Here is a 57,671-nt window from a genome sequence, read left to right as displayed (position 1 = left end):
GAAATCAACCAGCAGCTCATGAAATTTTTGGTTTAAACGAATGATTTCCGTATCTTCCGTGCCGTTGTGAATCGCTTTCTCTGTTTCTTCAAGCTGTTTTTCGAGTATGGTCAGCTCTTCTTCGTCCGCTTCGTCTATGACTAATTCGACTGCCAGCTGCTCCAGCGGAATTCTGATTTTATAAATCTCATCTACATCTTTTGCCGTTAATGACGTGATCGAAAATCCATTTCGGTCATCCGCTTTTAACAAACCATCTTTCTCAAGCAATCGCATGGCTTCCCTTATCGGAGAGCGGCTGACGCCAAAGCTTTTCGCCAGCTGTGTTTCGTTTATCCGTTCCCCAGGCTTAAAAGTCCCGTTGAAGATCATTTTTTTTAGCTGGTTATAAAATTGCAGGTAGTAGGGAGTCGGCTTATCTAATTTAAAATCGTCCATATATAATACCTCTTTTGAATATATTCAAGGGCTTTTCTTCATCAAAATCATATAACAGATGGTAATGGGAAGCAACAAACTGCCTTGTCAGATCCCAGAATTTGAGGTACGATATGTTTGCTGAACGACGGTCGACGGACTACTGGCAACTGAAAAAACGGCGTGTTTTTCTTCGTCAATAGGACACCATACCTCCGCCAGAATAGCGCACGATTACATTTTTACATCTTTTCAATGGAGGAAAAAATATGCTCATTATTCTTGTTATGTTTCTTCTAGGAATTATTTTAGGCTTTATTGGCGCCGGTGGAGCCGGCTTTGTCATTGCCCTTTTAACGCTTCTTTTCCATATCCCGATTCATACGGCGTTAGGCACTTCGCTTGCCGGCATGGCTTTTACAAGCTTATCAGGGGCATACAGCCACTATCGCGAGGGCAACATTCAAATGAAAATCGGCTTAATAGTCGGAGGCTTTGCTGCGGTTGGCTCATTTTTCGGCGCCAAGCTGACATCTTTTATTCCGGCTGATTTGCTTCATTATTTGACGGCTGGAATGTTATTTTTATCAGCAATTCTCATTTTAATCAGATTATTTATTTTAAAAGAGAAGGCTCAAGTGAATCAAAGCACTCTTTCAACGTATACGAGAGCGGTCATCTTAGGAATTGTAGCCGGCGTTCTTTCCGGCACATTCGGCATCGGGTCGGCACCTTTTATTCAAATCGGTTTAATGATTATGCTGAATCTGTCCATTCGCCATTCTGTCGGAACGACGATGCTTGTGATCATCCCTCTGGCTGTAGGTGGAGGCATCGGATATATCACAGAAGGTTTTGTTGATTATGTATTGCTGATCAAAGTTCTGGTCGGGACAATGTGCGGTGCCTATGTAGGCGCAAAATTCACCAACCTTATGCCAAAGGTGGTTTTGAAATCAGCCATCTTTTTGACTCCGGCGATTGCAGGCCTGCTGTTATTATTCTAAATAAAACAAAAAACCTGACGTCATGTCAGGTTTTTTTTATGAATTCTGCCCTACTCGTTCTTTGGTTAATCCAAAAAACGCCAGTGAGCCGATGACAGCTGTCACAAACATGATCGCTCCCATCGGAACGGCTGTTGTCTCATTAATGCCTACAAGCGGTGACACGATTGAACCGAGGAGCAGCGGGAGCATTCCAAGCAGCGCACTTGCACTTCCGGCGCGGTGCCCCTGCTTTTCCATGGCCAAGGTAAACGTGCTGGTCAGAACCATGCCGATCGTAATCATGTAAATGAAAATGGATATGACTAATGTAGCAAGAGGACCGTGAATCATGGTCATGGTTAATAGCACAGCCGTCGCAATCACAGCCGTAATGACCGCTATACGAAGAAGGCTTTTTTCATGAATGATTCCGCCAAAGCGTCCGATGATAAAGCTGCCCGATATAATCGCCAGCCCGTTAATGCCAAAAAGAATACTAAATACCTGCGGAGACACCCCGTAGATGTCCTGGTATACAAAAGGCGTACCAGACACATATGCAAAGCTTCCCCCGTGAATAAATCCGACAGTTAACGCGTACCCCATAAAGGATCGATCCTTCAGCAGGCTGCCCATCGTTTTGACGGATGTTCCGATTGAGCTTGGAATCCGTTTTTCCGGCGGAAGCGTTTCTTTTAACCTCAATGCAATCAGAAGAACGAGTAAAAATCCGATGATCATGAGGACGTGAAAAATTGTATGCCACGTTGCGAACGGCAAAAGCAAAATGGCACCGCCTGTCATAGGCGCAACCATTGGCGCCACCGCGGTAATGACCATTAACAGCGAGAAAAATTTAGAAAGCTCTCTTCCGGTAAACACATCGCGGACGATTGCGCGAGACAGCACAAGCCCTGCAGAAGCAGTGAAGCCCTGTAAAAAACGCGCAGACACTAAAGTTGTTATATTGGGCGACAGTGCACAAAACAGAGAAGATAACGCAAATAAAAAAATACAGATTAATAGCGGTTTTCGTCTTCCCTGCGCATCGCTGACTGGCCCGACAATCAGCTGGCCGATCGTAAGCCCGACCAGACAGGCTGTTAAACTTAACTGAACAAGTGAAGCACTTGCTGATAAATCTTCCGCGATTTCAGGAAAACTTGGCAAATACATATCTATATTAAGCGGGCCCAATATAGCAAGCATGCCGAGCAGAAACGCTAGTGCCAAGCGTTCTTTTCCAGTTGGATTGTGCAGCATGTTATCAAACCTTCCCTTCAACCTAGTCCCTTATATAATGGATGTCAGCTCCAACAATGGATTGAAGCTGTGAAACATTTGTATATTGTATCATAACTTTCAGCCTGTGAAAGCCGCTTGAGCACGGGCTCGGCAAAGTGATATTCCGCTGGGAGGTTTTTCGAAGATGCAAATGGCTTGCAAGATGAAATCAATCGTTGTATATTAATTGACGTGTCAATCATTGATATATCAATTAATAGTTTTGACAGGAAAGAAGGGATGGGTTTTGGCGTCATTTTGTTCAGAGGAAGCCGAGATTTTATATCAGCTGCAAGGCGTGAACAAGGTGATTGGCGTGAAGTTCGAGGCATGCACGGGCATCAGCCAATCTCGTTTGGAATTGCTGACATTGCTTTATCATGCAGATGAGATCAGTCAAAGCGACCTTCAAAAGAAAGTAAATATCGATAGCGCAGCCGTTACCAGACACCTGAAACAGCTGGAAACCAAAGGCATGGTATCAAGGCGGCGCAAGCCTGAGGACAACCGCATCACCCTTGTTCGGTTAACAGACCAAGGAAGAGAGCGAATTGAGTCTTCTAAGAAGGAAAAGGAGCGTTTCATGAAGGAAATGCTCGCAAATGTAAGCGCAGAAGAACGCCGCCTGCTCATTGATGTGCTGGCGCGCATGCGAAACAATATAGATAATATCGAAGCTTAAGAGGAGTGTATCAACATGATCAAAACAAACGATTTTATGGAAATTATGAAAGGCCGCCGTTCTATCCGCAACTATGATCCGGCAGTAAAAATCAGCAAAGAAGAAATGACAGAGATCTTAGAGGAAGCAACAACTGCCCCATCTTCTGTTAACGCGCAGCCATGGCGTTTTCTTGTCATTGACAGCCCGGAAGGAAAAGAAAAACTCGCACCGCTTGCAAGCTTTAACCAAACACAGGTCACAACATCATCTGCTGTCATCGCTGTATTTGCAGACATGAATAATGCAGACTACTTAGAAGAAATCTATTCAAAAGCTGTGGAACTCGGTTACATGCCGCAGGAGGTCAAAGACAGACAAATCGCCGCGCTGACCGCACATTTTGAAAAGCTTCCGGCACAGGTCAACCGTGAAACGATCCTGATTGACGGAGGTCTTGTTTCCATGCAGCTGATGCTGACTGCACGCGCGCATGGCTACGATACAAACCCGATCGGCGGATACGATAAAGAAAACATCGCGGAAACCTTCGGATTAGATAAAGAACGTTATGTACCGGTTATGCTACTTTCTATCGGAAAAGCTGCAGATGAAGGCTATGCTTCCTACCGTCTGCCGATTGATACAATTGCAGAATGGAAATAAAAACAAAGAGCCCAGGAATGTTTTCCGGGCTCTTTGTTTTTAAGTACAGCCGCCGTTTGATCGTCTGACCTTTTTCGGGTAACACGTCTGAAGTTAGTCGTTTAGTCATGAAAAAAGAGTGATGACCATTCATCACTCTTCTCTCAATTATTCTTTTCCTTTCTTCCTGCCGAACGGCCACCAGTTTCCTTCTCCAAAGGTCGCAATGATTGCCGGAATGAAGAGCGGAAGTATGACAAGGCCGTAAAGCAAGAGTCCGATGATGATAACACTTGCCACCTGCATCAGTGTATTGACGCCTGAAGGCATCATCGCCGCGAACGTACCGGCCAATATAATGGCAGCTGTAATAATGACAGATCCCATTTTGCTCATTGACCTGACGACACCTTGCTGAATGCCAAGGTGCACCTCTTCCTTAAATCGATCAAGCAAGAAGATTGAATAATCTACCCCTAACGCGATCAAGATGACAAAGCTGAAGAATGGTACTGCCCAGCTGACGCCGGCGTTTCCTAAGCCATTTACAAAAATTAATTCTGTTATGGATATCGACGTATAGTACGTCAGCAGCAGTGACGCGAGCATATAAATCGGCATGATCATGGAGCGGAACAAAATGGTTAACACGATAAACAGGCCTATAATCATGATCACCATTGTTCTGGAGAAGTCCGTTGTGGACAGCTCTTTTAAGTCCGCATTCATACTCGTGACCCCGCCGTATACGATCTGTGCATCCTCCAAAGGAGTGCCGTCAACTTCGTTTGCGACAGCTTTTTTAATTTGGTTTATTGTCGTAATAGCTTGTTCTGAGTAAGGATTTGAATCCAGAACGACACTTAATTGAACACCTTTTCCGTCCGCAAAGGAATACTGGTCAATTGACTTCTTAAAGTCTTTGTCCTTCATTACTTGATCAGGAATGAATATGCCTGTATCTCTTACAGTTGGACTTTTGCTCATGTCCTCTAACATATCACTGGAAGCTGTAATACCGTCAGAGACTTTCGTCAGGCCATCATTTGCGCTTTTCACGCCTTCGGACAGCTTCTTCAGGCTTTCTGTCAGCGTTCCGGCTTGTGCCTGCTGGCCTGAGAGCTGCTGGTTCGCTTGTTCAAGGCCGGTTTGAATCTGGCCAAGCTGTCCGCTGATTGCCGTAAGCTGCTGCACGGTCTGTGCGGTATTGCCGGTTTGGGAAATCTGTTTGCTCATGAGCTGCAGCTGCTGATTGATTTTGCCCAAGCCATCTGCCGCATCGCCCAGTGAACCGCCAGACTCTCCATTTGAGGCCGAGCCGGTTTGCCCTGCCATTTGATTCAGTCCGTTTTCTATATCCGTTAATCCGCTTTGGACATCGGCAATCCCTTTTACCGTCTTATCCAGCCCGTCTGAAACCGATCCTAGCTGGTTATCAATATATAAATCTTTGATTTTTTTACCAGTCGGCTGCGTAATAGTCATAACAGAGTCAACATGATCAACTTTCTCGATCGCTTTGCTGATATTTCCTAGATAAGGGATTGTATCAGCTGTTGTAAGATCTTTGTCTCCTTTTACGACAACATTGATCGGGAACGCTTTTCCTTCCCCGAATCCATCCTTAATGGCCTCGAGAGCTTTTATAGATTTATAATCGCTGCTGATTTCCGCAGTTGAGTCGAATGAAATCTGGTCATCATAGGTCAAGATGAACGGAAGCGTGATAATGACCGTGATGACTATAAACAGAAACGGACGAGCGACGGAATGCCTGCCGAGAAACGCCCATAATTTGTTATCACTGTGCGACAGCACTTTCTTAGAAGGCCAGAATAATTTTTCACCCAGCGTCACCATAAATAATGGCAGCAGTGTGTAGAGGATGATCATTAAAATTCCCACACCGACTGCTACCCCTACTGCGGATTGGAAAATCGCAAACTTCGCAAATCCTAAGGCGGAAAATCCGATCAATACCGCAAATCCGCTGATAAATAAGGTATTTCCCCCTGTGCGGTAAGCGATAAGCGCCGCTTCTTTTTTATCATGCCCGTTTGCCAATTCTTCACGGAATCGTGTAAGAAGCAGTATGCAGTAATCTGTTCCAATGCCGAACAGGATCGCAACTAAGAAGGTTTGCGTGAACGTCGAGATAGGAAAATCAACATTGTATACAAGGATGCCCAGTATGGATTGACTGATCAGATAAGAAAAACCGACAACCACAATCGGAATAAAAGGCGTCACAACAGATCGGAACACGATCAACAGTAAACCGATGATCAGGCAGACTGTGATCACTTCCGTTTTCTTAAGCCCTTCCTCTGAGCTGTGAGCGAAATCCTGGTTGATAAGGGAAGCTCCCGTAATATATGCCGTCAAATCATCAGGAACGATTTGATAAATCTCGTCCGCAATTTTTTCCGCCTTTTTATCAGAACCTGTAATCGTGACAGGCATGAGAACGGTTTTCTTGTCTTTCGACATCAACTGGTCTTTGACTTCTTTTTCCGCTGACAGAGGAGATGTTACCTCTTCTACACCGTCGATCTTTTTGATTTTATCGATCATGGCGCGGAGCTGGTCCTCTGTTTCTTTCTTTAAAGCGTGGTCTAATGTAAAGACAACACTGATCGAATTATTGTCTTCTCCCGCTTGTTTTAAAATGGCGTTTGCCCTTTCTGAAACCGCATCAGCGGGAAGCTGCGCCTGCCCCTTTTGATTGGCCAGCTCCGTTAAGTTCGGAGAAAACAAACTCAAAACGACGGTAAGTGCTAATACTATGGCTGCAATTGCCCACTTGAATTTGATGATTGCTCTCATTCGGCAGAATCTCCTCCTTTAAATTTGCTTTTTAAAATGGTGAATATCTCGATGATGGAATGTAAGTGTTCCTCATCTATATCATCGATCAGCGGTTTGAGCGCATTAAAGATGGCAGAATCTAATTCTTCTAGTATGTGTTCACCGCTGGGTGTAATGTTAATAAGCTTAGAGCGCCTATCACTTTTTGCCGGACAGTCGTCCCATTGAACCAATCCCTTTTCGAGCAGCTTTTTCAGTCTGTTAGAGATCGCGCTCTTATGTACATTTTGGTACATGGCCAGGCTGCCGGGAGAGGTTGGGCCCTTGACTTTTAAAATTTTCAACAGGTCTGCCTGTTCCCTTGAGATATGCTTGAAGACATCCTGATTGATTTCACGATGCACAAATTCTGTCCCTTCAAGCAGGACTTCCACAAACAGGTTTATCGCCTGGCATAGCTTTTGTTCATTCAATATCTTCCCCTCCTCATTATAGTTTACCCCGCTAAACTTTATGTTCAATGTCAATTAGTTTATTCCCCTAAACCATATATGTCAACAGATTTTATTCACGAGCACTCTACATAAGAACCCACGTTCGTGTATAATGGAAGATATACACACGAAAGGGGGAATTTTAACATGTCAGATTTGGCATTCAAATTGTATGAATATAACGTCTGGGCCAATCAACAAATATTCAACCGATTAAAAGAGCTTCCAAAAGAGGTATACCATCAAGAAATTCAAAGTGTGTTTCCGTCAATATCCCATGTATTGTCTCATGTTTATCTTTCTGATCTCGGCTGGATTGAAGTGTTTTCCGGCAAAACCTTGAGCGATGCGTTGGCTTTAGCTGAACAGCTTAAAGAACAGACAGAGGCAAAAGAAATAGAGGAAATGGAAGACCTTTTTCTGAGGTTATCCGAGCGCTTTACACTATTTTTACAGCAAAAAGAACAGCTCAATAAGCCACTCCAGATTCAAAATCCCTCAAGCGGCATCATGAAAACAACTGTTTCCGAACTGATTCCCCACGTTGTCAATCACGGGACATACCACCGCGGCAATATCACAGCAATGCTGCGGCAGGCAGGCTACGCATCCGCACCGACAGATTACGGGCTCTACCTGTTTATGAAAAAAACTGAAAAAGCATAAGAAAGCGGCTCCCTAAATGGAGCCGCTTTTTTCGGGAAATAGTCCAAATCACATTAAAATTCTTTTCATCAATCCTTTTTTAGTAAAAAAGATAGAAATTTTAGTGTTATAATAATCATTAAAAATAGATTGCTGACTCAATAAACAATTTTCAATGGAGGAACACATAAAGTGACAGACGACATGACGAAAGACAATATAAATCAGCAAACGTTGCAGAGAGGCTTGAAAAACAGGCATATCCAGCTCATCGCCATCGGCGGAGCCATTGGGACAGGCTTATTTCTCGGCTCAGGCAAATCGATTCATTTTGCCGGACCGTCGATTTTATTTGCTTATATGATCACAGGGATCATTTGCTTTTTAATTATGAGATCGCTGGGTGAACTGCTGTTATCAAACTTGAACTATCACTCTTTTGTGGATTTTGTACAAGACTACCTAGGCGATATGGCAGCATTTATCACCGGCTGGACATATTGGTTCTGCTGGATTTCCATTGCGATGGCTGATCTGACAGCAGTCGGGCTCTACACTCAATATTGGCTCCCGGGTGTGCCGCAATGGGTGCCTGGCTTAATCGCTCTTATTATTTTACTGATTATGAATCTGGCGACAGTCAAGCTTTTTGGAGAATTAGAATTTTGGTTTGCTTTGATTAAAGTCATTGCCATTTTGGCGTTAATCGTCATTGGCCTTGTGATGATTTTCAAAGGCTTTTCCACAAGCTCAGGAGTGTCCAGCTTCACAAATCTCTGGAGCCACGGAGGCCTGTTCCCGAATGGCATGCACGGGTTTATCCTCTCCTTCCAGATGGTTGTGTTTGCTTTTGTCGGCATTGAACTTGTCGGGATTACGGCCGGTGAAACAGAAAACCCTGAAAAAGTAATCCCTAAGGCGATCAACAATATTCCTGTCCGTGTGCTGCTTTTTTATATCGGGGCTCTTCTCGTGATTATGAGCATCTATCCTTGGGATGTCATCAATCCCAGCGAAAGCCCATTCGTACAAGTATTTGTCGCGGTTGGCATCGTCGGGGCTGCAAGTATTATCAACTTTGTTGTGTTGACATCCGCTGCTTCAGCATGCAACAGCGCTGTATTCAGTACAAGCCGTATGGTCTATTCCCTGGCGAAAGATCACAATGCGCCTGAGTCAATGGCGAAACTGACTCAGCGTAAAGTGCCTAGAAATGCTTTATTCTTTTCGGCTATCGTGATTTTAATCGGTGTTACGTTAAACTACATCATGCCAGAAGGCGTATTCACCCTGATCACAAGCATTTCAACCGTATGCTTTATCTACATTTGGGGGATTACGGTCATCTGCCATATGAAATACCGCAAAACAAGACCTGAATTAGCGAAAACAAACAAGTTTAAGCTTCCGCTTTATCCGTTTACAAATTACCTGATTCTTGCGTTCCTGGCGTTTGTTCTGGTTGTGCTGGCACTGGCACAGGATACTCGTGTTTCCTTATTTGTCACACCGGTTTGGTTTATTTTGCTGATTGTGATTTATAAAGTGAGAAAAGCGAAGCATCAATAAGACTCGAAACTCCTGCCTCAAAAATGAGAGCAGGAGTTTTTTTGATGAAAATGACCTTTGCTTTTGAATTTGAAGGTATGCTATAGTATTTGTAATCAAACAAGAAGGGATGATGGGTGGACAATGATTAACTAATCTTATTTTTACCGTTTGAAATCAATATTTCAAATCAGAAAAAATAGGATTAGTCTGCCCATTTTCTATATATACGACACTGCTATTTATAAATAAATAGCTTATTTGATCATGCAACGGCGCGGCTAATCCTTCCAACACATTTTGGGAGGATTTTTTTATTCTCCCTTTAAAGCGAGGGATATGGATGAAAGAGATCGTAACATTAACAAATGTCAGCTATGAAGTGAAGGATCTGACTGTTTTTAAAAACATAAATGCCAGTGTTCAGCAAGGAGATATCATTGGGATTATCGGCAAAAACGGTGCTGGGAAATCTACGCTGCTGCACCTCATTCACAATGACTTAGCCCCTGCACAGGGACAAATCCTTCGGCAGGATATAAAAATGACGATGGTTGAACAGGAAACCGCGGCGTATTCCTTTGCGGATCAGACACCTGCCGAAAAGAAATTATTGGAGAAATGGCGTGTGCCCGTCCGTGATTTCCAACAGTTAAGCGGCGGTGAAAAACTGAAAGCGCGGCTGGCGAAAGGACTATCAGAGGATGCAGATCTGCTGCTGTTAGATGAACCGACAAACCACCTTGATGAAAAAAGCTTGCAATTTCTCATTCAACAGCTGAAAAGTTATAGAGGCACTGTAATTCTTGTTTCTCACGATCGTTATTTTTTAGACGAAGCCGCAACAAAAATATGGTCGCTTGAGGATCAGACGCTGATTGAATTCAAAGGGAATTACTCCGGGTATATGAAGTTCCGGGAAAAGAAAAGACTCGCCCAGCAGCGTGAATATGAAAAGCAGCAAAAAATGGTTGAACGGATTGAAGCACAAATGAATGAGCTCGCTTCTTGGTCGGAAAAAGCCCACGCCCAATCGACGAAAAAGGAAGGGTTTAAAGAATATTACAGGGTAAAAGCGAAGCGTACGGATGCCCAGATAAAATCCAAGCAGAAGCGGCTTGAAAAAGAGCTGGAAAAAGCAAAGGCGGAACCCGTTACCCCAGAATATACAGTCCGCTTTTCAATCGATACAACCCACAAAACAGGAAAACGTTTTTTAGAAGTTCAGAATGTAACAAAAGCGTTTGGAGAAAGGACCCTCTTTAAAAACGCAAACTTTACAATTCAGCACGGCGAAAAGGTAGCGATCATAGGACCCAATGGCAGCGGAAAAACAACATTATTGAAAATCATTCTGGGACAGGAAACAGCTGAGGGAAGTGTATGGGTGTCGCCGTCCGCAAATATCGGCTATTTAACGCAAGAGGTGTTTGATTTGCCTTTAGAACAAACACCGGAAGAGTTATTTGATCATGAAACATACAAAGCAAGAGGGCACGTTCAAAGTCTGATGAGGCACTTAGGTTTTACAGCTGCCCAATGGACTGAACCGATCAAGCATATGAGTATGGGTGAGCGTGTAAAGATCAAGCTGATGGCATATATGCTGGAGGAAAAAGACGTGCTGATTTTAGATGAGCCGACAAACCATCTCGACCTGCCTTCACGCGAACAGCTGGAAGAAACACTGTCACAATACAGCGGCACATTGCTGGCGGTTTCACATGACCGATACTTTCTCGAAAAAACAACAAACAGTAAACTCATCATCTCAAACAACGGCATCGAAAAGCAGTTAAACGACGCTCCTTCAGAAAGAAATGAGCGGGAGGAGCTTCGATTAAAGCTTGAGACAGAAAGACAAGAAGTGCTGGGCAAGCTCAGTTTTATGACGCCAAATGATAAAGGGTACAAGGAGCTTGATCAGGCTTTCAATGAGCTTACGAAACGAATGAAAGAGCTGGATCAATAGCGTGTAGGGGATACCAAGGGCTGTTCGCCCTTGGTATTTTTCAAGCTTTTTCCTTCAGCCCTCGCCAAAAAATATCGAAGGAAATCTCTAAAGACCGCTCAAATGATTGTTTATTCTCATAAACCAGCTGAATGTTCAGCCCGTCAAAAAGAGTGATGAAGGCTATCGCACACTTCTCGGGCGGACAGGTGATGACCGATTCTTTAAAAACAAGTGCAACCCGGCTTTTCAAAGCATGCAGAAACATCAAGTACTGGGCTGAAATAAAATCACTTACTTCAGCAGGAGCCTTAAACGACATCGCCTGCAAAAAGGCTACATTGGGCATAGCATGAAAGCGCACCTGTGTTTCTTTTAAAAAATCATATATAAGATTCTTGGCTGGCATATGCTTTCGTGATTCAAAAAAATCATTGATAAACGCTACTTCTTCTTCAACAATCTCGGGGTATACTTCCATCAGCAGATCCTTTTTTGACGAGAAATGGTAGGACAGAGATTGTTTCCGAATTCCTAATTCTTTTGCAATATGTGCCATTTTGACTCCCTCGTAGCCAAGTTCATTAAATTGGCGAACGGCTGTGCGTTTTATATTCTCACGGGTCACTGTTCTGCCCTCCCCAAATTATTTCATCCGTTTTCTCTTGGAACAGATAAATAAAATATATAATAAAAGAAACAACAGGTACACCAAAATAGAAGCGATATAAAGCTCCCGATAAGAATAAATCGTTGCCACCACACCTAATAACAATGATCCTCCGCCAATTCCCATATCAAAAAAATTAAAGAATGTCCCCATAGCATCCTCATGTTCATGCTCTTCTACAAGATTGATACACCATGTCTGGATAGCCGGAAATATTGAGCCGAACCCAAATCCGTAACATATCGCCGCAGTAAAAAACATTGCATTGGTTTGGGCAATATATAATATTGAAAGGCCTGCTATTGAGAATATTGATGCGGGGATAAGGATGGCTGCCGCTCCGAATCGGTCAAATATTTTCCCGGAGATAAGACGTATAAAAAAACTGGCTGCTGCAATCAGAAAGAAAAACATTCCGACACTTCGGAAACCTTTTTCGATCGCATAGAGCGCAAAGAAGGACATGATCCCAGATGCAGCAATGCCTACTAATAAAATAAGAAACGAAGGAAACAGCACACGTCTTTCTAACACCTTTACCTTTACCATTCCCTTTTCAGCCGTGTCTTTTGCTTCTGGCTGCCTCCGCACAAGTAAAGCCATAAGCACAGCCAGTAAAAGAATGGACATCCCGCCAAGAAAAAGCCTCTCAAAATCATAAAGCTCCAGTGCTGCGATACCAATCATAGGCCCAACCGAAACTGCAATCGTTTCGCCTACCCCAAAATATCCAATCCCCTCACCTCGGCGCTCCTTCGGAATAATTTCCGCGGCAATCGTGGCAAAATAAGTAGTTGCTAATCCAAAACCGGCACCATGTATTAAGCGAATGAGCAATAGGACGCTCACATCTGACGCCAAATAATATGCACCGGTTGAGCAGGCACTGATAACAATTCCAAATATAAGTAAATATTTTTTATTAAATCGTTTTGCCAAAACCCCTGCAAAAGGACGTATGGCAATGGCAGATATCATAAAAATACCTGTAACCAATCCGACTTGCTTTGCCCCTCCTCCGATAGCAGTTACAAACAATGGCAATGTCGGCAATAACATTTCAAACACCATAAATAAAAAGGCATTTGAAAGTGTGACAAAAATAAATGATAAGGACCACATTTTTGCAGTATGTATTTTTTCCGCCTGTAACTCCATGAGCTTCTTCTCCTTTTCTGTTGATCGATTTAATTGGTTACACTCACTTTATCTGACTATAGTCAGATTGTAAACTGGAAATCCACGAAAAAATTATGATAACCATTTATTTTTAAATGTTTTCACTCAAAAAAACTGACAATAGTCAGACTTCCAAATGAAAGAAAATAAGTTTGATTCGATCGTTATAGGCGAGAAGCTCCGTAAAATGTTGACGATTTCAATAATAATGCACATAAAAAAAGAACAACACACGTTGTCCTTGTTTATATCTTAAAGTACCCTGTCACCACTTCCAGATAGGCATTTCCATACTGGAGGAAAGGATCAGAGCCTGCTGCCGTCATAGGACACCATTTTGTTTTCAAACATCAAAACGAACTGAAAATGATAAAAAGTGTTCCCCTAAATCAAATGCAAAAGAAGGGAAATAACGGAAGACAGTAGAAGGATAAACCCAACAAACAAAATGAAGATGGATCATATGACTGAAAACTTTTACTGTGATGAGGTATTTAGCGGCAAAACGAAAGTGAATAAGGTAATAGAGACGGATAACATATTGGCTTACTATCATACAAAGCCTTTTTATCCGGTTCATATTGTAGCTGTTTCCAAGAGACATATCTCTTCGTTAATCACCTTGGAAGAGTCCGATCATGACTTACTTCTTGAATTAATGAGTGTCATTCAAGAAGTCGCTTCCATGGTGACGGACGAAAAAGGCGCATGCCGTGTAATCACCAACTTAGGAGCTTACCAGGACTCTAAACATTTACATTGGCATATTGTGTTTGGAGAACCGCTTAAGTAAGCGTCTGGGGTCAGCACAGCTGTTTCCGCATACGTATATTGGTCATGGCATAACCCATCTTCTGATAAAGATAGACGGCTGTCTCGTTGTGTGCAAATACATGTAGAGCCAGCCTTTCCGCACCAAGCTCTCTTGCTCTTTCATCAAGCGTTTGAAGCGCCAATTGAGCAAGTCCTTTTCCGCGAAAGGCTTCATACAATCCAAAGGAATAGATAAACGCTTCCTTTTGCGGATGAAATGGATCAGCATACAGCCAGAGCCAGCCCATTCTTTCCCCTTGGTCATTTGTGATGTTCCAAAAATAATGATTGCTGCTGTCTCGCCCATTCGGAATCATGTTCTCATATGCTTGCTCCGATTTCTCAAATGCCTCTTTTTCCGTCCAAGTTCCTGACGTTATGTTTTGTTTCGCATAATTTTGCACGGACATCCCGCGAAAGGCTTCGAACTCTTCCTCAGTCATGTCTTCCAAAGTTAATGCCATCCTGTATTCCTCCTTTATAAAAAAGCCCAGCTGATGCCGGACGAATAACGCAGAAATGGAGCTCTATTTTACTGATTCAGTTAATTCCTGGACTTTCTATTATTCGATAAGAAAAGGAGATTTCCTGCAAATGGGCTTGTTCTTAAACATTAGTGAAAAGCTTACGTGTAACTCCCCATGATGATCATGATAGAAACAATCAAACAGATCATCGCTGGTATCGCCATGATGACCGATTGTCTTGCTCGAAACATATGCGCATGAATTGCTCCCGCCATGAGAACGACAAACAGAAAACCTGCTCCAATCGCTGCATACCGATTCCAAATTCCCGCGATCATAGCAAGTGCCCCGGCTATTTCAAGAATGCCAGTAACAGTCAGAAACCATAATGGATATTGATAATGCCGCCAATGCTCAACTTGAAAGGGAACGCGGCTTACCTTTATGATGCCTCCCGCAAGCATAAAAACTGCCAAACTGACTTTCATAATAATAGATATCATCTTACGTCATTCCCTTTCGGAAGCATCCCGTATATTAAAAGATTCACAACCTCTGCTGCGAGGCTTGCCGGATTTTTGATTCCGGTTAACAAAAATGAATCGGTTAAATGTTCAATCATGCCGACCAAACACTCAGCGACAGTTTCCATATCCAGTTCAGAGCAAAAATAGCCAAGCCGCTGTTCTGCTTCTAAGTTCTCTTTCAAAACCATCGCCAAGTCTTTTTTCATTTGTTTTGCTTCCGGGTTGAGAAAAAAGCCGATCTTGGTTACATCCTTGTCCTCAGCCAAAAATTGAAAAACAGTCTCTACAGCTAGCAGTACCCGTTTTGACACATCCTCCGTGTTTAATCCGTTTTCCAGAAGAACTGACTCTGTCAGCTTTTTGACTCGAGAGTGAAAATCGGTTATTAACTCAGCAAAGATGGCTTCTTTGCTTTGAAAGTACAGGTAAAATGAAGGCTGTGTGAACCCAGCTTTTTCACAATTTCACTTACCTTCGCGTCATGGAATCCCTGAATCGAAAATTCATTAGCGGCAGCTTTGAGTAACCGTTTCCGGCTTTCTTCTCCTTTACGTCCTTTTTTACTTTTCAACGAGGACCACCCTCAAAAATAATACTCGCAAGTAATGTTACTCACGAGTATCATTTCATGGCATTAGCTTCATTGTCAATGATTTCAAACTGATCCTGTTTGCCAACTTCCTTTATTAAAGGGTCTCATGTATTTCGAATAACTGAATCAATTCATTGATTCCTATATCAATGGCTTTTCATTCACTGATAAGTATTTGCTGAATAGATTGAAATTCAGGCTGTGACAAACTTTATTCTTTTTTTCTAACGAGCATCACTCCGGGGCCAGATAGAGTTTTGCCCGCAAATGCAAGGAACAATTGGGTGCGGCGGCGCATACTGTACTGTACAGAATGATGGAAGGGTGTGATAGGATGCCGTCTACAGTAATCAACCTATATTATTTGAAGATCAACAGTATTTCGGGCAATGGTTCAATTACAATAGGCGAAGCTGCTTATAACAGCCCTACCAACAATCAAAAATCTCAAGGAACCAATTCTTCTTTCGGTGATACATCACCTACAGAATCCGTAATGGAAAACTTCTTAAACGATCCTGATGTAAATGACCAGACATCTATCGGCAACTCTGATACATCCAATGTTAATGCTCCTCCGATTGCACCACCGCCAATTTTAGATTAAAGGGGTTTCGTCTATGCCATATCAAATTAATATCGCAAATATTAAGATCAACGGCGTCACGCAAAACGGAAATATAGATGTCGGCCCAACCGTGCACAACAGCCATACAGCAAACAGCAAATACTTTGGTGCAAACTTTTCCTTAGGAGATCTTTCGCCTACGTCTTCACTTTTAAACACTGGAAATATTGATTCAGACGTTAGTGATCAAGACCAAATCGGAAACCCTTCTGCACCGATTTCAAATCAAATTTAAGGAGAATCTCATATGGATTTCGAAAAAATTCGAAAATGGCTTGAGATTACGAATGAATATAAGCAAAGTGACTTTTGGACAAATGTGCTCAAGTATAAAGCTCCTGAACAATTTTTTGATTCCGATGCTTATACGCTCGTTTATGATTTTTATCAAGATGAAGAATATAATTTTATCATTGTGGAAATGCCCGGTGTGTATGAGGAGGAATTAACGATACGCTTACTATCTGAAACCCAGCTGCTGATCAAAGGAACCGTCACCCCTCTTTTTCCTGCCGAAATGGAGGTGCAGCGTGAACGGTATTACGGCGAAATTGAGCGGACGATTCAGCTTCCTGAAGCTACTGAATTTCATTTATTACAGTTTCAGATGTTAAACGGGCTTCTGCACATTTCGTACCCAAGACAAGTTGAAACCATTGCGTTCAATAAGGGGCTTTAAGATTGATTGTTCCTTCATTCCTTATCCATAGGGGCTGATATATGGTCTTTATATTGATCCACATAAATATCCCCATTACCCAGCAGCACTGCGTACACGGTCTCTTTCACCTTTATGTCTCTTTTTCGCAATTCTTCCAAAAGCCAGGATTCCGTCAAACGATTCTGCTTTAAATTATTCTCAATGATTTCTCCGTCCATAATAAGCTCTATCGGAAGCCTGTGTTCTTGGTTTACCGCAATCATTAAATCCTGTTTGGTCACATGCCGGAATTGCGGTTTTCTTAACACAGTCAGCTGACCATTCGTTTCAAGAATGGCAAAAAGTACTTCTTCGATATTAAATATTTCTTTTTCCCGTAATTGCTGATTTAAATAATCAAGTGTGTAACGCATTTTCCTCATATTTGATTCAAGTATCTTCCCGTTTTGAATCAGCACTGTAGGATCTCCGGCAAAAAATTTCCTCAGCTTCCTGTTCTTTATCGACAGGAACGAAATAAGAAAAATGGCGTTCCCCGCCTCCCAGATTGTTTTGGCCAAAAAACTCCTGCTGCTATCATTGTTTGGCTTAATATATCCATCTATACCAAAAATATCGTTTGGTTTAGGACAGAATGAACCAACTGCCTTTCGGATATATTAAATTGCGATTGGCCGATAGAAAAGCCAATCCCATGACAAATCTAATTCATCATTGGTCAGGTGGTAGCATGAATTTCACTTGGGAATCTCTTGTTCTCATTGTAGCCGGAGTCATTTTGCTGAGAATTTCAGGAATGAAATCAATCGCACAAATGACTTCAACTCAAACGGTTGTCATGATTTCAATCGGAACTATTATCGTGCAGCCAATCATCAAGTACAGCCTTTTCAAAACATTAATTGCGGCGGCAATTTTCACAATAACACTCATCGTTATAGAATGGATCCAAATGAGATCGAACTTCATTGAAAAGATGTTGACCGGAAAAGCAAAAGTTGTTATTGAAAACGGACAGCTTCATATCGAAAACTTAAAGAAGATGAGACTTACAGTTGATCAACTTGAAATGCATCTAAGGCTTCACGGCGTTACGGCTATACAAGATGTCAAAATTGCGACATTAGAGGCAAACGGGCAATTAGGAATAGAATTAACTGATGACGCCAAACCCTTAACTGTCAGGGATCTGAAAAAACTCATTCACCCGGATTTCATAAATAAGGACGGACAAGCCCATTTGTCTAGCAATCAGAATATTTTTGATGAAATTGGTAAAAAGAATAAAAAAAACATCCCTAAAAAACTGCATTAACAGGCACTTGTGGAATTTTGCAGGTTTTTGTCTCTCGTTAAATGTTTTTGCCGTTTTGTTTAAGCAATTGCTGCTCACACACCATATTGTATAAACAGTCATAACAGAGAGGAGAGATGAAAGATGAAATTCCCAGTATATATTCATTCGATATCCGGAAACAGCATTTTTAATAACGGTTTTGCATTCTCCATCAGCCCTTTCTCTGTTTCTAAAGAGACAGATGGTTCCGGAGGGAATAATACAGGTTTGGTTTTTGAATCCAATGCTTTAAGCCAAACAAGCTCCGCCAATCAAGCCCTACATGTTACAAATGCGGTCCAAGAACTGCTTTCCAAGCTTTTAGCGTAAAAATAAGAAATGAACACTTCATGAGGTGCCGTATGCCTTTTCCAATTATTCACACAAACTTTTGGGATGCTGTGATAGCCGTTCCAATCATTATATTGATAACCCAAATCCTCAAAATATTATTGAAAATCCCCAAAACATTTGTACCGTCAGTTGCCTTAATAACAGGCCTTGTCATTTCTGTTTTCATAAGCCATCGACACAGCCTCTTTTCTGGCGTATTTATGGGCTGGTTTTATGGCTACGCTGCTATAGGCTCCTACTCATCATTAAAAACGACCATCTTATCCTTTAGGCAAACGAAAAACGATACATCAAATTCATAGATGACATATAACGATCTGCCGCCTCTTTATCAGGCGGCTTTATTTCTGCTGATAGGTTGATCATCTTCAAAAAAGATGCTCAATCACTCACTTAAAGAGGCGCTATTATTTTTACCATTATGTTGATGCAATGATATAAAAACGCAATATCATAGAAGTAAATAGACTGCCAGCGTCCTCTATGACGGCTACTTCTGAGTGAAAGGAGTTTTTGAAGCATGCGATCTCAAATCAACATTTCAAATCTCACGATAAATGGAATGACACAAAACGCCAATACAGATATCGGACAAAACTTGCAAAACAGCCATACTGCGAACAGCAAAAATTACGGAGTCAATTTCACATTAGGAGATTATTCTCCTTCTAATTCAATTATTATTTCAGCAAGTTGTGATAATGATACAAGTGATCAAGGGCAGGTTGATAACCCTTCTTCACCTAGTGAAGAATAAATTGATGCAAAAAAAGAACTCATTTGAGTTCTTTATTTACCTTATTTCTTTATTCACCTTCATATAATCGATAAACCCTTTTCAGCTTTTGTTCAAGCTGTTCAAAATGAACAAAACGGGCTTCTCTTAGAAACTCAGTCCCATCAATGAACAAAAGAAGCACAGGAACGGTGAAAACTGAAAATCTGCCGGCGACCTCTGTTACATCGTCAGCATTGATATGCCCCAATTTGATGTTTGGAAACTGATCCAATACTATTCTGAGCTGGGGCAGAACTGCGTGACATACTGTACAGCCAGGCCTTGATATATAAATAAAACTGAATTTGTGCTGTTTGATAAAATTTTCTATAGAATCTAATGAATGTAATCCTGTCATCTCTTTCATCCATTTACTCCTTCAAATAGGTCTGTTTTTCATGACCAAGCTCATCAATACGTATCATTCACTATACAGATTTATATTTATGATATCCGCTTTTTTGCTTTGCAGAGTACCTGCAAGTTTGCCGAAAATATCAAAATAAAAGAACAGTTACTGACAAGCAGCAACTGTTCTTACATACTTTCTTATTAAAAATGCAAAGCGTAAGCTCCTGAACCGATGAGTGCAACCCCTATGGAAACTGCAATGAGCACCAGGTTATATTCAAAACCTCCCGCGCCATTCGCAAAACCTTTCGCGCCATGGACTTTTACGATGGCACCTAACATAATGATCGTTATGATAGCAGCTCCAAGCGGGAGGAATACGCCTAAAATAAATAGAATTCCGCTTACTAACTCCCCAAGACCTGATAGCGCGGCCGCAACGTTTCCTGGTTTCACCCCAATTGATTCGAACCATTGTCCGGTTCCTTTAATCCCGTATCCGCCAAACCAGCCGAATAATTTTTGTGTGCCATAAAACAAAAACACCACACCAATCATTATACGAATAAGCAACAGTCCTGCATCTTCCATTTGTATCTCTCCTCATCTTTGATTTCATCTGATTCTTTGCTGACATATCCAGCAATCATCAATTGAATATATGTTTCTTTATTTTTTATGTGTCAAATCAATCTAACTCTCTTACTTCAAACGGCAGCAGCCCTTGTTCAATTTGTGTGCGATGCGGTTCATATTGCACAGGCAGCATCAGTTTTTCGCCCATTGTATCTTGTGTTTCATCATGTGCAAAGCCCGGGGGATCAGTTGCGATTTCAAACAGGATTTCCCCATGTTCCCTGAAGTAAATGGCATTAAAATAGTTTCTATCCCGAACAGGAGTTACACCATATCCGTGGGAAGCAATATATCTTTGCCAATCTAACTGATCTTCATCATCGTTAGCCCGCCAAGCGATGTGATGCACCGTTCCGGCCCCCATTTGCCCGCGGCCAATAGGCGTTAACTTAAGGTCAATCACATTTCCGATATCACCGGCGGAACGATAACGAACGAAGTCTCCTTCTTTGCCGACTCGCTCCAGCCCCATGATGTTTTCTAAAAGGTCAGCGGTTTTGTCAGGCTGCGCTGATAATAGGGTTGCACCCCCAAAACCTTTAATGGCAACATCGGGCGTTACATCTCCGAAAGTCCACGTATTAGCCTCTCCTTCTTCTCTTTCCACGATTTCTAAGTGCAGTCCATGAGGATCATCAAATTCTACATATTGTTCCCCAAAGCGCTCGATTTTGGTGCATGGAACGTTGAACTTTTCTAGTCTCTTTTCCCAAAATGCCATAGCCCCTTTCGGCACGACATACGAAGTCACGCCAACTTGACCGTCTCCAATGACGCCTTGGCGGGCTCCGGCCCACGGAAAGAAGGTAATGATTGTTCCCGGCTTCCCGCCTTCATTCCCAAAATAAAGATGATACGTACCTGGGTCATCAAAATTGACAGTTTGCTTGACCAAACGAAGCCCAAGCACTCCTGCGTAGAAATCTGTGTTCTCTTGAGGGTGACCGACAATCGCTGTAATATGATGAATTCCCATCGTTTTTTTAGCCATTTTTATCCGCTCCTTTTACATATACTCAACAAACTCATTCACAGGCTTCCGGTAGCCGCGCGGTCTTCTGCTCTCTGTTTTTTCTTTTCCAATCGTAATCATCATGACAACCTCAAATTGGTCGTCTATGTTCAAAATCCGTTTTACGGCTTCCGCATCAAAGCCGATCATCGGGCAGGTATCCCAGCCTTTTTCCTTAGCACTCAGCATAAACATCATCGCAGAAAGTGAAGCATTCCTTATCGCCTCATCTCTCTTAAATTGTTCTCCCCTGTTTTCATAAAACGAAACAGTGTCGTGCACCATGTGGTCATACTCTTGCTTATTTAATATCCCCAATACCTTTAAACCTTCATAGATATCGGCCGCTTGTTGATATGCCTGCTTATCCCCTAATACCAAGAGAACCGCAGAAGAGCTAACCACTTTATATTGTCCATTTGCGGCATGCTTCAGCTTTTCTTTTACGTCCTGGTCAAGAACCGTCACATATTTTGTATGCTGCAAATTAAAAGCCGATGGTGTCAATGCAACCAATTCAAACATCTCATTGAGATCTTCTTTTGTGATTGGATGACCTGAAAGAAAATTGCTTGCAGATCGTCTTTCATTGACTAACTGTGTAAATTCAGCCATTACGCTACACTCCCTTTTATCTCGAATTCGAGATATTATGTTATAAAAAATCATATTGAATATTGTGTAAAAGAACTGACAACGATTGAACACTTAGAATTGCGCTTGATCGCTGATCTTTTCAATCAAATATCTCGAATTAAAATATCTTTAATATGAGATAATAATAAAATACAGATCTTCTCATGTCAATAGGTTTTTGAGAATCAGGTGGAAATTTTTCTCTGACGACAGCATTTTAATTGCGAATCATCACTGTTGTTACATTAGAACTCATTGTATGACCTTTTAGCACAACTCCAACTTTTTTTCTGTCACCTTATTTATTAGTAAACAGGAAACAACGTTGCTATAGACCCACTCGAAATTGAATTGGTATGATAAGCAAAGTGATTACACAAGAAAGGATACGGAGAGCGTATATAGAGCACTCCTATTTTTTTGTGCAGTTTTATAGGAGGGAAAAATGGCAAGTGAAAGAGAACAAATAAGCAGAAAAGTTGCTTTGATTGCATTGATCGCCAATCTGATCTTAATGGCAGGAAAGGTCTTTTTTGGGCTGGTAGGCGATAGTGAAGCCGTGTTTGCAGACGGAATACATTCCGCGGCAGATGTCGTTGCTTCGATTGCAGTCTTGGCAGTGATCGGCATTTCCAATAAACCGCCCGATCAAGACCATCCTTTTGGTCACGGAAAAGCTGAAGTCATTAGTGAGGCGATTGTAGGAATTATCTTAGTGATCGTATCCGTTTATATCCTCATAGAAGCGATTCTGTCTTTTGTTAAAGGGCCAAGCGTTCCCCAATATAGCGCATTGTTTGCGGCACTGATTTCCTACATGGCTAAGCAGATCTTATATCGTTATTCCATCAAACAGGGGGAGAAATGGAACAGTAAGGCGATTATAGCGATCGCATACGATCATAAAGGCGATATCGTGGCCTCTCTTGCCGCTTTTATCGGCGTCCTGTTGGCTATCATCGGAAACACCCGCGGATGGTCCTATCTGTTGTACGCCGATGCAATTGCCAGTGCAATCGTTGCTTACCTCATTTTTAAGATTTCAATGGAATTAATCAGGCCGTCTGTTGATGTGCTCATGGAAAAGAGTGTTGATCCCGAGCTGATAGAGGAATATAAAGCTGTTATTTTTCAATGTGATCAGGTAAAACGAATCGATAGAATCCGCGCGCGAGAACACGGCCACTATAAATTGCTTGATGTCCGTTTATCTTTGGATCATGATTTGACAATTAAGCAGGGACACGACATTGCCCGCGAAATTCGAAATGAAATCAAAAGACAGTTTTCAGATGTAGAAGAAGTGCTCATCCATGTGAATCCTTATTTCGAAGAATAAAAAAGCTCCTTTTTTAGAAGGAGTTTTTTCTTTATGCTGCAAACTTTACCTTTAGAACTCGCCGTACTATATAATGTGTGTATATCAATCATAGGGACAGAAAGGTTGTTAGAATGAAGGAATTTTTTTCGATTGGAGAAGTGTCAAAGTTATTCAATGTGAAAATCTCTGCTCTTCGGTATTATGATGAAATCGGTCTTTTGAAACCGGAATATAAAGACGAGCAAACAAACTATAGATATTATTCTACCCAACAGTTTGAGCGGCTGGATACCATCAAGTATTTGAGGGCCCTAGGCCTGCCAATCAATAAGCTTCTTGATTTTTATAACTCTCAAAATACAAACACTCTTCTTCATTTACTAAAAAGCCAGCAGGCTGAAATTGACCGCAAGAAGAAAGAATTGGAACGCATCGAACGAAAGATCTCCCGACGCATCGCACATATAGAAGATGCCGTTAACATGCCGTTACATCAAATTTCAAAAATCAAACTTCCTGCAATGCGTGTGGCTTACTTGCAGCATGAATATGTTCTCGGCCATGATATCGAACATTCGTTAGCTGAATTGAGAACCCACCTGAATGTGAACGAAGATATATTCATAGGCAAGATCGGTTTATCCATATCAGCAGCAAATGTGAAAGCAAAACAGTTTGACAAATATTCCAGTATATTTATGATTCTTGAAGATGAAAATGAAAAAACTTCTTCAGAAATCATCTTTCCTTCAAAAGAATATCTGCAAATTAGGTTTAAAGGGTCACATCCAGAAGCCGAACCATACTACAAAAAATTACTGGCATATATGAAAGAACATCATTATGAGGTAGCAGGGGACTCAATCGAAATCACACTCATTGATTATGGTATTACGAATAACCTAGATAATTACGTGACTGAAATCCTGATGCCCATCAAATAATCTCATGAATATGTTTTTATCTCCCTTGACTCTCTACTAACTAGAGGGTTTATTTTTTATGCAGGAATGATTTTTGGAGGAGAAAGCTTATGTTTGGAACGATTTTTAACACAGTGATGATCATTGCAGGAAGCATAATCGGGGGGATATTCAAAAAAGGCATTAAAGATGAATACCAGGATATTTTGATGCAGGCAATGGGATTCGCTGCGGTCGCGCTGGGGATCAACGCCATTACACAGCATTTGCCTGATAGTAAATATCCTATTCTATTCATCGTGAGTTTAGCCATTGGAGGTTTGCTAGGCCAGATCATCAATTTAGAATTACGATTCAACAAGCTGGTGAACAAATTTTCTAAAAGCAATTTAGCAGAGGGCTTATCAACTGCGGTCTTATTATTTTGTATCGGTTCGCTGTCAATATTGGGCCCTGTTGAAGCCGCTTTGCATGGAGATTATACATATCTCCTGACAAACGGGATGTTAGATGGGATCACCTCCATTGTGCTCGCTTCAACTTTTGGTTTTGGAATAGCGGCTGCTGCCATTGTATTATTTGCCTGGCAAGGCTCCATCTATTTATTTGCTAAAGTAATGGAGAGCGCAATCAATACAGACCTTATTAATGAAATCACAATTGTGGGAGGCATACTCATCCTCAGTTCAGGTCTAAGCATTCTTGGAATCAAGAAGTTCAAAACATTGAATTTGCTGCCTTCCCTCTTGATCCCTCCTGTTGTGATTTTTGTGATTCATGCATTTGAATTGCGGTTTTAATGAAGCGGCTCCACAAAGGAGGTTAATATTCTGTTATATTGATTTTCAATAATCTGTTTCAATCGTTTTATTTCCTTTTCATCTTGGATTTGACGTCGAATAACAACTGTATTATATTGTAAATAAAGTCTGTTATATCAAAATCAGATTCCCCATCACGAAACGGCACATTCATATAAACAAAATTGGGAGGGGCATTTGTATGTCAAACCATTCATCTAGTATTCCCGAATTAAGTGACAACGGTATCCGCTATTATCAAACTTATAATGAAAGCCTTAGTCTTTGGCCGGTCCGTTGCAAATCATTCTATATATCTACTCGTTTTGGTCAAACACATGTGATTGCAAGCGGCCCAGAGGATGCCCCGCCGCTTGTATTACTCCACGGAGCATTATTCAGCTCGACGATGTGGTATCCCAACATCGCCGATTGGAGCAGCAACTACAGAACTTATGCAGTTGACATCATAGGTGATAAAAACAAGAGTATTCCTGAGAATTTAAGCGGTACAAGAACGGATTACGCCAATTGGCTTCTTGATGTGTTTGACAATCTGGGGATCGAAAAGTCCCACATGATCGGACTTTCGCTTGGCGGTCTCCATACGATGAATTTCCTTTTACGTATGCCTGAGAGAGTAAAAAGCGCAGCTATACTGAGTCCGGCAGAAACGTTTTTGCCATTTCATCACGATTTCTACAAATACGCTCTTGGCCTTACAGCGTCAAATGGAGTTGAAAAATTCTTAAATTGGATGATGAATGATCAGAATGTGCTGCACCCGATTTTTGTGAAGCAGTTTCAGGCAGGGGTAATGTGGCAGGATGGATCAAGAAATCCAAATCCTAAAGCCGACGGATTTCCGTATGTTTTTACCGATGAGGAATTACGTTCAGCAAGAGTTCCTATCCTATTATTACTTGGTGAACATGAAGTCATCTATGATCCCCACTCAGCCCTGCACCGAGCCTCTTCATTCGTTCCTGATATTGAGGCGGAAGTCATTAAAAATGCCGGACATGTTTTATCGATGGAACAACCCGCTTACGTAAATGAACGTGTAATGCGTTTTTTCAGTGCAGAAACAGGCATTTCACGGTAAGGGCTTATAAGATAGTGATTTGCATTTCTAAAGTCCTGAATATGCTTCTAGCCGGGCATTTCAAAAAATAGAGTCTCTCTTATGGACGCTATTATTCTTGGACAAAACCCGCAGCTGGTTTTGTGTGCTTGTTTCTTTAGGTTTCTTATATGATCAGTTAGTTTATTCTTAGAATTATCAAGAACCTAGGCATTATGGAGAGAAGGCAGCGTCAAAAAAATCATTTGATGTGCTTTATCACTTCTCCTGGGATGCCTGCTAGCATGACGCAGCTTCTGCCAATATGAAACAAAGTTCCATCCATATCGAAAATGAGTGATTGCGCCATAAGCGTCTCCTTTTAACTGTCGACTTCATCTTCTAAATACTACCATAAGCAAAAAAGCAGATCATAAAAGATCTGCTTTTTCTATTACATGATTTGCTTCTTTTGTTCATGATCTATTTCTGGCTGTATTTCCTTTGTCAGTTGATGCCCTTCTATATCCACGTTCGGAATCATCTTGTCCAGCCATTTCGGCAAATACCAGGCTGCATTCCCCATCAGCTTCATGACACTTGGAATCAGTGTCATTCTTACAATAAAGGCATCAAAGAGCACACCAAAGGAAAGAGCTAATCCGTTGGCTTTAATAGAAGCTTCACCTGCAAAGATAAATCCTGCAAACACGAAGATCATGATCAAGCCGGCTGCTGTAACAACAGGACCACTGTGTTTTAATCCAGCCTGAATGGCTTGTACTGGATTCTTTGTTTTTACATATTCTTCACGCATTCTGCTGACAAGAAATACTTGATAATCCATAGCTAAACCGAACAGAATCCCAATCGATAAAATCGGCAGGAAGGCGAGTATCGGCCCTTTTTCAGGTATTTTGAAAAAATCGATGAGATTGCCGTCTTGCAAGACAAATACACAGATTCCAAGAGTGGCTGTCATCGTTAAAATGAAACCTGCAACAGCAACAAGCGGCACAAGCAGCGAACGGAAAACGATGGTCAGCAATACAAACGCAAAGCCAACAATAAGTACAGCAAACACCGGTATCGCATCATTCAGGCGATCTGAAATGTCAATATTCACTGCAGTCGATCCAGTAACAAGCAAATCTACTCCGTTTTTATCTGACAAACTGCGTACATCGTGTACCAAATCTTTTGTTGTGACATCATTTGGACCTGTTTCCGGAACGACCGTAATGATGGCAAAGTTCCCTTCTTTATTAGGCATTGCAGGGGTGACACTTGCTACATGGTCTAAGCCCTTTATTTCTTTCACTGCATCTGCGAAAGCCTCCGCCTTATTTTTTGCAGCATTTGTGGCATCCGCTACGATTGTTAATTGGCCATTAAATCCTTCTCCAAAGCCTTCGGCAAGCAAGTCATATGCCCGGCGATCCGGATTATCCTTAGCTTTCATCCCAGCATCAGGCAAGCCCAGTTCCAAATGCATAGACGGGATACTAATGACGAGCAAAATCAGAATGCTGCATACACTTAGCATGATAGGATTTTTGGTGACAAAGCGTCCCCAGACATTTGTTTCAGTACTTTGTTTTTCTATTTTCTTGTTTGATTTCGGAATCATCCGCTTCCCTGCAATCGATAAGACCGCAGGCACAAGTGTGATGGAAGCCAAAACAGCCATCAGTACACTAAGCCCTGCTGTCAGCCCCATCGCAGACATAAAAGGAATGTTAACGACAGTCAATCCGCAAAGTGCAACGATAACAGTAAGTCCGGCAAAAACGACTGCGCTTCCCGCTGTTCCCACGGCTCTCGCAATTGATTCATTCTTTTGTATGCCTTCGCCTAAAAACTGGCGGTGTTTCGTAAAAATAAATAAAGCATAATCAATACCAACAGCAAGGCCAATCATTCCGGCTAATGAAAGACTGACGGAAGCAATATCAAATACTTGTGTCCCAATCAAAACCAGTCCAATACTTACACCTAAACCAATCAGTGCAGTTAAAATCGGCAAACCTGCTATTAATAAAGAACCGAATGTAATGGCTAAAACGACAAAAGCCAAGATAATGCCGACAATTTCAGAGACACCGCCTATCTCCATCTCAGCTCCCGGTACATCTCCGCTTAGCTCAGTTTGCAATCCTTCATCATCAGCCATTTTCAAACTGTCTTTTAAGTGTTTGATAGAGTAATCCTTTATATCATCTGCTGATGATTTATACTTGATATCAGCATAGGCAACTGTGCCATCTTTCGCGATTGTCCCTGTCACAAAAGGACTTGCAATCGAGTCAACAGAATCATCTTTACTGATTTCTTTGAACGTATCTTCTATTGCTTTTTTTGCTGGCTTCCCAGTAAGTTTCTCCCCATCACCAGCACCGAAAATAACCCGTATGCTCCCTTTATCAGGACCGTGAGGAAATTCTTTTTGAATCACATCCATCGCTTTTTCCGAAGGTGTGTCAGGTATGGACATATCCTCAGAAAAACTTGGTTTTAAGGTGACTGCAAGGCCTATCGAAGCAACTAACACAACGATCCACGCACATATGACTTTTATGCGATTGCGAGCAACCCATCCTCCTAATGTATATAACATTTTTGACATGATAATCTCCTTTCAACACATTGCTTGATCACATTTCTCATTGTAGTGGAGAATGAAATAAAAAAAACGTACATTCGGGCATGTACGTTTGGGCAATTTTCAAATATGGAGTTTAGTTGTCTATTGTCAGAATACCTTTTTGCATGGCAATCGTTACTGCCTCAGTTCTTGAATTCGCGCCTAATTTATTGTAAATGGACGTTAATCTGGACTTTACTGTTCGCTCAGAGACGCCCAAATCAAAGGCAATCGCTTTGCTTTTAAGACCTTTAGCAATTGCTTTTAGAACAATGACTTCCTTTTCTGTCAGCTGCGTCTCACTGCGCTGCTTTTTCATCCGCTCAAATTGGATTTCTTGAAGACGTTTGAGGATATCAGGCTGCAACAGCACATTACCTCTGATCGCTGCATCCATTGTGTGAAAAAGAGTTTCTGAACTCGTATCCTTTAACAGATATCCTTTCGCTCCTAATTCAATCCCTTCGATCATTAAGTGATCTTCATTATATGTAGTCAAAATAATGATGGGGGTATCGTGTTTTTCTTTTATTTGTTTAATGGCCTCTAACCCGCTCATCTCCGGCATATACAAATCCATCAGAATGATATCCGGTTCTAACTCATCTGCAAGACGGACTGCGACTTTTCCATTTTCCGCCTCTCCTATAATGGTGTATTGATCATTCGTTTCAATTAAAAGCTTCAGACCTTCCCTCACGACAAGATGGTCATCAACGATTAAAACCTTATTCATCTTGCATCTCTCCCTGAATTGGTACAGTGATCTCAATTTGTGTTCCTTTCAATTTTGTACTCTTGATATTGAATTGGCCATTTATTGCCCTGACGCGTTCTTGTATGCCAAGAAGCCCATAATGTCCTCTCTTTTTCTTTCCTTTTTCAACATCAAATCCCTTGCCGTTATCCTTAACTGTTAAATGGAGCCTTCCCTTTTCATCATCCCAAATGGATATCCAGATTGTTTTCGCCTCAGCATGCTTTGCCGCATTCGTCATGCATTCTCCAATGATGTAATAACAGTTTTCAGCTGTACGCACATCCAGCACCTGATGCAATCTGTAATCTAATAAACAAGCCATGCCTGTCGACTCTATAAAATGATCCATCAGCGAGGTAATTCTTTCTTTTAAAACACCGATTTCTTCTGATTTGCTGCGGAGATCGTCAATAGCTGAACGTGCATCAGCTAATGTGCTTTTCACTCTTTTCATCGATTGTTGTATGATTTCCTTCGCTCTCTCTGTGTTGCCTTTTGCGAGATGAACATGAATCGCATCCAGCTGCATATTTAAACTGACAAGACCTTGAGCAAGCGTATCGTGTAAGTCTCGGGCCATCCGCTGTCTTTCGTTCTGCAGCGTCAGCTGTTCTACCTGCTGATGAGCCAGCTCCAGCCTTTCGAGAGTCAGCTGCGCTTTTATCCTTTCATCGACTTGGGCAAATAATGTAGCGGCATAAGTAATAATCACGATCATGATAGGTGCAGCAATCACAATAAAATGCAAATATTCACCTTTGTGAATCTGATTAGTTACATTTATTAACAGAAGAAGCAATAAAAATATAATGAGGAAAGTTTTTCTTCTGTCTGCCATTCCTATAATCTGTCCAATCAAAAATGCATAAAGGCCAATGAGGACCAGCACTAAGAAGCCCGTCATGAGATTAGCAAGTGTAAAAGTGATCAAACCTTGCAGTACAAAGTATAGAATGACCCTTTTCTTCACCCAGCGATATGAATGCCAATGCAGAAAAGAAAAAACAGCCATCAATATCGTGAAGACATTAAGCAATAAAATGGACCAGCTCGCAGTAATAAATTGCAGCACGACAGAGGCTACATAGATCATGAGAATAAAAGCCAGCCCTGGCACTCTGAGCGCAAGCATGTTTAATGCCCGTCTATCATGCGAGTAGTATTTTTCTTTGAAAGGATTCCTGATACGCAAACCTCATTCACTTCCTTTCCATTGGCAGAAGCGATATACACTCCAGCCACATATACATGTATCCCATCATTTTATAGGAAGAGAAGGTACTCAACAATACAAAGATGCGGTGAAGCATAAGCGTTTCCAACATGGATCATTGCCCAAACGTACATAAGCGTTCTGCCTTTATGTACGTTTTATCTTTCCGAATTTCCATTTACAATAATGGAGAAGTCACTATTTAAAAGGAATGATCATCATTGAAATCGATTGATCTCACAATTTTATCATTAAAAAGAAAAGGAATCCGGACTGAAAAAGTGTTAAAAAATCAGTGCCTTGATCGATTAAGCAATGAGAAAGACAAACATACTCAATCAAAAATCACATGCAAGGAAAAAGAGGAATGAACATGTATTGGTTTTTAGGCGCTTTATTATATTTTCTGATCGGTACTTATATATTCATTGGAGTCACTAAAGACAGCCAATCAGGCTCATGGAGACTGCTTGCATTAGCAGCTCCACTCATCATTGCTGGCTACCCTTATTTTTATTCAAAGAAGCTTCTTTCCAAAAGACAATGAAACAGCTGTCATTCAAACCGCACATTGGTAAAATGATCAATACCGGGATACAATCTAGGTATTCTATGGAAAGGAGTCTTGCCTTATGAGTCAAAGAGTGTCCTACTATGAGATTGCACCTGAAGGTATGAAAATCATGATGGATATGGAGAAATACACGAAACAATCTTCAATTAACCGAACAACGAGAGAGCTAATTAAAATCAGAGTCTCTCAAATAAACGGCTGTGCCTTCTGCTTAGATATGCATACTTCTGATGCCCGCAAAATGGGCGAAACTGAACAGCGAATTTACTGTTTACATGCTTGGAATGAATGTGATTTTTACTCACCTGAAGAGAAAGCGGCTCTCGAACTATCTGAACACATCACGCTCATCCCATCTAAAAGGGTTCCTGATGAGCTATATCATCGGGTGCGGGAACATTATGATGAGAAACAATATGTTGACCTTGTTCTGATCATTAATCAAATAAACAGTTGGAACCGCATCTCTATTGCAATGGGGAATCGAGCTGCTTCAAAATAAGAAGAAGGAGTAAGATTAGAACAAATCTTACTCCTCCTAGATATCGTGCCTCATCATCTGGTTTTTCCGCTTCAAAATCCTAAATCATCACGTTTAGATGCTTCTCAAACGCGATTTTCCCGCTTTGTGTAATCCTAATCGCTCTCGTTTTAGGCATACGAACGATCCATTCTTCTTCTAACATGCGCATCAATAGGGCGTTTCCTAATGCTCCTGCAATATGATGCTGCCGTTCACTCCAATCCAAACAGCAGCGTGCAAAAGCTCTCCTCTTATTCCGTTGTTGCTCTTCATTGATGCCTAACTTCGAAAAGAATAAAGCACCCTCTGAAGTCACCTCAAAGTTTAAATCAACTTTTTTTAACATCCCCCGCTCAACTAGTGAATGTGCCATTTGCACGCCCACATAACCTGCCAAATGATCATAACAGGTACGGGCGAAATGCAAGTCCTTTTTCTCTTTTGACTCTTTTAAAGATTTGACTTTTGCTTTAGGCGCAATATGAAGCAATTGTTCGATCACATTTGCAGCATCTGAGTCAGCCATTCTGTAATACCGATGTCTTCCATGCTTCTCTACGCTAATCAGCTTTGCTTCAAGCAATTTATTCAGGTGAAAACTTGCGGTTTGAGGTTTAATGTTAGCGAGATATGCAAGCTCTCCAGCAGGGTGTATCCTTCCATCCATTAGACTGAGAAGAATGGAAGAACGCGAGGGATCTGATAGCAACGAAGAGATTTTTGCAATATTAGGATTCATGATTTTCCTCCTTACATTCATATTTCGATGATAGTTGAAATGTTAATCCTTTACAATATAAATGTAAGCGTGATAAGGAGGAAAAAACGTTGAACATCAAAAAACGAGACACTCGTCGATTTAAAGAAATCAAACCCAAGATCATGTATTATGGTACCTCGACATTTCTTCTAACCACATTGAATGAGGATGGAACCACTAATATTAGTCCTATGTCTTCTTCTTGGGCTCTTGGACATTATATAATCCTTGGAGTAGGACTGGGAGGAAAAGCCATCGACAATTTGGAAAGACACAAAGAGTGTGTCATAAACTTGCCTGGCCCGGAATTATGGGAAAACATTGAAAGAATTTCATCTTATAGCGGAAAAAAGAGTATACCGCCTTTGAAGAAACAGCTCGGATTTACATATAAAAAAGAAAAATACGAGGCAGCAGGGTTAACGCCTTTACAATCAAAAACAGTATCACCAACACGAATCAAAGAATGCCCTATCCAAATAGAAGCTGAAGTGAAACACATTCGGCTTCCAGAATATGAATCGTCATTCGCAATTGTAGAGACGCAGGCACTACATTTTCATGCCGAGGAAAGTATTATACTGGACGAAAACCATATCGACCCTTCCAAATGGAGCCCGCTTATCTATAATTTCAGACATTACTTTGGTTTAGGAAGAGAAGTCGGAAAGACTTTTCGTTCAGAGACATGATCATTTTAAGACCAAGCCATGATTTGGTCTATTCTAGTAACCCTTGTTATTATCAGATCAAGCGATCATTAGGCTTGATCTCTTTTTTTAGTGAAACATCCATTTAAGGATATAAAAGTTACTTACTTGCCAATTCTTTTATCATTAAACCCAACTCATAAATCCCCTTTTGAAGGTCTTCAAGAGATGCATAAGCATATGATAAGCGAATATAATTCCCTTTTTCCTGAGCATAGATACTGCCGAGATTGAGCAGAATCCCTTTTGATAAGGATTTAGTATAAAGTAATTTCATTGATATGGAAGGCAATATTTTTATCCAGACAAAAAACCCTCCTTTTGGGATATTCCATGTCGCCACTTCTTTCAAATGAGTTTCTATAGCACTCAAGGCCAATTCTCTTCTCACCTTTAATTGCTGCCTAACCTTTTCTACATGCTGCTGGTAGTGGCCGGAAGTAAACCACTCTGCCGCTACTCTCTGGGATAGCGAACTGGATCCGTAATCTGTTTGCATTTTAATGTCAGATAAACGTTCAATCACCGGTTCCGGTCCGACGATCCATCCAATCCTCAAACCTGGGCTTAATGTTTTCGATAAACTTCCTATGTACAGTACGTGTCCATTTTTATCAATTGTTTTAATAGGATATGGCGGAATTTCATCGATCCATAACTCACGATAAATGTCATCTTCAATAATAGGAAGCTGTGTATTCTCACTTACTGCTAGGATCTCTTCACGCCGCTTTTTAGACATAAGAATACCAGTCGGATTGTGAAAACATGGATTTGTATATAAGATAGCCCTTCCCCGCTCTCCTCTTGTTAAATGAACATTTTCAGGCAAAAGTCCTTCATTATCAATAGGAAGTCCAGTCAGCTTCATACCAGCTGATTGAAATACGTGTAATGAATAAAGGTAGGAGGGCTGATCAAGATAAACGGTTGATCCTCTTTGTAACAGCCCCATTGATATCAGCTGCAAGGCTTGCAACGCTCCTGAGACAATCAGAATGGAAGAAGATGAGACGTTGATTCCAATGGTTTTTAAATAGTTGCTTAATGCCTCCCTCAAAGGTAAGTAACCTTTTGGTTCTTCATATCCGAATGCCTCCATGTGTTGAGATACCTTCCCCATCATTTCTTTCATAACAGCCAAAGGAAAAATCTCAGCTGAAAGTTCACCTTTACTGAGCTGTATAAGGTCTGTATTTGATTCTGATTGATTTATCTCTTGAACGATTTTCCGACTTGGCATCTGAATGCCAGAGGTGACATATTGATCCCAATCGGGAGCAGAATTCTTAGCCATCAGTGTCCATGTGTTGTTGATAACAACTGTGCCTTTCCCCATTGTGCCCTCTATTAACCCATCGGCCATCAATTCCTCTAACGCTGTAATCACTGTGCTCCGATTTACCTGAAAATCTTTTGCAAGCGTGCGCTGGCTTGGAATCTTGCTTCCAATCGGCCACTCTCCATTTCCTATTTTCTCTTTAATAAAATGAACGATTTGTCTGTACTTAGGGAGCTTTTTCATCTTTTTTTCTTCTGGAAAGCTCATAGAATCGGTCTCCTTAAAATAAATTGGTTGGGTCAAAATCCATTTAACTGGTTGAAGCCATATCACCAAATCTTTATTAATATAAAAACACATTAAATAACTGGTTGGTTTTTGTAAAGAGGAGTGAGAGGAATGCGAAAGAAAACAGTTCAAATAATTATATCTCATAGTCTCATGATTGGTTTATGGGCATCTGCTTTTCCGGGAATTCGCGCAGGACTAGAAGGGTACACACCAGAACACCTTGCTTTATTTCGTTTGTTAATCGGCTCTATGGCATTATTGCTTTTTGCTGTTTTGACTCAGAAGCGCCTACCCGACTTGAAAGACATTCCTGCCATTTTTCTTTTAGGGTTTTTAGGATTTGCACTCTATCACATTTTGCTGAACATCGGTGAAAAAACAGTTAGTGCCGGAGTTGCAAGCTTACTCGTTACTACGGCACCGATCTTCTCAGCCATGCTATCCCGCCTGTTTTATAAAGAGCATTTTGGATTTACGAAATGGCTTGGCTCTATGATCAGTTTATTGGGTGTATTATTGATTACATTTGGGGCGGGAGACTTTACATATTCAATGAGCGGTATCTTGGTCATCCTGCTGGCAGCATTTTCGGAGAGTATTTATTTCGTTTTTCAAGCCCGCTATATAAAAAAATATGGTTTTATTCCATTCGTTACATTCACCATTTGGGGCGGAACAATACCTATGCTTGTGTTTCTGCCAGGCTTAGGCGAAGAGATGATGAACGCTTCAATAAGCGCAACTTTGTCTATCGTTTACTTAGGATTATTGCCGACGGTTATTCCTTACTTCGCACTAGCATATGTCACTTCACTCGTCGGTGCTTCAGAAGCAACCCTTTCACTTTATGTTACACCGGCTTTAGCCTTGATCATATCTTGGCTCTGGATCGGCGAGATACCCACATTGATCTCTCTGCTAGGCGGAGTGGTTACAGTTGGCGGGGTATGCTTTACCTATTTAACACCCAATAAAATCAAACGATATGGAAACGCTCTTATACATAAATAAAGAAGATACCCGCATCTCTTTTTAATAAGCTCATTTATCAATTAAAATTGTTTACCATAGTCCTCTAATCCAACGATAGCTCAATTCCCCCGATTTTGTTGACGATGGTGAAAATATATCCAATTATAGTTTGATCTGAAGTTCTGAATAATCGCTATTAAAAAGGATGCTATAATGAGTGATATTGCAGACTCTAAGATAGATATATTCAATTTAATCATGAAACAGGGAATGAATGAAATAATGGATAAAACGAAAATACTTATTATTGAAGATGATGGAGCAATAGCAGATCTGCTTTCATACGGGCTTACGCAGGAAGGTTTTCAAACGTGTACTGAATCTAACGGAACTTTAGGGATGAAACAGTTAGACCAATTCAAACCCGATCTTCTGCTGCTTGATTGGATGCTGCCAGATTGCAGCGGATTGGATATCTGTAAAAAAGTGACCCAACGCTATAATATCCCTATACTTATGATCACCGCAAAGTCAGATATCACTGATAAAGTCCTTGGGTTGGAATTTGGGGCTGACGATTATATTACAAAGCCATTTGACTTGCGTGAAGTTATCGCCAGAATTCGTACAATACTCAGGCGTCTTGAACAAGCTAACCACGTGAATGATCGAGGATCGTCTAAAGAGGATCACATTCAATTAAAAAATATTGTGATGATCCCAGACGAAAGAATAGTAAAAAAAGATGGGATCATTGTTGATTTGACTCCTAAAGAATTTGATCTGCTTAAGACATTGATTGACCATCGTGGAAAAATCTTTACACGTTCAGAGCTGTTGGAATTCGTTTGGGGCTACGATTTTGCCGGGGATACACGTACGGTAGATACTCATATCCAAAGACTCCGTAAAAAACTGGATGCAAGCGACCTCATTAAAACAGTGTTTGGCATTGGATATAAATTCGAGAAGCAGGAGGAGTAGAGAGTGTTACGGACGATCAAGGGTAAATTTATTATTGGTTTTTTTCTGATTTTTTCTCTCTCTTTCCTAGTGCTCAATCAAACGGTCAAAAGTGTCATTTGGTCAAGCAATGAAAAAATTGTGACCTCAGATTTAATAGACTTAAAAAAAAACAGCATCATGTATATCAATCAAGCATTTTTAATCAATCATTATAAAAACAATGAACTATACTTCGGCGATATGGCCGATGAAATAGTGGATAGTTTAACTCATTCAACAGGAAGCAATGTAGGCGTTTATACCGTAGATGGCACTTTGTTGTCTTCTTCTAATAAAACAGTGTTTTCGCAAGGCATTGACGAGGACCTAGCAAAAGCAATTAACGGAAAAAATGCTTATCATATCACCTATGATCGAAATCAAGCACAGGTGTTTTTTTCTTATCCAGTTGTCATTGATGGTGCAAAAGTTGGCATATTGCGTTTTTCTAAAGATTTTAATTTGCTTTACAAACAAAGCGGAGAGATTTTAAATATTATTTTTTATATCGCTCTTGCGATATTTGTGGCGGCGTTTCTTTTCTCTTATATACTCTCCAGACACATCACGATTCCAATCGTCAAGCTGACAGAGGCCACCTCAGAAGTCAAAAAGGGAAAGCTGGATGTGGATATCCATTTTTCTAGAAAAGATGAAATTGGCCAGCTTACGGTTAATTTCAATGATATGATCACCAGAATTAGGGATCAAATTTCAACTATCGAAAAAGATCGGGACAGGTTAAAGGAACTTAATGAACAGGAAAAACGTTTTTTTGACAATATGACCCATGAACTGAAAACACCTCTGACTTCTATTCAAGGCTATGCTGAAATCATAAAACAAAAAGGGGAATCAGATCAGGCGTTTTTTGATAAAGGAATGAATCATATTGTTGAAGAAAGCCGGCGTCTGCACAATTTGGTTATAAAACTTCTTGAGGTATCTAGAGAAACCTCTAAAGAACAATTCGATAGGATTGATGCAGGAACGATTTTGAAAGATGTATGCGAATCTATGAAATTTCGTGCAGAACGATATAAAAAGAAGATCACCTATGAGATAGAAGACAGTCTCTATGTGTATGGTCAAAAGAATAGAGTGCGCCAACTCTTTATTAATCTTTTGGACAATGCGATCAAATACAGTTTATCTCATTCTGAAATCATGATTCAGGCTAAAGTTACGGGAGATCAGGTTCTTTTTATGTTCAAAAATCCAAGTGATCCATATGACGACAACCAATACACAAAAGTGTTTCAGCCTTTTTATTCAATAAACCAAAAGGTGACGGAAGAAGGAAGTTTAGGGTTGGGGTTAAGCATAGTTAAAACAATTGTCGAAAAACATGGAGGAACAATCAAGATGTTCTACGAAGAAAACCATACAATCATCACTATTGAACTAGCTTACATGAAGGTTAAGAAATGATCATGAAGAACAAACGGTTTATTATATTGTCAGGGATATTATTGATTTCCTTGATTTTTGTATCCAGCTATAATATGGGCAAGCGATCTGAAACCATTATCATTCCAAACAAGGAAGAGAGCCAGATTGATGACGATCAGAAGTCGGACTCCTTTCAGGTGAAGAAGATATATCGCCTCCCTCAAGCTGACCAGTTGCTTGGCTGGTCTTCATCAAACTCTGTAGTTGGTTTTTTCAAAGGAAATGACACAACGGAAGGTAAAGCGCAGCATCTTCAGAATGTCTCCTATCCTTTTGAAAAACCTGAAACTCTGCAGAGCATTGACCGCAATACTTCCAACCTTAAGTCGTCTCCCGACGGGAAAAGTATCGCCGGATTAACGATGTCATCAAATAAGATAACACTAAATCTAATATCACTGACGAACAGAAACAAAAAGGAAGTAGCCAGCTTTTCTTCTAGCAAGGATGCCTTTGTACAGGATATTTCATGGTCAAATAATAGCAAATACATTTGTTATCTTGTCATTGACACGACAAAAAATGACCAGACTGCGGTCAATGTATTCAACATAGATTCCGGAACCCTCAAAACGTATCCATTGAAGAATGTTGATGAAAAGGATTCGCTTACGGCAGTTTCCATTTCAAATGATGGACGTAGTTTGCTGCTAACCATGTTACAAGGGCAACAATATCGCATTATGACGGGGACCATCAGCGGTGACAGCATCACTATTCAAAATAAGCGGCAGATTAGCCCCTATGGTGAACCTGTTTGGTTAAACAATGACCAATTTGTATTTTTAGGTATCGGAGAAACCTTATACGAATACGACCTCAGAAACAGTGAGCTCTCTGTTCTGCTCGAAAATGTAGCTGTTTTTACCATATCTAATGATCGAAAGAAGATCGCTTACTCTTTATATGACAAGGACAATACTTATGCAGGAAAGCTGCAAGGGAAAAATGTCCTCTACGCAGAACCTATATACCACGGCACCAGCCCATCAGAAATATATTGGAGTCCAGATGGCAGCAACCTGCTCGTTTATGAACAAAACCGGTATATTTCTATGGAAAACTCATCAGCCCAATTTTTTGACGATCGCTCTTATATCATATCCTTCAAGTAAACCTTATTTCTATTGAAATAAGGTTTTTTCTTATACCTGCAAGATATTACATAACAATGATTCCTTCATTTGTTGACATTTTGTTTACAAGTTGATCAAACTTCTGCGATAACTCTCATCTATATTAAAAGAGCATCATTTTTACCGGGCTTTGTCTCCAAAGTTTCATTGGTCCTTCTAATTTATGTGACTCGTTCGCGAGAAAACTAGTTTTGATATCTACAATTGAGGAGTTGGAAAAAGTGTCAAATTCACCAAGAAGGGATCGTAAGTTGAATCAAATAGGAAAAATAGGTTTTGGGATATTGATTATTCTAGGTGTAACGTTACTATGCATTTCCTGGAAGGCACTTGCCGGCCCAAAGCAGGAACCAATAAAAGAAAGTACAAACGCTTCTGAGCAGGCGCATATAGAAACACACAAAAATTCAGCACAGAAAAAAGAACAAAAAAAACCTGCTGAAATCGGGAAGGTCGTTTATTTAACATTTGATGACGGACCAAACCCTGCTGCTTCAGAGAAAATTATGGATTTGCTTCATAAATACAATGCAAAGGGAACGTTTTTTATGTTAAAACCAAATATCGAGCGAAATCCTAATATTGTGAGAAAAATGGCGGAAAACGGTCATTCTGTTGGGTCTCACGGCGTGACGCACCAGGTTTCCGAAATCTATAAATCCCCTGAAAGCTTTGCTGCAGAAATGAACGATACATTGGACTACATTAAAGAAACAACCAAAGTCAACACGCATTTAATAAGAGCACCTTACGGGTCAAAGCCTTACATTACTGGCCCTTTTAGAGATGTTGTGGAGCGTGATCATTTTAACCTGTGGGATTGGACAGTTGACTCAGAGGACTGGAAGTACACTCATGGAGAGTTTGTTAAGAGTGTCATTCAGCAAGTCAAAACCCTTGAAGGAAAAGAGCCGCTTATTGTATTAATGCATGAAAAGCCAACTACCGCGGCCTATTTGGAACAATTATTAAAATATTTCCGGGAAAGTGGATACGAAATGAAAGCAATTCATGATTCAATCAAACCGGTACAATTCAGATTCAATTGAAGTATAAATTTAAAGTATCTTATATGAACTACAAAATATCACGGAGATAAAAGAATTATTTATTAGAGAACCGTTAAGAACCAGTACAACATATAAATATTTCAACTTGATCAGGAAGGAATTTGATAGTGAAAATTGGGAGAAGGAAACTGAAAATGCAGAGTATTTTATTGTTTGTTCTAGCCCTCTTGTTAACCATTGGAAGCCTGACCTGCTATAGCATTTACCGAAACGTAGCAAAATCGGTCAACCATATGTATGAACCTCTGCAAAGAGATTCTAAGCAACAAGATGCTAGTCTTGGACATGATCCTATATCGATTCTTTTGCTGGGAGTAGATGAGCGCCCCGGTGATAAAGGACGACCGGATTCGATGATCGTACTGACTTTAAATCCAGAGACGAAAACATCGACGATGGTAAGTATACCGCGTGATACCAGAGTATTTATGCGATCAAAGAATACCAATATTAAAATGAACGCAGCATATACTTATGAGGGTATTGAAGGTGCCGTTCAAACCGTTGAACAATTTTTAAACATTCCAATCAATTATTATATCAAAGTCAATATGGAAGGGTTTAAAGATATTGTAGATGAGATTGGCGGAATCACAGTGAATAATGATTTCCCTTTTACCCTTGAAGGGGTGCATATACCAAAAGGGGAACAGCACCTGGATGGAAAGGTTGCCCTTAAATACGCACGGATGAGAAAAGAAGATCCTCGCGGTGATTTTGGGCGGCAGCAGCGGCAGCGAGAAATCATTAACCAAATTATTCACGAAGGAGCACAATTAAAATCTTTAAAAAACTATCAAGGAATTTTGGCTGCCTTAGAAAAAAATATACAAACAAACTTAACACTTGATAAAATGATTGATATTCAACGCTCTTATAAAGAAGCCGTTCAACATGTCAAACAGATCGAAATAAAAGGTGAGGATAAAAAGATAGATCACTTATGGTATCATGTTGTAACTGATGAAACGAGAAAGGACTTATCGAAGAAACTTCGCCAGCAATTAAATCTAGATTCTTAATAAAATAAAAACCGGTATTCACCAACCGCTTACTCATGTAAAGAGAAGAGTTCTTGCCTCTTCTCTTTTTTATGATTTCCCGGAATAAAAAAGAGAGTATTCGATTATTTTCTTAAACCCTAGTTTAGCTGCTAATGCAATGGACGAATTGTTGCAGATATCACAATCCCAGCTAGGAACAATCCCATTTTCCATACAAAACGCTATAAACCTATTTGCTACGCAATAAGCTAACCCCAGTCCTCTATATTCCTCAAGTGTATAGATATCCACTTCCGCTCGATTATGCCCTAAAAATATAGAAGTACACTCACTTACTACATGATTGCCATGTAATACGGCAAATCCAAAACCTTTTGAAGCAAACTGTGAGACAGAATCCCAATACTCCTCATAATACGCGCTGTTAAACGCTGTGCTGTGTGAAATGATGTCATCGTCTATTCTTCTCAATACAAGACCCTTTGGCAGTTGCAAAGTCTTTTTGAAAGATTTTGGTTGATAAGAAAATGCAGCTCTTCTCATTTGGTTCAAGTCATCTTTCAGTAAGGGTTTCAGTACGCTATCCCATGTATCACTGGAAGAAAACAAGGTAAATCGTTTTGATGATTTCACTTGTTCTTCATAATATCCTGCAATGAAATCATGAAAATCCCGATTCCCTTGGTCTCCCGCAATAAAATAAATGCCTGATTCAGTTCCTATAAAAAACGATTTAGGAAAGGTTTGATCATCTGCATAAACAGCTCCCGGAATGGTTTGGTCTAATATTGAATAGACAAATGTTGGACAATATTTGTCATCAATCATTGTTTTTAAGCTACTGTATTTTTCTTTTGTTAATTCCTGCAAAACAGACAACTCCTTTAAAACACCGTCTCCTTCATGATTCTGTTCACAAATTAATTTTCCTCTGTAACAGCTAAATAACTTCCCTGTTACGGATCTCAGACAAATAAAAACAGGTGTCTGCACTCAGCTCGCAGACACCTGTTGAACAACACATTGCATTATATAACCCAAGGAAACGCTGAGTATATCGATTCTTTATTCCCCAGTTACAGCAAACTGTTTTAAACGGTCACCAATTTCATCACGGCCCCTTTGGAAACACTTCTTCTGTTCCGTGTGCTTTTGCCGGATCATCAAATTTATCCGATGTTTGATTTGAAATATCAATCCCTGCTTCTTTCATTGCTTTGACAGCACTCAATGTCATCCATGAGCTTCGATTCCTGCGCTGTACACATTCCACTTGTCCCCAAGGTATTTTCTCCCCCACCCTTCAGCCATTTGGCTGCGGCAAGAGTTACCAGTGCATTGTTTTCCTTGATATAGTGACCTTGTCCTTTTAGAAACAAGAATGGATTATCAGCAGCCAAATATACAGGCCGACAAGTGTGATCAATAAAGTGGGTATCGTGAGGATAATTCCTGTTTTAAAATACGTGCCCCAGGAAATTTTCATACCTTTGTGCGAAAGGACATGAAGCCATAATAATGTCGCCAAGGAACCAATCGGTGTTATTTTAGGTCCTAAATCTGAACCGATCACATTTGCATAAATAAGCGCTTCTCTCATCATCCCATGTGTATCTGTACCGGCAATAGCCAATGCGTCAATCATAACAGTCGGCAGGTTATTCATAACGGAAGAAAGAATTGCCGCGATAAAGCCCATTCCAATCGTACCTGCAAACAATCCTTGATCAGCCATGGCTTGAATCACATCTGAAAGGACATCTGTCAATCCGGCATTTCGGACACCATACACAACAACATACATGCCAATTGAAAAGAATACGATAGCCCATGGCGCCTCTTTCACCACTTTCTTTGTATGGACGGCCGGACTCTTTTGCGCAGCGATTAAGAAAATGACCGCAATGCTACCCGCTACCACTGATACAGGGATAGAAAAAAATTCACTTGCAAAATATCCAATTAACAGCAGCCCTAAGATATACCATGACAGTCTGAACATGTTTTGATCTTTAATTGCTTCAACAGGTTTTTTAACCTCAGTCAGATCATAGCGTTTTGGTATGCTTTTTCTAAAGAAAAGGTAAAGTACAATGATGCTCGCCAGCAGCGAAAACAGGTACGGGACAACCATTCTGGATGCATAATCAATAAACGTAATATGAAAATAGTCCGCTGAAACAATGTTGACCAAATTGCTTACTACTAAAGGAAGCGAAGTGGTATCCGCAATAAATCCGCTGGCAATGATAAAAGGAAAAACTAATTTTTCATTAAAATGTAATGCTCTGACCATCGCTAATACGATTGGTGTCAATATAAGAGCTGCACCGTCATTTGCAAATAACGCGGCGACGATAGCTCCTAATAGAGATACATAAACGAACATCCGCACACCGTTTCCTTTTGCAGCCTTCGCCATATGAAGCGCTGCCCATTCAAAGAAACCGATATTATCAAGAATTAACGATATCAGTATGATGGCCACAAAAGCCAAGGTCGCATTCCAAACAATCCCTGTCACAGTTAACACATCATGAAAATTGACAACACCTGCTATTAGAGCTAAAACTGCGCCTCCACAGGCTGACCACCCTATAGATAAATTTTTCGGCTGCCATATGACCAATACTAGAGTTAATAAAAAGATGAATACTGCCAAAATCATTGATGTCAATCTAATGCCTCCTTACTGGCAACACGCTTGAGTTTTCTTTTGTTTGATATGGTTTAACAATTCATCCTCCTGATCGATTTGATGTAAGATCAATTGCAATGTATCAAACTCAGGACAGGAACCATTTATTGAATAATAACGCCATTGGCCTCTTCTGTCCTCATTCACAAAACCTGCGTCTTTTAATTTCCGCAAATGCTGGCTTATGGCGGGCTGGCTCATTTCGAACATATCAACCAATTGACAGACACAATATTCTTTTTCAAGAAATAATCTCATCATTATAAGCCTAGTTTGATCACTAAGTGTTTTTAAACAGCGAGTCATCGCCGCAACATCAATCGTCATATGGCTCCTCCTTCCCAAATCAATATATAAGCAAATCGTTATATACACGCCAAATGATTATACATTCCCCTTTACGTTTCCATATGTAGCGCTCTTAAGAATCAAAACTTCGAAACGAAAACCTGAGTCGCTCCCCGCGTTTCCTTAGCGCCCCCGTCATTATATAAACTTTTATTTATATAAACAATCCCTTATATTTGGAATATCAAATATTTTTGATTCAATGAATATCAATCTCTTTATGAGAACTCTGCCTTATTTGCCTTTATCCATTGTCGAAGCTGCTCCATTTTTAAAGAATGCGTTTCTATTTTAATCAAGTTTATTATGGGATTCCGGGTGTTTTCAATCATAATCCAGTCTGGTATAAATATTAGACTATTTCAGTTATGGGAGTGGTCATAGAGCCCAAGATGAAAATAGACAATCTTTTGGATATTAAAAAACAGGTCTCTTTAGAGGCCTGTTTACATTGCAAGTATTTTTTCCATTGCCATGACACCTACATAATGGCCATCGATTTTCCCCTGTTCTTTAAATACTCCAACTTTGCGATATTCCATTGAAGTATAGAACCCTTGTACCAATCGATGAAAAGGAATGTAATAATATGATGTTATGTATTCACGATTGAATGACTTCTTTTTCGACATCCGATAAGAGTTCCCTCGATGATTCCGTTCAGCAACAAAAATCTTATATTTCACTGTACGATGGAACCAATTTGCCATATAATCCGTAGCTTTTGCAGTTCTTATCAGCTACATACTCTCTGTAGCAGAGGTAGCTTGAACTCCCTTAAACGCATTCATCACCAAATCATGCACATAGGAATCATTCACCTCATCCCCTGTTATAAGCAGACGGTAGAAAATTGGTCCGTAAATGAGATCTATGCTTACTTCAATATCAAGATTCTCTCTCAATTCACCTTTCTGAATTCCCTTTTCTAGAAGGCCTTTCGCTTGGAGGCGGCGAGGCTGGAAAAATCGCGTGCGATATTCTTCTGCCAATTTTTCATCCAACTGCCCTGCACCTATTAATTCCTTAATAACGGTTCCTTCCCGGCTTGTTAAAAACCTAGCTAAATTCGTGGCGTGGGTTACTATATCTTGTACTGACGACCCTGTATCAGGCACAGGCAGCCTGTCCGTCGCGGTCGAAAGAAAGCTGTCCATGATAACGGCAGCTTTGTTAGACCACCATTTATAAATCGTTGCTTTACTCACTTTCGCACGCTCTGCAATTTTATCGACTGTCACCGCATCGAAGCCTTTTTCCAACAATAGGCCATAGGCTGCAGAAAGAATCGCCTTATGCGTTCCTTCATCACGCGGCCGCCCTCGTTTACTCTGCACATGAATCATTCCTTCCCGAAATACAAAACTATACGTTCAGTATACTTAACCTGAATAAAAAAGAAAACAGAAATCCATTTACAAAACTGAACGTTTAGTATACTATTTTCATTAATCAACAAAACTGAACGTTCAGTTTACAAAATCACTTGTGTTGAGAAGTCATGATTACACTCAAAAAACCACTTAAAAAGGAGTTCATTCTTATGGCTAATAGTAACAAACAAGCAGGTCAGAGGATTTCACCCAGTTTAACCCTTCTTCTCGCAACTGCATGCGGTATCATTGTTGCTAATCTTTACTATGCACAACCCTTGGTCGGATTAATTAGTAAGGCAATTGGACTTTCTCCAAGCAGTGCTGGATTGATTGTTACACTCACCCAAATCGGATACGTTGCCGGCTTACTATTTCTTGTCCCTTTAGGAGATATCATCGAAAACAAAAAACTTATTGTTGTATCGCTCCTTCTAAGCGCAGCGGCTTTGACACTAACAGCATTTGTGAAGCATGGAACACTGTTTTTAGCAGCTGCGTTTTTCGTCGGATTGGGGTCAATCGCAGCCCAAGTGCTTGTTCCATTTGCATCATACCTTGCATCAGACGCTGCACGCGGCCGGGTTGTCGGCAATGTCATGAGCGGCTTATTACTCGGTATTATGCTTTCCCGTCCGATATCTAGTCTAGTCGCTGATATCTGGGGGTGGAATGCAATATTCGCTTTGTCCGCCGTGGTAAGTGTTATCCTGGCCATCGTATTATCAAAAGTGCTTCCTGCCAGAAAACCAACAGCAAATACAAACTATACTGCCTTACTCGGTTCAATGTGGAAGCTGCTGCGCACGACTCCAGTCTTACGCCGCCGTGCCATCTATCATGCGTTTGTATTTGGAGCTTTCAGCTTGTTCTGGACTACCGTTCCTTTATTATTGTCCGGTCCTGGTTTTCATTTTTCTCAGAAGGCAATAGCACTCTACGCATTGGTGGGCATTGCGGGTGCAGTCGCTGCACCAATAGGCGGCCGGCTGGCTGATCGAGGCTTAACCAGGCTTGCCACTGGAATCGCTCTCGGTGTAGTCGTTGTCTCTTTATTACTGCCGCTCATGATTCAGAGCAGCTCCCCCGTCGGTATAACAGTTCTAGTGGCAGCAGCTATTCTGTTAGATATGGGTGTATCTGCAAACCTTGTGCTCAGTCAACGTGCCATTTTTTCGTTGGCGCCTGAAATTCGCAGTCGATTAAACGGATTATTCATGGCGATCTTCTTTCTAGGCGGTGCGATAGGGTCATCAATTGGAGGATGGGCATATGCCTCAGGCGGATGGGGTACAGCATTATGGATTGGAATCGCTTTTCCGGTCATCGCTTTGCTTTATTTCATCACAGAGAAATAAATCATTCACCAAAAATAAGCAGTCAGGACCAAGCAAATAGCTTATTTTTGGTGGCTTCTTCTTTTTTCGCCATATGTTAAAATCCCTCTGCTGAACAAGAAAAAATCCTGCTTGGTGAGTACAGGATTTTCCAAAATCAATCTTTATGTTAAATCGACACCCTCCAGCTGTTTCAAATATCTTTGCAGGCGAACCTTCGGGTTTAATTCTATATTTGTAATATGCTTTACATACCGACTCGCACTTTCGGCAATTTCTTGGTCACTGATTGTATTGGCGCGATATTCGGCAAAGGAAGGCAGATAGGTCATGCCTACTAAATGGGCAGATGCTTGGAACGGTTTTGTCAGCTCGCTTATCGAAAACAAGTTATATCCACCGGCTTGATAAGAGTGTTCAGGTGAACCGATGGACATGGCAGTTACCCACTCTTTCCCCTTCAATTTATTTCCGCCGGGACCATGAGCCCAGCCAAACGTAAACACTTCATCAAACCACTGTTTTAAAAGCGGAGGACTGCTGTACCAGTATAACGGAAACTGAAAAACAATACGGTCATGGGCGAGGAGCTGCTGTTGTTCAAATTCCAAATCAATTGGTTGATCGCGATATTTTTCATAAAGATCATGGACAGTTACATCTGGTTCACTTAAAACGGCTTCTTTCCACTTTTTATTGATACGAGAGGATTCTATATTCGGATGTACAACGAGTACGAGTGTTTTCATATGATCCATTCCTTTCATTCCTTTGATGTGACATCATTATATGATGTATATTAAAATACAAAAAGTACGCACATTGAATGTATATAGTATCAAAAAGTATACTATTAGGAGTGAACAGCTTGAGAAATCGTAAACTCGGCATTGATTATTCTTCTGATGACTTTGAAGGATGTCCGGTGGAGACAACATTAGATATCATCGGAGGTAAGTGGAAAGGCATTCTTCTTTATCATCTCATTGACGGTAAAAAGAGGTTTAATGAGTTTCGAAAACTATACCCAAAAATTACCCAGCGTATGCTCACGCTACAATTAAGAGAATTGGAACGGGATGGCGTGATTCACCGCGAGGTTTATAAACAGGTCCCTCCAAAAGTCGAATACTCTTTAACTGAGTTTGGAAGAACATTAGAACCTGTTATCCTGCACATGAAGGACTGGGGAGAAAAATATAAAGACAGGATTGATAAGCTCGAAGCAGCACGTAAAGCCGAAGATAAAATCTAATAACCAGAAAAAATACCAAGGGTTTTGACGCCCTTGGTATTTCTGTGATTCAGACCTTCACCGCTGACACCCACAAGCCCTCAAAAAGTGTTTTTGATTACATTTACCGGCGGCATGTCAGTTACCGTTAAAAAGGTCATTCTATTTTTTAATGATGATTAAGATTTCTAAAATTGCTGCCCTTCACTTCAGCTACGTCATATACGGTGACAAAGGCGGATTTATCAATATCATTAATAATTTCCTTTAGTTTGGTTTCTTCTAAACGGTTGATGACACATGTGATTTCTTTAAATTTCTCGTGGGAAAAACCCCCGTAAGCTTCTTTATATGTGGCGCTTCGGCCTAATTGATCACGTATGGTCTCTACCATTAATTCAGGTTCGGCAGTAATAATTTGAAACGTTTTAGAACCGCTTAAGCCTTCCTCAACGACATGAATGACTTTGGATGCAATGTAGTAAGCAATGACTGAAAGCAATGCCCCTTGAAAACCAAATACTATGGAAACAAAAATAAACACAAAAAGGTTTAAGAATAAAATAAGATCGCTCGTACCAAACGGCAGTTTTCGGGATAACAGCACAGCAAGCATATCAATTCCATCTAATGCGCCTCCATTACGCAGCGCTAACCCCATTCCGAAACCAATGATAATCCCGCCAACAACGGTAATTAACAGGGTATCTCCCTCTAAGATAGCCGGGGTGTGGTGGAAAAAGCTTGTACCTGCGGCGAGTGATACGATTCCGATAATGGATAATAACGCAAAGCTTTTGCCAATTTGCTTATATCCTAACCAGACAAATGGAATGTTGATCACAGCAATCAAAATCCCCAGCGGCAAGTTGAATAGCTGTGAACTAACGATGCTAAGACCTGTTACCCCTCCATCAGATACACTGTTTGGAATGAGCACTGTTTCTAGTCCATACGCCGCTATGATTCCTCCAATGATAACCATGATGATTTGGAAAATCATTTTCGCTTTAAATTTCTTATGTTTTTTGGGTGTATTCATACCATTCCTCATTTCTCAAATATTTCGTTATATTTAAATATACCATAATAGATATTTTCAGCTAAAAACATGCGTTTTTTTAAATAAAGTAATTATCAGTAAGGTAACCCTCTTTGACTTAGAACATTCATGTACCGTGCCACCTGTTGAGCAAGCGGCCCCTTTCAGTTTAGATCGTGAATCGCCCTCAAACTTCAACACCGAAAATCCTGATTTATTCTGATATGATACTTAAAAAAGGAGGTTTGATTACAGTGAATAGCTTGTGCCGCAGTAAACAAGCCCCATTTGAATACACCTTGTCTCTTATAGGGGGCAAATGGAAAATGAGAATTCTCTATGAGTTAGGGTGTGAAAAAACGATGAGATACGGCGAGCTGAAAAGGGCTATGCCCTCCATTACCCATAAAATGTTAAGCGCACAGCTTAAGGAATTGCAAACTGACGGCCTTATTCATCGGTCTGAGGTTTCTCAAACCCCTCTGAAGGTAGAGTATTCGTTATCTGACAGAGGGCTGTCTTTGTATCCCCTTATAGATGAAATGTGTAAGTGGGGAATGGCACAAGGAATGCCTCATAAGTAAAAGCTACTTACAAAAAAGTGCGTACTTGTTTCCCAATGAGAGGAATTTTATACTGAATGAAAATACTTCGTTTGGAGAAAAAAAATGAAAAAACAGGTCTATATCATTCATGGCTACAGAGCCTCCTCAACAAATCATTGGTTCCCTTGGCTGAAAAAACGTCTGCTCGCAGATGGGGTCCAAGCAGACATTTTAAACATGCCTAATCCGCTCCAGCCAAGACTTGAGGATTGGCTGGAGACACTCTCTTTTTATCAACACACTTTACATGAAAATACGTATTTGGTTGCGCACAGCTTAGGGTGCCCCGCCATTTTGAGATTTTTGGAACATATTCAATTACGAAAACAGCTTGGCGGAATCATACTTGTTTCCGGCTTTGCCAAATCATTGCCCACTTTACAGATGCTAGATGAATTTACACAGGGATCGTTTGATCATCAAACAATCATCGAGTCCGCGAAGTACCGTGCTGTCATTGCTTCTAAGGGTGACCAAATTGTTCCATTTTCATGGAGCAAGGATCTGGCACAACAAATTGATGCTGCGTTATATGAAGTTCAGCACGGAGGTCATTTTCTAGAAGATGAGGGATTTACTTCTTTGCCTATTGTTTATGATGTTTTAACCTCTTATTTTTCAAAGGAAACTCGCTAACATCTTTCACCCATCTGCTTCAATCGAGCCCGCGAAAAGCGGGCTTTCTGAGTTATCGTTTGATCAATACAGATAACTCACCTTCAAACACTTTTACTTCTTTTTGATTATAAGTAGATAGCAATACTGTGAGTATTCCCAATTCATTTCTCTTTGGCTGCTTATCAAGAACCTTAACAATTGTAAACAATTCATCATCCGGATATACAGGTTTTATGAATGTCATATGATTCATCTCTGTTCCGGCTATAATATCGTCTCCATAGAAACCTTCTTCAATCCAAAGTTTAAAAGATATGGCCAGTGTTTGTATGCCGGAAGCGATAATTCCATTAAATCTGCCTTTATTCGCTTTTTCTTCATCTACATGCATATACTGAGGGTCAAATTCACCCGCAAACCGCATAATATCATCTTTTGATACTTTTAATGATTTCGTTTTGAAGACCTGGCCAATTGTAAACTCATCTAACTTCATTCTTACACCTCTATTTTTTCAATTGTCTATTTTGTTTATTTTAGCACTGTGATGAGCAAATAAAAAATTCTGTTTGTCGCTAAACAGACGTATCGTGGCCTGGACTGCAGGCACTCATCATATACTTAAAAAATATTGAACAGCTCTCAACACTTAGTCGTCACTTGGCCGTTTTGCTAAACTGAAAGCTCCCTCATATCTTCCAGGCAGCCTTCAGTTTTTTTATGCCTTCTCTTATGTCGGATTCAGAAACTCCTGCAAACCCGAGCGAGACCGTTTTTGTAGGAGGATGATGTTGATAAGAAAGAGAAACAGGATAAATTTTTACTCCATGTTTTTTCGCCTTCTCAATTAACTCTTTTTCACCAAATGGCAAATAAACGTCAAGTAAGATACGAAGCCCAGAGTTTTCTCCGCGAATTCTGACATGCTCTCCTAATTCCCTTTGCACTGCCTCTAATACAATGGCTCTTTTTTTGCGGTAAAGTTTTCTCATTCTGTTGATGTGTTTTTGCCACTCTCCATTTTTTATAAATTCAGCTAGGGTTAGCTGACTGTGGCAGGACACTGTTTGCTTATATAAGGACGTGATTTCATGCCCCTTTTTTAAAAGAGGCGAAGGAAGAATCATATAGCTGATACGCAGCGAGGGCAAAAGAGACTTAGAAAAAGTGCCCATATAAATGACACGGTTATGCTGATCAAGCCCTTGCAGAGAAGGAACCGGCTGTCCTGTGTACCTAAATTCCCCGTCATAATCATCCTCTATGATAAAGGATTGATTTTCGGCCGCCCATTTAAGCAGCTGAATTCTTCTGTTTATCGTCATGATTGTTCCCAGCGTAAATTGATGGGAAGGTGTGACATATACAAGGTTTGGCTGCTGTTCTTTGATCTTCTGTATACAGATTCCTTCATCATCGACTGGTATAGGAACAATATTCATGCGGTTGGCTTCAAAAATTTTGCGTGCTCTTGGATAACCAGGATCCTCATACCCTATAGAAATATTCGGCTCAAAAACTTGGCACAAGATTTGCAGCAGAATAGGTTCTGGCACCTATAATCACTTGTTCAGGGCCGCAATGAACACCCCGAGATTGATACAGGTACTCTGCAATGAGTGTTCTCAGCTCAAACTCTCCTAAAACATGTCCCGGCCGATAAAGCTCGTGTCCATATTGGTCTAAGCTATTGACCATGCTTTTTCGCCATGCGGAAAAAGGGAAGTAAGAAGAATCTACATTCCCATAATGAAAATCAATCGATTGTTTATTTTCTTCTGCTTCTTGTTGAATGGGTGTTGTGCTTGGCATTCTATCATAAGCAAAATCAGAATCATGATAATCAGCAAACCACCCGCTTCTTGGCTTGCTCACAATATAGCCCTCAGCAGCGAGCTGTTCATAGGCACGCTCTACAGTCGTTTGGCTGATGGAAAGCTGATTCGCCAGGAGTCTTTTTGAAGGAAGCTTCATTCCTTTTTGAATACGACCCCGATGCATGTTTTCTTTAAAATATCGATAAAGCTGCTGATAAAGCGGAATATCCAGATTTCTATCCAAAAAAGGCGTGATATCCATTTGCGCGTTGTTCTCCTAACTGGTATGCATTTTTTTATGAAAACTGGCTGTTTATAAAAGGCCAATTCCAGTTTATAGTCATTGTAATCCTTAGCTGCTGGTTTTGTTAAGAAAATACAGACAATGAACAAGAAAGATATGTGGAGTGATTGTAATGAACAAACGAACAAATGGCTGGATAAATGGTTTTATAGGCGTACTCATTTTCAGCGGCTCGCTGCCTGCGACCCGTTTGGCTGTGTCGGACTTCGATCCGCTGTTCCTCACCGTATGCCGCGCTGCGATAGCTGGTGTACTGGCGGGAGGTCTCCTTCTCATCTTCCGGCAGCAGCATCCTTCCAAAAGAGACCTCATTTCATTATTAGTGGTAGCGTTTGGCGTAGTGATTGGTTTCCCGTTGCTGACAGCTTTAGCGCTTCAGCATGTCACTTCCGCACACGCCATTGTCTTCATTGGACTTCTTCCGCTTGCAACGGCGGTCTTCGGCGTACTGCGCGGGGGTGAACGCCCCCGCCCCGTTTTCTGGATTTTCTCAGCCGTTGGCAGCTTGTTAGTAGCAGGTTTCGCCCTCATTCAGGGGGGAGGTTCATCCCCGCTTGGCGACGCGTACATGCTGGCTTCTATTGTCGTATGCGGTCTTGGTTATGCAGAAGGGGCCAGGCTTTCACGGCGTCTGGGGAATTGGCAGGTGATCTCATGGGCACTCGTTCTGTCGCTTCCTCTTATGCTGCCATTGTCGTTCTTTTTTACGCCGGACTCATGGTCAGCGATCGGCGTTCCCGCACTGCTCAGTCTTGCATATGTATCCTTATTCAGCATGCTGATCGGCTTTGTATTCTGGTATCGAGGTCTTGCCCAAGGCGGAATTGCGGCGGTTGGGCAGCTCCAGCTTCTCCAGCCTTTTTTTGGACTGCTGCTTGCCTCAGTGATTCTGCACGAGAAAGTGGGCTGGGCACTCGTAGCAGTAAATATCGCCGTTATCATGTGCGTTGCAGCTGCACGGCGATTTGCAAAGTAAGGCAGACCTTTATCGTAAACTTCAAAAATGCATGAAGGTATAAAAATACCAAGGGTTGCTGGCCCTTGGTATTTTGCACGCGCTCGAGCAGACTTGAGTCTCCCGCTTAGACATATAAGTCAACACCCATTTACCTGCCGCCATTATCAAATCCTCTCTAATAAATCTCCCACTTTTTCTGCCATGACACGAGGCGGATAAGGCATTTCGTTTTTGTTTGCATTTATATCCCACTTTACATTCAATACCTGAAGAAAAAGGGGCAAAACTTCTTAAGAATTCTTAAGTTTTCGCGATGCTATTCAAGATCGTTTCCTCTTCTTAAACAGTTTTCAATATCATCCTATCTATTCCATGGTAATATTTAGATACATAAACTTATATATGAAGCTGACCTGAATTAATAGAGAGGAATGAAAAAATGAAGAAACGCAGAAAGATATGTTATTGCAATACTGCCCTGCTGCTTATGATTTTGCTTGTTGGATGTACGGGCAGTAAGGATGAAGAAGCACAACAACCTTCAAATCAAGCTTCTGCTGTACAAACTGACGAAAAACACACTGAGACTGAAGAGAGCACCAAAATACGCAAGGATGAATCGGAGCCAACAACAGAATCAGAAGAATCCGCAACAAAAGCTTCAAATGAGACCTCTTCAGCAGAAGAGAAAAGCAAAGAAGACAATGTATTGGCAGCATACTCTTCGGAAAAAATTGAATATGCCAGGGTTTGGCTTCAACTTGGACCTAATCAAGAGATAGATGAATTAAATGTTCGACATATTTCGGCTGGCGAGCCAATTAATCCTAATGATGATACAAGTGCCAGCTATCCAGAAGATGTAACCCAGTTAGCTGGTTCTCGTTTAGTGGATGGATCAGTCACTTATCATGGCAATGGGGATGGCACGATTCATGTATATAATGTGCCTTTACGCTGGGATTCCGCTGATGATGTAGAAAAAGGCGTCATGCGGGAAGTGACTGAGAGTATCATAAAAAACAGAAAAACAGTGTATGTTGATACAGGTGACAATGAAAAAATCAAGCGGCTCATTGATATTATGATGATTGATTAATCAGTATTCGTTTGTCTGCACCTGACTAGTAAAAAATGGTTAATAGAGGAATAAGATATATTAATATAAAAACAAAGTTTGAAGTGTAGTAACTTGCTGAAAAATCTTCCGGTTCTATTAGTTCTCCTAGGCATTCTAAATGTGATGAGCCATACCATTTAGCTATTTCATTGGATGGGTATGATTTCTAGGTGTTGCATTAATATTTTATAGCACTGTCTAGTGGCATACAATGTTAATCAAAAGAAGCATTTCAACAGTAAGTGAATGTTGTCCTAAGAAAAAACAAGCATCTTACTATGCTTGTTTTTCTTCTATAGAAAGTATCTTATTACGCTATGATGCTATTCCTTTAGCCTGAACCTTGGCGTGCCTAATCCTTTAATCCCTTTCCATCGAGAATTTTTTGCACATATTTTTCGACTCTCGATTCTCGGGTTTTGGATTGTTTGGCTTGAGAAAAATAAAGAGTGTATGCTCTTTGCCGTCCCGGGGTCAATGCTTCAAAAGCAGTTTTCAAGGCAGGGATTTCATCGAATTTATTTTGAAGTTCTTCAGGAATGTTCAATTCAATATTTTTGTTAACTTCCACTTTCAAACCGGCTTTTTCAACTTCAATGGCTTCGTGAATATAGGCTTTCAAAATGTTTTCTAGCTCATTTATTTCCTGAACATTTGTAAACCGAACCTGGCGCGCCGCCTGTACATTCTCCGTTTGTTGAATGAGAATTCCATCGGTATCCTGTAATAGGGCGCCTTTGTGGAACAGAAGCGCACAATATTCTTTAAACCCATGTATTAAAACAATATTTTTATTATGATATGTGTAACAAGGATGCATCCACTTAAAATCTTCAGTCAGCTCACAGTCAAGAATGATGGTTCTCAACTTCTCAAATTCTTCCTTCCACTTTTTCGCTTTACTTAAAAACTCATCAACCTTCGGATTCGTTCTGCTGTTTGTCATGAAGGAATTCCCCTCTTTCCAAGCTTTTTTAATTAAGGCTTAATGGTTCCTCATACATTTACGTGAATTGACAATAATGAAGTCCAGTTTTATTTTTGACATCTCGGTATTTATTTTATTCTTCTATAGGTTTCTTCTCTTATTATTCAATAGATTAAGCTTAAAGTGGGGATGATGCAACAACAAAAAATATCATGGGCTATATCCATGTCCATAACATAAAAAGAGAAGGCCCATAAGCCTTCTCTTCTTGTATAATTATTTCACTGACAATCTGAAAAAATAACAATTCGATTATTATATATCTTTTTTATTCTTGCCAATGCATAAGGTTACAGCAACACTAGCTATACTGACTAAAGTTCCTGCAATAGAAACTAGAATTGTCAAAAAGCCATTGGGAATAAGAAATCCAATTGGAATGAGCCCCAGAAAAGTTAAAACAATAAAACATTGGTATACACCAGATATTATTCTTACAACCAAATTGCCAAAAAAGGACATAACTAATGGAGGGATAAATAAAAATACAACGATTCCAATTGAGATCATCAAGATAATAGGTTCATCAAATGAGATGACATGATCTCCAGGCGACTCTTTAGCGGCCGCTAAAACAACAACGATAGACATCATTAGTGTAACAAAAACAAGAGAAAACCTTTTTAACAACGTTATGACTCCTTTACCTAAAGCAAGTAATCCTGCCTTTTTCAAATCCGATAACCATTTTATGTGATTCAATTAAAGAATATGCAGTGAGTGACACAGCTATGAGGAATTCTGGTCAAATCTTTATAATAGATTTAATGGAGCAACTATAGTTCGTTAGAATATCAGACGATAAAATAACTTTATCTAACAATATAACAAATTAATGTAAATTAAACAATCCTACCCTTTATCGGCCCTAGACCATACCACCACTGGAATGAGTAATAAGGACATAATCCCTCCAGTAAATGATAATGCTAGGTAACTTGAACCTGCCACAATCATTCCAGATAATGCCCCGCCAGCAGCTCCTGACAACGCAATCAGAACATCTACCGTCCCCTGCGTTTTAGCTCGCGTGGCAGTATCAGTTGAATCTACAATAAGGGCAGTCCCGCTTATCAAACCAAAATTCCACCCTAATCCGAGTAAAGAAAGAGCAATGACGAGAAGAACCATAGAATCTCCCGGTGCAAATGCTCCTATTACACCTGCCAAAAGCAACGTTGTTCCAGAGGAAATAGCCATTGCGGTACGTCCCAACCTATCTACAAGAACACCTGTAACCAGTGAAGGGAGATACATAGCACCTATATGAAAACCAATAACAAGACCGACTGCACCCAAGTCATGCCCATGATGTCTCATATGAACCGGTGTCATTGTCATAATAGCTACCATTACGATTTGGGTAAGAACCATAACCGTTGCCCCAACGATTATCCCTTTTTTGTTTTCTGTATGCTCAGCTGCCGCCAAATGTCCTTTATCACCAGGCTCTTCATTTGCCGCTTCTATTGTTCTTGCTATAACTAATGGATCTGGACGAAGCATAATGAAAAGGACCACACCTGCTAAAATATATGCTGCTGCGGCTAAAATAAAAGGGCCAGCAAGTGATGGAACACCAATAGAAAGAGCGAAATCCCCCATCACATTCACTAAGCTTGGACCTGCCACTGCGCCAAATGT

61 protein-coding genes and 4 pseudogenes (2 of these 65 cut by a window edge) are annotated in these 57,671 nt (G+C 40.6%); 34 read left to right on the top strand and 31 right to left on the bottom strand.

Going from position 1 to position 57,671, the window contains the following annotated elements:
• A protein-coding gene (locus AC0OMA_RS03350) for a GntR family transcriptional regulator (protein ID WP_015382901.1) crosses the window boundary here: on the bottom strand, positions 1-438 show its 5' portion. Its footprint begins 237 nt before the window's first position; the window shows 438 of its 675 coding nt (coding positions 1-438); its start codon is at positions 436-438; the stop codon falls past the left edge of the window.
• Between the two features lie 248 nt (positions 439-686).
• On the opposite strand from AC0OMA_RS03350, the gene AC0OMA_RS03345 reads away from it, so the two are divergent.
• Positions 687-1,424: a sulfite exporter TauE/SafE family protein gene (locus tag AC0OMA_RS03345; RefSeq protein ID WP_015482876.1), complete on the top strand. Its 738-nt coding sequence runs from the start codon at positions 687-689 to the stop codon at positions 1,422-1,424.
• Between the two features lie 36 nt (positions 1,425-1,460).
• Here AC0OMA_RS03345 and AC0OMA_RS03340 read toward each other — a convergent pair whose 3' ends face one another.
• Positions 1,461-2,669, bottom strand: coding sequence for a Bcr/CflA family efflux MFS transporter (locus AC0OMA_RS03340; RefSeq protein ID WP_474221905.1), 1,209 nt, complete (start codon positions 2,667-2,669; stop codon positions 1,461-1,463).
• Between the two features lie 208 nt (positions 2,670-2,877).
• Between AC0OMA_RS03340 and AC0OMA_RS03335 the strand changes: the two genes are divergently transcribed.
• Positions 2,878-3,372 (top strand): MarR family transcriptional regulator, encoded by a 495-nt coding sequence (locus AC0OMA_RS03335; RefSeq protein WP_474221904.1) that lies wholly within the window; start codon positions 2,878-2,880, stop codon positions 3,370-3,372.
• A 15-nt stretch (positions 3,373-3,387) separates the two neighbouring features.
• A complete protein-coding gene (locus tag AC0OMA_RS03330; RefSeq protein WP_003234135.1) occupies positions 3,388-4,017 on the top strand; it encodes a nitroreductase family protein in 630 nt (209 codons plus the stop codon).
• 147 nt (positions 4,018-4,164) lie between these two features.
• Here AC0OMA_RS03330 and AC0OMA_RS03325 read toward each other — a convergent pair whose 3' ends face one another.
• Positions 4,165-6,822: an MMPL family transporter gene (locus AC0OMA_RS03325; RefSeq protein WP_474221903.1), complete on the bottom strand. Its 2,658-nt coding sequence runs from the start codon at positions 6,820-6,822 to the stop codon at positions 4,165-4,167.
• Positions 6,819-7,277, bottom strand: coding sequence for a MarR family transcriptional regulator (locus AC0OMA_RS03320; RefSeq protein ID WP_015252707.1), 459 nt, complete (start codon positions 7,275-7,277; stop codon positions 6,819-6,821). The genes AC0OMA_RS03325 and AC0OMA_RS03320 overlap by 4 nt, the downstream gene beginning before the upstream one ends.
• Positions 7,278-7,445: 168 nt before the next feature.
• Here AC0OMA_RS03320 and dinB point away from each other — a divergent pair, with 168 nt between their 5' ends.
• The 3 genes from dinB to vmlR all read left to right on the top strand — a co-directional run bounded on the left by dinB (position 7,446) and on the right by vmlR (position 11,463).
• Positions 7,446-7,964, top strand: coding sequence for a damage-inducible protein DinB (dinB, locus tag AC0OMA_RS03315; protein ID WP_015482874.1), 519 nt, complete (start codon positions 7,446-7,448; stop codon positions 7,962-7,964).
• A 171-nt stretch (positions 7,965-8,135) separates the two neighbouring features.
• A complete protein-coding gene (locus AC0OMA_RS03310) occupies positions 8,136-9,512 on the top strand; it encodes an amino acid permease (protein WP_322840184.1) in 1,377 nt (458 codons plus the stop codon).
• 322 nt (positions 9,513-9,834) lie between these two features.
• Complete coding sequence (gene vmlR / locus AC0OMA_RS03305; RefSeq protein ID WP_474221901.1) at positions 9,835-11,463, top strand: ABC-F type ribosomal protection protein VmlR; 1,629 nt, start codon at positions 9,835-9,837, stop codon at positions 11,461-11,463.
• Positions 11,464-11,503: 40 nt separating this feature from the next.
• Here the strand turns inward: vmlR and AC0OMA_RS03300 are convergent, their stop codons facing one another.
• On the bottom strand, positions 11,504-12,070 hold the full coding sequence (locus AC0OMA_RS03300) for a TetR/AcrR family transcriptional regulator (protein WP_474221900.1): 567 nt from the start codon (positions 12,068-12,070) through the stop codon (positions 11,504-11,506).
• Between the two features lie 18 nt (positions 12,071-12,088).
• Positions 12,089-13,270 (bottom strand): MFS transporter, encoded by a 1,182-nt coding sequence (locus AC0OMA_RS03295; protein WP_181218355.1) that lies wholly within the window; start codon positions 13,268-13,270, stop codon positions 12,089-12,091.
• A 484-nt stretch (positions 13,271-13,754) separates the two neighbouring features.
• Here AC0OMA_RS03295 and AC0OMA_RS03290 point away from each other — a divergent pair, with 484 nt between their 5' ends.
• On the top strand, positions 13,755-14,084 hold the full coding sequence (locus AC0OMA_RS03290; RefSeq protein ID WP_174616607.1) for an HIT domain-containing protein: 330 nt from the start codon (positions 13,755-13,757) through the stop codon (positions 14,082-14,084).
• A 10-nt stretch (positions 14,085-14,094) separates the two neighbouring features.
• Here AC0OMA_RS03290 and AC0OMA_RS03285 read toward each other — a convergent pair whose 3' ends face one another.
• The 3 genes and pseudogenes from AC0OMA_RS03285 to AC0OMA_RS03275 all read right to left on the bottom strand — a co-directional run bounded on the left by AC0OMA_RS03285 (position 14,095) and on the right by AC0OMA_RS03275 (position 15,669).
• Complete coding sequence (locus AC0OMA_RS03285) at positions 14,095-14,568, bottom strand: GNAT family N-acetyltransferase (RefSeq protein WP_015382892.1); 474 nt, start codon at positions 14,566-14,568, stop codon at positions 14,095-14,097.
• A gap of 161 nt (positions 14,569-14,729) precedes the next feature.
• Complete coding sequence (locus AC0OMA_RS03280) at positions 14,730-15,074, bottom strand: DoxX family protein (RefSeq protein ID WP_063336273.1); 345 nt, start codon at positions 15,072-15,074, stop codon at positions 14,730-14,732.
• Positions 15,071-15,669 (bottom strand): annotated as a pseudogene (locus AC0OMA_RS03275) (TetR/AcrR family transcriptional regulator). The gene AC0OMA_RS03280 and the pseudogene AC0OMA_RS03275 overlap by 4 nt, the downstream one beginning before the upstream one ends.
• Before the next feature lie 355 nt (positions 15,670-16,024).
• Between AC0OMA_RS03275 and AC0OMA_RS03270 the strand changes: the two are divergent.
• Genes AC0OMA_RS03270 through cotP form a run of 3 tightly spaced genes read left to right on the top strand, consistent with a single transcriptional unit; the run spans position 16,025 to position 16,997 of the window.
• A complete protein-coding gene (locus AC0OMA_RS03270) occupies positions 16,025-16,297 on the top strand; it encodes a spore germination protein (protein ID WP_003243854.1) in 273 nt (90 codons plus the stop codon).
• 13 nt (positions 16,298-16,310) lie between these two features.
• The gene (locus tag AC0OMA_RS03265) at positions 16,311-16,553 is read left to right on the top strand and encodes a spore germination protein (RefSeq protein WP_003234151.1); all 243 of its coding nucleotides are present in this window, start codon (positions 16,311-16,313) and stop codon (positions 16,551-16,553) included.
• Between the two features lie 12 nt (positions 16,554-16,565).
• Entirely contained in the window at positions 16,566-16,997 is a 432-nt protein-coding gene (gene cotP, locus AC0OMA_RS03260) for a spore coat protein CotP (protein ID WP_251187171.1), read from the top strand.
• Positions 16,998-17,011: 14 nt separating this feature from the next.
• Here the strand turns inward: cotP and AC0OMA_RS03255 are convergent.
• Positions 17,012-17,506 (bottom strand): annotated as a pseudogene (locus AC0OMA_RS03255) (DUF421 domain-containing protein); the annotation flags it as partial.
• A gap of 203 nt (positions 17,507-17,709) precedes the next feature.
• On the opposite strand from AC0OMA_RS03255, the gene AC0OMA_RS03250 reads away from it, so the two are divergent.
• The 4 genes from AC0OMA_RS03250 (at position 17,710) to AC0OMA_RS03235 (ending at position 19,426) form a co-directional block, all read left to right on the top strand.
• The gene (locus tag AC0OMA_RS03250) at positions 17,710-18,294 is read left to right on the top strand and encodes a DUF421 domain-containing protein (protein WP_015382887.1); all 585 of its coding nucleotides are present in this window, start codon (positions 17,710-17,712) and stop codon (positions 18,292-18,294) included.
• Positions 18,295-18,417: 123 nt separating this feature from the next.
• Positions 18,418-18,645 (top strand): spore germination protein, encoded by a 228-nt coding sequence (locus AC0OMA_RS03245; RefSeq protein WP_015482869.1) that lies wholly within the window; start codon positions 18,418-18,420, stop codon positions 18,643-18,645.
• A gap of 32 nt (positions 18,646-18,677) precedes the next feature.
• Positions 18,678-18,971, top strand: a complete 294-nt coding sequence (locus AC0OMA_RS03240) for a hypothetical protein (protein WP_252494309.1) — start codon at positions 18,678-18,680, stop codon at positions 18,969-18,971.
• Positions 18,972-19,189: 218 nt separating this feature from the next.
• A complete protein-coding gene (locus tag AC0OMA_RS03235) occupies positions 19,190-19,426 on the top strand; it encodes a spore germination protein (RefSeq protein WP_015482867.1) in 237 nt (78 codons plus the stop codon).
• A gap of 49 nt (positions 19,427-19,475) precedes the next feature.
• Here the strand turns inward: AC0OMA_RS03235 and AC0OMA_RS03230 are convergent, their stop codons facing one another.
• The 4 genes from AC0OMA_RS03230 to AC0OMA_RS03215 form a co-directional block, all read right to left on the bottom strand.
• The gene (locus AC0OMA_RS03230; protein WP_015482866.1) at positions 19,476-19,814 is read right to left on the bottom strand and encodes a thioredoxin family protein; all 339 of its coding nucleotides are present in this window, start codon (positions 19,812-19,814) and stop codon (positions 19,476-19,478) included.
• 185 nt (positions 19,815-19,999) lie between these two features.
• Positions 20,000-20,389, bottom strand: coding sequence for a DoxX family protein (locus AC0OMA_RS03225; protein WP_003234169.1), 390 nt, complete (start codon positions 20,387-20,389; stop codon positions 20,000-20,002).
• A gap of 97 nt (positions 20,390-20,486) precedes the next feature.
• Complete coding sequence (locus AC0OMA_RS03220; protein WP_322840190.1) at positions 20,487-21,425, bottom strand: ring-cleaving dioxygenase; 939 nt, start codon at positions 21,423-21,425, stop codon at positions 20,487-20,489.
• 15 nt (positions 21,426-21,440) lie between these two features.
• Positions 21,441-22,061: a nitroreductase family protein gene (locus AC0OMA_RS03215; protein ID WP_474221899.1), complete on the bottom strand. Its 621-nt coding sequence runs from the start codon at positions 22,059-22,061 to the stop codon at positions 21,441-21,443.
• Between the two features lie 466 nt (positions 22,062-22,527).
• On the opposite strand from AC0OMA_RS03215, the gene mneP reads away from it, so the two are divergent.
• The 4 genes from mneP (at position 22,528) to AC0OMA_RS03195 (ending at position 26,231) form a co-directional block, all read left to right on the top strand.
• The gene (mneP, locus tag AC0OMA_RS03210) at positions 22,528-23,421 is read left to right on the top strand and encodes a manganese transporter MneP (protein ID WP_015382881.1); all 894 of its coding nucleotides are present in this window, start codon (positions 22,528-22,530) and stop codon (positions 23,419-23,421) included.
• Between the two features lie 113 nt (positions 23,422-23,534).
• Entirely contained in the window at positions 23,535-24,347 is an 813-nt protein-coding gene (locus AC0OMA_RS03205) for a MerR family transcriptional regulator (protein WP_474221898.1), read from the top strand.
• An 89-nt stretch (positions 24,348-24,436) separates the two neighbouring features.
• Positions 24,437-25,126, top strand: coding sequence for a DUF554 domain-containing protein (locus tag AC0OMA_RS03200; RefSeq protein ID WP_015382879.1), 690 nt, complete (start codon positions 24,437-24,439; stop codon positions 25,124-25,126).
• Between the two features lie 202 nt (positions 25,127-25,328).
• A complete protein-coding gene (locus tag AC0OMA_RS03195) occupies positions 25,329-26,231 on the top strand; it encodes a carboxylesterase (RefSeq protein WP_181218349.1) in 903 nt (300 codons plus the stop codon).
• Positions 26,232-26,643: 412 nt separating this feature from the next.
• On the opposite strand, the gene AC0OMA_RS03190 is transcribed toward AC0OMA_RS03195, so the two are convergent.
• From AC0OMA_RS03190 to AC0OMA_RS03180, 3 genes are all read right to left on the bottom strand, one after another.
• The gene (locus AC0OMA_RS03190) at positions 26,644-28,815 is read right to left on the bottom strand and encodes an MMPL family transporter (protein ID WP_181218347.1); all 2,172 of its coding nucleotides are present in this window, start codon (positions 28,813-28,815) and stop codon (positions 26,644-26,646) included.
• A 112-nt stretch (positions 28,816-28,927) separates the two neighbouring features.
• Complete coding sequence (gene ydfI / locus AC0OMA_RS03185; protein ID WP_015382876.1) at positions 28,928-29,569, bottom strand: two-component system response regulator YdfI; 642 nt, start codon at positions 29,567-29,569, stop codon at positions 28,928-28,930.
• Positions 29,562-30,785: a sensor histidine kinase gene (locus tag AC0OMA_RS03180; protein ID WP_474221897.1), complete on the bottom strand. Its 1,224-nt coding sequence runs from the start codon at positions 30,783-30,785 to the stop codon at positions 29,562-29,564. Before AC0OMA_RS03180 ends, ydfI begins: the two co-directional genes overlap by 8 nt.
• A gap of 242 nt (positions 30,786-31,027) precedes the next feature.
• Here AC0OMA_RS03180 and AC0OMA_RS03175 point away from each other — a divergent pair, with 242 nt between their 5' ends.
• From AC0OMA_RS03175 to AC0OMA_RS03165, 3 genes are all read left to right on the top strand, one after another.
• Entirely contained in the window at positions 31,028-31,177 is a 150-nt protein-coding gene (locus AC0OMA_RS03175) for a hypothetical protein (RefSeq protein WP_015382874.1), read from the top strand.
• On the top strand, positions 31,174-31,353 hold the full coding sequence (locus tag AC0OMA_RS03170) for a hypothetical protein (protein ID WP_080030634.1): 180 nt from the start codon (positions 31,174-31,176) through the stop codon (positions 31,351-31,353). The genes AC0OMA_RS03175 and AC0OMA_RS03170 overlap by 4 nt, the downstream gene beginning before the upstream one ends.
• Positions 31,354-31,438: 85 nt before the next feature.
• Positions 31,439-31,882 (top strand): carboxymuconolactone decarboxylase family protein, encoded by a 444-nt coding sequence (locus AC0OMA_RS03165; RefSeq protein ID WP_181218343.1) that lies wholly within the window; start codon positions 31,439-31,441, stop codon positions 31,880-31,882.
• Between the two features lie 79 nt (positions 31,883-31,961).
• Here the strand turns inward: AC0OMA_RS03165 and AC0OMA_RS03160 are convergent, their stop codons facing one another.
• Positions 31,962-32,642 (bottom strand): ArsR/SmtB family transcription factor, encoded by a 681-nt coding sequence (locus AC0OMA_RS03160; protein ID WP_181218341.1) that lies wholly within the window; start codon positions 32,640-32,642, stop codon positions 31,962-31,964.
• 89 nt (positions 32,643-32,731) lie between these two features.
• On the opposite strand from AC0OMA_RS03160, the gene AC0OMA_RS03155 reads away from it, so the two are divergent.
• Positions 32,732-33,355, top strand: a complete 624-nt coding sequence (locus AC0OMA_RS03155) for a flavin reductase family protein (RefSeq protein WP_015482859.1) — start codon at positions 32,732-32,734, stop codon at positions 33,353-33,355.
• Positions 33,356-33,473: 118 nt separating this feature from the next.
• Here the strand turns inward: AC0OMA_RS03155 and AC0OMA_RS03150 are convergent, their stop codons facing one another.
• Positions 33,474-34,922 carry an aminotransferase-like domain-containing protein gene (locus AC0OMA_RS03150; RefSeq protein WP_181218338.1) on the bottom strand — a complete coding sequence of 483 codons (1,449 nt, stop codon included), beginning with the start codon at positions 34,920-34,922 and terminating at the stop codon, positions 33,474-33,476.
• A 132-nt stretch (positions 34,923-35,054) separates the two neighbouring features.
• Between AC0OMA_RS03150 and AC0OMA_RS03145 the strand changes: the two genes are divergently transcribed.
• The 6 genes from AC0OMA_RS03145 (at position 35,055) to AC0OMA_RS03120 (ending at position 41,603) form a co-directional block, all read left to right on the top strand.
• Positions 35,055-35,957 (top strand): DMT family transporter, encoded by a 903-nt coding sequence (locus tag AC0OMA_RS03145; protein WP_181218335.1) that lies wholly within the window; start codon positions 35,055-35,057, stop codon positions 35,955-35,957.
• 243 nt (positions 35,958-36,200) lie between these two features.
• Positions 36,201-36,902: a response regulator transcription factor gene (locus AC0OMA_RS03140; protein WP_181218391.1), complete on the top strand. Its 702-nt coding sequence runs from the start codon at positions 36,201-36,203 to the stop codon at positions 36,900-36,902.
• Between the two features lie 3 nt (positions 36,903-36,905).
• The gene (locus tag AC0OMA_RS03135) at positions 36,906-38,354 is read left to right on the top strand and encodes a HAMP domain-containing sensor histidine kinase (RefSeq protein WP_015482855.1); all 1,449 of its coding nucleotides are present in this window, start codon (positions 36,906-36,908) and stop codon (positions 38,352-38,354) included.
• On the top strand, positions 38,351-39,490 hold the full coding sequence (locus AC0OMA_RS03130; protein ID WP_474221896.1) for a WD40 repeat domain-containing protein: 1,140 nt from the start codon (positions 38,351-38,353) through the stop codon (positions 39,488-39,490). The genes AC0OMA_RS03135 and AC0OMA_RS03130 overlap by 4 nt, the downstream gene beginning before the upstream one ends.
• 242 nt (positions 39,491-39,732) lie before the next feature.
• A complete protein-coding gene (locus tag AC0OMA_RS03125; RefSeq protein WP_031315635.1) occupies positions 39,733-40,560 on the top strand; it encodes a polysaccharide deacetylase family protein in 828 nt (275 codons plus the stop codon).
• A 155-nt stretch (positions 40,561-40,715) separates the two neighbouring features.
• A complete protein-coding gene (locus tag AC0OMA_RS03120) occupies positions 40,716-41,603 on the top strand; it encodes an LCP family glycopolymer transferase (protein WP_474221894.1) in 888 nt (295 codons plus the stop codon).
• Between the two features lie 69 nt (positions 41,604-41,672).
• On the opposite strand, the gene AC0OMA_RS03115 is transcribed toward AC0OMA_RS03120, so the two are convergent.
• From AC0OMA_RS03115 to AC0OMA_RS03095, 5 genes and pseudogenes are all read right to left on the bottom strand, one after another.
• A complete protein-coding gene (locus AC0OMA_RS03115) occupies positions 41,673-42,464 on the bottom strand; it encodes a GNAT family N-acetyltransferase (RefSeq protein ID WP_474222418.1) in 792 nt (263 codons plus the stop codon).
• A gap of 186 nt (positions 42,465-42,650) precedes the next feature.
• Positions 42,651-42,968, bottom strand: a pseudogene (locus AC0OMA_RS03110) (arsenate reductase/protein-tyrosine-phosphatase family protein).
• Complete coding sequence (locus AC0OMA_RS03105; RefSeq protein ID WP_063336120.1) at positions 42,955-44,262, bottom strand: arsenical efflux pump membrane protein ArsB; 1,308 nt, start codon at positions 44,260-44,262, stop codon at positions 42,955-42,957. The pseudogene AC0OMA_RS03110 and the gene AC0OMA_RS03105 overlap by 14 nt, the downstream one beginning before the upstream one ends.
• Positions 44,263-44,274: 12 nt before the next feature.
• On the bottom strand, positions 44,275-44,610 hold the full coding sequence (gene aseR, locus AC0OMA_RS03100; protein WP_181218324.1) for a metal-responsive transcriptional regulator AseR: 336 nt from the start codon (positions 44,608-44,610) through the stop codon (positions 44,275-44,277).
• 761 nt (positions 44,611-45,371) lie between these two features.
• Entirely contained in the window at positions 45,372-45,968 is a 597-nt protein-coding gene (locus AC0OMA_RS03095) for a TetR/AcrR family transcriptional regulator (protein WP_020425115.1), read from the bottom strand.
• 206 nt (positions 45,969-46,174) lie between these two features.
• Here AC0OMA_RS03095 and AC0OMA_RS03090 point away from each other — a divergent pair, with 206 nt between their 5' ends.
• A complete protein-coding gene (locus AC0OMA_RS03090; RefSeq protein ID WP_047182146.1) occupies positions 46,175-47,362 on the top strand; it encodes an MFS transporter in 1,188 nt (395 codons plus the stop codon).
• 143 nt (positions 47,363-47,505) lie between these two features.
• Here AC0OMA_RS03090 and AC0OMA_RS03085 read toward each other — a convergent pair whose 3' ends face one another.
• A complete protein-coding gene (locus AC0OMA_RS03085) occupies positions 47,506-48,099 on the bottom strand; it encodes an NAD(P)H-dependent oxidoreductase (protein WP_181218322.1) in 594 nt (197 codons plus the stop codon).
• Positions 48,100-48,209: 110 nt separating this feature from the next.
• On the opposite strand from AC0OMA_RS03085, the gene AC0OMA_RS03080 reads away from it, so the two are divergent.
• Entirely contained in the window at positions 48,210-48,596 is a 387-nt protein-coding gene (locus AC0OMA_RS03080) for a winged helix-turn-helix transcriptional regulator (protein WP_003242640.1), read from the top strand.
• A gap of 148 nt (positions 48,597-48,744) precedes the next feature.
• Here AC0OMA_RS03080 and AC0OMA_RS03075 read toward each other — a convergent pair whose 3' ends face one another.
• Entirely contained in the window at positions 48,745-49,617 is an 873-nt protein-coding gene (locus AC0OMA_RS03075; RefSeq protein ID WP_015482848.1) for a YitT family protein, read from the bottom strand.
• Between the two features lie 254 nt (positions 49,618-49,871).
• Here AC0OMA_RS03075 and AC0OMA_RS03070 point away from each other — a divergent pair, with 254 nt between their 5' ends.
• The gene (locus AC0OMA_RS03070; protein WP_181218320.1) at positions 49,872-50,201 is read left to right on the top strand and encodes a winged helix-turn-helix transcriptional regulator; all 330 of its coding nucleotides are present in this window, start codon (positions 49,872-49,874) and stop codon (positions 50,199-50,201) included.
• Positions 50,202-50,285: 84 nt separating this feature from the next.
• A complete protein-coding gene (locus AC0OMA_RS03065) occupies positions 50,286-50,858 on the top strand; it encodes an alpha/beta hydrolase (RefSeq protein WP_474221891.1) in 573 nt (190 codons plus the stop codon).
• Positions 50,859-50,910: 52 nt separating this feature from the next.
• Here the strand turns inward: AC0OMA_RS03065 and AC0OMA_RS03060 are convergent, their stop codons facing one another.
• Positions 50,911-51,336, bottom strand: a complete 426-nt coding sequence (locus tag AC0OMA_RS03060; protein ID WP_021481670.1) for a MaoC family dehydratase — start codon at positions 51,334-51,336, stop codon at positions 50,911-50,913.
• Positions 51,337-51,529: 193 nt separating this feature from the next.
• Positions 51,530-52,919: pseudogene (pdxR, locus tag AC0OMA_RS03055) on the bottom strand (MocR-like pyridoxine biosynthesis transcription factor PdxR).
• Between the two features lie 154 nt (positions 52,920-53,073).
• On the opposite strand from pdxR, the gene AC0OMA_RS03050 reads away from it, so the two are divergent.
• The gene (locus tag AC0OMA_RS03050) at positions 53,074-53,937 is read left to right on the top strand and encodes a DMT family transporter (protein WP_032727148.1); all 864 of its coding nucleotides are present in this window, start codon (positions 53,074-53,076) and stop codon (positions 53,935-53,937) included.
• 421 nt (positions 53,938-54,358) lie between these two features.
• A complete protein-coding gene (locus AC0OMA_RS03045) occupies positions 54,359-55,018 on the top strand; it encodes a hypothetical protein (RefSeq protein WP_474221890.1) in 660 nt (219 codons plus the stop codon).
• A gap of 373 nt (positions 55,019-55,391) precedes the next feature.
• Here the strand turns inward: AC0OMA_RS03045 and AC0OMA_RS03040 are convergent, their stop codons facing one another.
• From AC0OMA_RS03040 to AC0OMA_RS03030, 3 genes are all read right to left on the bottom strand, one after another.
• Complete coding sequence (locus AC0OMA_RS03040) at positions 55,392-55,985, bottom strand: YdeI/OmpD-associated family protein (protein WP_015382851.1); 594 nt, start codon at positions 55,983-55,985, stop codon at positions 55,392-55,394.
• 297 nt (positions 55,986-56,282) lie between these two features.
• Positions 56,283-56,657, bottom strand: a complete 375-nt coding sequence (locus AC0OMA_RS03035) for a hypothetical protein (RefSeq protein ID WP_187954698.1) — start codon at positions 56,655-56,657, stop codon at positions 56,283-56,285.
• A 222-nt stretch (positions 56,658-56,879) separates the two neighbouring features.
• A protein-coding gene (locus tag AC0OMA_RS03030; protein ID WP_474222417.1) for an MFS transporter crosses the window boundary here: on the bottom strand, positions 56,880-57,671 show its 3' portion. Its footprint extends 507 nt past the window's final position; only the last 792 of its 1,299 coding nucleotides appear in the window; the start codon falls outside the window, past its right edge; its stop codon occupies positions 56,880-56,882.

It is taken from the genome of Bacillus sp. AMCV2, from assembly GCF_056033925.1.
Note: the sequence above shows the minus strand (reverse complement) of the source record. Positions and strands in the feature narration are given on the sequence as shown.

Coding starts and splice junctions, on each gene's coding strand:
- AC0OMA_RS03330 (WP_003234135.1), top strand. CDS start 3,388: ATGATCAAAACAAACGATTTTATGGAAATTATGAAAGGCCGCCGTTCT.
- mneP (WP_015382881.1), top strand. CDS start 22,528: ATGGCAAGTGAAAGAGAACAAATAAGCAGAAAAGTTGCTTTGATTGCA.
- AC0OMA_RS03220 (WP_322840190.1), bottom strand. CDS start 21,425: ATGGCTAAAAAAACGATGGGAATTCATCATATTACAGCGATTGTCGGT.
- AC0OMA_RS03230 (WP_015482866.1), bottom strand. CDS start 19,814: ATGAAAGAGATGACAGGATTACATTCATTAGATTCTATAGAAAATTTT.
- AC0OMA_RS03340 (WP_474221905.1), bottom strand. CDS start 2,669: ATGCTGCACAATCCAACTGGAAAAGAACGCTTGGCACTAGCGTTTCTG.
- AC0OMA_RS03235 (WP_015482867.1), top strand. CDS start 19,190: ATGCGATCTCAAATCAACATTTCAAATCTCACGATAAATGGAATGACA.
- AC0OMA_RS03130 (WP_474221896.1), top strand. CDS start 38,351: ATGATCATGAAGAACAAACGGTTTATTATATTGTCAGGGATATTATTG.
- AC0OMA_RS03090 (WP_047182146.1), top strand. CDS start 46,175: ATGGCTAATAGTAACAAACAAGCAGGTCAGAGGATTTCACCCAGTTTA.
- AC0OMA_RS03160 (WP_181218341.1), bottom strand. CDS start 32,642: ATGAATCCTAATATTGCAAAAATCTCTTCGTTGCTATCAGATCCCTCG.
- AC0OMA_RS03215 (WP_474221899.1), bottom strand. CDS start 22,061: ATGGCTGAATTTACACAGTTAGTCAATGAAAGACGATCTGCAAGCAAT.
- AC0OMA_RS03075 (WP_015482848.1), bottom strand. CDS start 49,617: ATGAATACACCCAAAAAACATAAGAAATTTAAAGCGAAAATGATTTTC.
- AC0OMA_RS03165 (WP_181218343.1), top strand. CDS start 31,439: ATGAGTCAAAGAGTGTCCTACTATGAGATTGCACCTGAAGGTATGAAA.
- AC0OMA_RS03060 (WP_021481670.1), bottom strand. CDS start 51,336: ATGAAGTTAGATGAGTTTACAATTGGCCAGGTCTTCAAAACGAAATCA.
- AC0OMA_RS03120 (WP_474221894.1), top strand. CDS start 40,716: ATGCAGAGTATTTTATTGTTTGTTCTAGCCCTCTTGTTAACCATTGGA.
- AC0OMA_RS03205 (WP_474221898.1), top strand. CDS start 23,535: ATGAAGGAATTTTTTTCGATTGGAGAAGTGTCAAAGTTATTCAATGTG.
- AC0OMA_RS03150 (WP_181218338.1), bottom strand. CDS start 34,922: ATGAGCTTTCCAGAAGAAAAAAAGATGAAAAAGCTCCCTAAGTACAGA.
- AC0OMA_RS03245 (WP_015482869.1), top strand. CDS start 18,418: ATGAAATTCCCAGTATATATTCATTCGATATCCGGAAACAGCATTTTT.
- AC0OMA_RS03285 (WP_015382892.1), bottom strand. CDS start 14,568: ATGGCATTAACTTTGGAAGACATGACTGAGGAAGAGTTCGAAGCCTTT.
- AC0OMA_RS03195 (WP_181218349.1), top strand. CDS start 25,329: ATGTCAAACCATTCATCTAGTATTCCCGAATTAAGTGACAACGGTATC.
- AC0OMA_RS03065 (WP_474221891.1), top strand. CDS start 50,286: ATGAAAAAACAGGTCTATATCATTCATGGCTACAGAGCCTCCTCAACA.
- AC0OMA_RS03085 (WP_181218322.1), bottom strand. CDS start 48,099: ATGGATCATATGAAAACACTCGTACTCGTTGTACATCCGAATATAGAA.
- vmlR (WP_474221901.1), top strand. CDS start 9,835: ATGAAAGAGATCGTAACATTAACAAATGTCAGCTATGAAGTGAAGGAT.
- AC0OMA_RS03325 (WP_474221903.1), bottom strand. CDS start 6,822: ATGAGAGCAATCATCAAATTCAAGTGGGCAATTGCAGCCATAGTATTA.
- AC0OMA_RS03345 (WP_015482876.1), top strand. CDS start 687: ATGCTCATTATTCTTGTTATGTTTCTTCTAGGAATTATTTTAGGCTTT.
- AC0OMA_RS03270 (WP_003243854.1), top strand. CDS start 16,025: ATGCCGTCTACAGTAATCAACCTATATTATTTGAAGATCAACAGTATT.
- AC0OMA_RS03040 (WP_015382851.1), bottom strand. CDS start 55,985: ATGACAAACAGCAGAACGAATCCGAAGGTTGATGAGTTTTTAAGTAAA.
- AC0OMA_RS03050 (WP_032727148.1), top strand. CDS start 53,074: ATGAACAAACGAACAAATGGCTGGATAAATGGTTTTATAGGCGTACTC.
- AC0OMA_RS03290 (WP_174616607.1), top strand. CDS start 13,755: ATGACTGAAAACTTTTACTGTGATGAGGTATTTAGCGGCAAAACGAAA.
- aseR (WP_181218324.1), bottom strand. CDS start 44,610: ATGACGATTGATGTTGCGGCGATGACTCGCTGTTTAAAAACACTTAGT.
- AC0OMA_RS03190 (WP_181218347.1), bottom strand. CDS start 28,815: ATGTCAAAAATGTTATATACATTAGGAGGATGGGTTGCTCGCAATCGC.
- AC0OMA_RS03170 (WP_080030634.1), top strand. CDS start 31,174: ATGAACATGTATTGGTTTTTAGGCGCTTTATTATATTTTCTGATCGGT.
- AC0OMA_RS03200 (WP_015382879.1), top strand. CDS start 24,437: ATGTTTGGAACGATTTTTAACACAGTGATGATCATTGCAGGAAGCATA.
- AC0OMA_RS03250 (WP_015382887.1), top strand. CDS start 17,710: ATGAATTTCACTTGGGAATCTCTTGTTCTCATTGTAGCCGGAGTCATT.
- AC0OMA_RS03295 (WP_181218355.1), bottom strand. CDS start 13,270: ATGGAGTTACAGGCGGAAAAAATACATACTGCAAAAATGTGGTCCTTA.
- ydfI (WP_015382876.1), bottom strand. CDS start 29,569: ATGAATAAGGTTTTAATCGTTGATGACCATCTTGTCGTGAGGGAAGGT.
- AC0OMA_RS03280 (WP_063336273.1), bottom strand. CDS start 15,074: ATGATATCTATTATTATGAAAGTCAGTTTGGCAGTTTTTATGCTTGCG.
- AC0OMA_RS03225 (WP_003234169.1), bottom strand. CDS start 20,389: ATGGAAGATGCAGGACTGTTGCTTATTCGTATAATGATTGGTGTGGTG.
- dinB (WP_015482874.1), top strand. CDS start 7,446: ATGTCAGATTTGGCATTCAAATTGTATGAATATAACGTCTGGGCCAAT.
- AC0OMA_RS03240 (WP_252494309.1), top strand. CDS start 18,678: ATGCCTTTTCCAATTATTCACACAAACTTTTGGGATGCTGTGATAGCC.
- AC0OMA_RS03145 (WP_181218335.1), top strand. CDS start 35,055: ATGCGAAAGAAAACAGTTCAAATAATTATATCTCATAGTCTCATGATT.
- AC0OMA_RS03265 (WP_003234151.1), top strand. CDS start 16,311: ATGCCATATCAAATTAATATCGCAAATATTAAGATCAACGGCGTCACG.
- cotP (WP_251187171.1), top strand. CDS start 16,566: ATGGATTTCGAAAAAATTCGAAAATGGCTTGAGATTACGAATGAATAT.
- AC0OMA_RS03045 (WP_474221890.1), top strand. CDS start 54,359: ATGAAGAAACGCAGAAAGATATGTTATTGCAATACTGCCCTGCTGCTT.
- AC0OMA_RS03140 (WP_181218391.1), top strand. CDS start 36,201: ATGGATAAAACGAAAATACTTATTATTGAAGATGATGGAGCAATAGCA.